Genomic DNA, 56,372 nt, shown 5'->3' with positions numbered 1-56,372 from the left:
AACAGGAAGTACAGGAGTACAAGGACCGACGGGAGTAACTGGAGCGACAGGAGTACAAGGTATAGGAATCACCGGAGCAACTGGGGGAACAGGAAGTACAGGAGTGCAAGGACCGACGGGAGTAACCGGAGCGACAGGAAATACAGGAGTACAAGGATCAACCGGAGTAACCGGAGCAACAGGAAGTACAGGAGTACAAGGACCGACCGGAGCAACTGGGGGAACAGGAAGTACAGGAGTACAAGGACCGACCGGAGTAACTGGAGCGACAGGAAATACAGGAAGTATAGGAATCACCGGAGCAACTGGGGGAACAGGAAGTACAGGAGTGCAAGGACCGACGGGAGTAACTGGAGCGACAGGAGTACAAGGATCAACCGGAGTAACTGGAGCGACAGGAGTACAAGGATCAACCGGAGTAACTGGAGCGACAGGAAATACAGGAAGTATAGGGATCACGGGAGCAACTGGGGGAACAGGAAGTACAGGAATACAAGGACCGGCGGGAGTAACTGGAGCGACAGGAGTACAAGGTATAGGAATCACCGGAGCAACTGGGGGAACAGGAAGTACAGGAGTGCAAGGACCGACGGGAGTAACCGGAGCGACAGGAAATACAGGAAGTATAGGGATCACGGGAGCAACTGGGGGAACAGGAAGTACAGGAGTACAAGGACCGACGGGAGTAACTGGAGCGACAGGAGTACAAGGTATAGGAATCACCGGAGCAACTGGGGGAACAGGAAGTACAGGAGTACAAGGACCGACCGGGGCAACTGGAGTAACGGGTCCTTTAGCCCAAGCGGCTTTTCCGGTTATCTTTGCGTCTGCGGGAGGAGCAGGAAGGGGAACGGCTAATCCGAGTACAAATGTAGCGGGCGATTCAATAAATATAAATTTGCTTTCTTTTGGTAGAACGAGTAATGATTTGACATTAACAGGTGGTAGTGGATTTACTGTACCTTTCGCTTCAGATAATTATCAGTTTTTCTTTAGCTTTCCACAGGCAGTGAGATTAGTAGGCTTATCTACTTTGTTTAATAATTTTGCTGCTTTCACACCATCTGTCGGTACAGATTTTAGACCTTATGTAGCAGTTGCTACATCGGCAGCAGGTACATTTAATTTTAGCATTGAGCCTCTCTCGATAACGTATTCAACTACAGGATTTGTCCCAGGTATTTCAAATCCAACTTCAACAATACTAAGCGGAGTAAACAATCTTGTTAACGTCTTAATTCCAGCTGGAACAAATATGACAATAGTTGGTGGTTGGGCTAATTTAGGAACTTCTACTCAAGCACTTCAACAATTTATTTACATGAGCGGCTCCGTCTTTTTTACTTTAGCTAATTAAGACTTTCTTGATTCTGACACCAACTTTTTTCATAGCTTCAGAAGCAAGATAAAAAAAGCTAGCGATTACAGTAGTAGTCGCTAGTTTTTTTGGTGGAAAATCTATTGGTGTTTCTTAGTGGTTTTCAAGCATCGCTCCATCATCCAAATTATTCTATAAGTCTCTTGCAAGGTCGAGTGCACTTTTCTGCAAGTTTGTGATGTTTTTAATTTATTCTTTCACATTAATAAGTTATGTAATGTTTCATTCCAGCATGAAATTGCTAGATCTGTCCGATCGGGGTATTAAATTTAACAATTGATTGTTGCTGTTTTAGTAACTAAAGTGTGTGTAGCTTTATCAGCGGTAAAGGGTATTTGTATTGGTAATACGCGTCAGAATTATCTAGTCCACAATCTAATCGCCCTTAACAAGAAGGGCTTAAGTTGGCGTGGTCTAGTATCGCAGCAAAGCTTCAACCAGATTGGAGATAGAGTTGTGAAGGTTAAGATTAGTTGCTTGCTCGACAATGATTAAACTATGGTGATGAGAAATAAGAATCGTTTTAATGTTCTTGAGAAAGACTCTGTATATAATTGGGAGTTCGCAAAAAAACTTCTTGACAAATATAAAAAACGTGTAAGATAATTTATATTGAAAGCGCTTTCTATTGCGAGATAATCCATGAAGATATTTTTTTATTTACTTAGTTTATTGAATGAACAAACTAAAGTGTTGATTGGAGGTTCGTATGAAGAAGATTCTAATGGGGTGTTTACTTGGAGCGTTTAGTTTATTGGTGCAGGCCGGTTGTAGCAACACTGAGACTCAGGAAGAGATAACCATTTGGAGCTTTACGGATGAGGGTGAATATGCAGTTGAGAAATTTTTGGAGCAGAACCCTGGAGTTAAAGTAAATTTTCAGTATATTCCATCTAGTCAATATGAAACAAAGTTAAGATCCGCTCTATCGACCGGAATTCGAGCGCCGGATGTATTTGCTTTGGAAGCAGAATATGTTCGAAAGTTCATAGACCATCCATCATTGGAATCGTTAAGTGGTGCGCCCTACTATGGAGATCAGTTAGTGGAAGATCACTATGAATATATCCAAGGAATTGAGAAAGATTCTGAAGGGGATGTACGGACAATCGCTTATCAAGGGACAACTGGCGGATTTTATTACCGGAGAGATCTGGCAGAGGAATATTTAGGGACGGATGACCCTAAAGAAGTAAGTGCAATGATCGAGACTTGGGACGATGTTTTTGAAATAGGTGAGCGTGTGTATGAGGAGAGCGGTGGAGAGGTAAGAGCGTTACCTAATCAGAATTCAATTGGCCAAGTGCAAGACGCGATTGTTGAGCAGCCATGGGTTGTTGAGAATGAGCTAGTAATCGATCAGGCTAAACATGATGCCCTCGACTTAGTTGATCAGGCAATTGAAACCAACTCACTTGCGATGTTATCTGATTGGTCACCGGGCTGGTCGGCTTCGATGCAACAAGGCAATATTTTATTCTACCCAGGGCCTTCTTGGTATTTGAAACATGTACTACAGTCAAATGCTCCAGACACAGCAGGACAGTGGGGACTTGCAAGTGGTCCGGATGCGTTTAGTGGAGGCGGTACGTTTTATTCGATGTATTCGGGTAGTGAAAACAAAGAGCTAGCTTGGGAATTCGTGAAATTCTATGGGTTCGATGTTGAATTTCTGCAAGGGTTAGCTGTTGAGCAACAGTATTATACAAGTAATCTCGTGGCTAATGAAGGTGTTGCCGAAGAAATAACGAGTGATTTTCTCGCTGGTCAAAACTTCTTTGAATTTTTTAATGAGGAATCTGAGCAAGTCAATGCGGTTGTTCGCACTTCGTTTGATGGTGACATAAACAGTATTTTTAATGACTTACTCGGCTCGTATGCACGAGGAAACTTCAGTTCAAAAGAAGCTTTTTGGGAAAGATTTAAACGTGATGTCCGAATCTATTTTCCTGAATTAACAGTCGATTAAAGGGGGGATCTACTTGTTCGCGAAACGAATTAATAAGGGTAACAGTGGCTATTTCTTTATCGCACCATTCTTTATCATTTTCTTACTGTTTGGGCTTTATCCGATTCTCTATTCCTTTTATTTGAGCTTAACAAATTGGGATGGGTTAAATGATCCTGAGTTTATTGGTTTGGCTAACTATGCACGGGCTGTTATAGACCCATTGTTTTTACAATCGTTATTCAATACATTCTTTATTTGGACCGTTTCAGTTATTCCTCAGTTGACGATTAGTCTCATTCTTGCGGTTATTTTAACAAATAAGTTTTTAAAAGGTAAAGATTTCTTCCGAGCGGTTTATTTCTTTCCGAATATTGTTACAGCGGCATCGCTTGGATTACTTGTTAGCTTAATGTTTGACTGGCAAACAGGAAGCGTCAACCAATTACTGATGGCGATTGGCATTTTTGATTCTCCATACGACTGGAACAACAATGCCCTCTTTATGCAAATGCTTGTATCGGCGATTCTCTTTTTTCAATATTTCGGTTACTCGATGTTAATTTATATAGCCGGATTACAGGGCATTTCTCCAGAGTATGCAGAAGCAGCTCGTGTAGATGGGGCAAGCAAGGTTCAGATTTTCTTTAAAATAACGGTTCCATTGCTGAAGCCAATTATTCTTTTTCAAATAATTACATCGTTAATAGGTGGAGTTCAAATCTTTGACCAACCATATATGTTAACGGCTGGTTCAGGTTCGCCGGATCACGCGACGCTAACGAGCGTCATGTATTTGTACCGTACAGCATTTGAGCAAGGGCGATTTGGTTACGGGGCGACTATTGCATTTTGCTTGTTTCTTGTCATTGTGACATTATCAATTGTGTCCTATGTAGTTACTCGAAACCGAAGCAAGATTTCATAAGGAGGCGATGAGGTGAATAAGCAAATTGAACCTATTCAAAAACAAAACGTTTCATTTGAAAAGAGAACAAGAAAACGTTCACAAGCAGCGCTTTACCTTGTCTTAGGTCTGCTTGCATTAGTCTGTTTATTTCCGTTTTACTTAATGATTATGTATTCAACGCACGCGAATGCGGACATTACCTCAACGTTCTTGTATCTTCCTGGAACTCATTTAATGGAGAATTTGACGCGGATGGTCGAGAATGTTGACATATTTAGAGGGTTCTTAAATAGCTTTATCATTGCGGGTGGATCAACGTTGTTAACGCTCTACTTCGGTGGGATGACCGCTTACGGGTTTTCAAAGTTTAAATTTAAGTACAATACCGTCCTGTTTTTGTTCATGTTAGCGACAATGATGATTCCGGCACAGTTAGCGTTAATCGGAAGCTACCGCTGGCTTGGCATGATTGGCTTGCTTGATTCACATGCGGCGATTATTCTTCCCGCGGCCGCTAACACATTCGCTGTTTTCTTTATTAAACAATTTCTCGATGGCAGTATACCTGATGATGTTCTTGAATCGGCTCGAATTGATGGGGCGGGCGAATTAAAAATCTTCCACCGCATTATCTTGCCAATGATTGTGCCTGCCTTAGCAGCAATCGGTATCTTTACATTTATCGGCGCTTGGAACAACTTCATCAGCCCTCTTGTCTTACTTTTTTCTGAAGAAAAGTATCCTCTGCCTGTGATGGTTGCGATGATCCAAGGGTACTACGATACGGATTATGGGTTAATGTATCTAGGTGTTGCCATGTCTGTCCTACCGATTATTATTGTGTTCTCCATCTTTTCAAGAAGGATAATGGGAAGTGTGGCAATTGGGGCGGTGAAAGGGTAAATGAAAGAGTCAGCGGTGGGTGGAGAAGCCTAACCGCTGGCTTTTTGTTTTAAGACGTAGAGATCATTCGTAATTACCTATTTATTTGAAAAAAATATCCATTTTATTTAAAATGAAGATAACTATCTAATGTGAAGATTGCTTGGATAGATTTTAAAGAAAATGGGGGATTTTATTAATGGTTTTAAAGAAAGCAACAATGTTAATAGCAATTACTGCGGTATTGCTACTAGGAGGTTGCGGTGATCAAGAGGACGCAGATGAAGTCCTCGCATCAGATGGCCCACAAGACGGTTCACCAGAAGATTTCATGGAAATAAGTGAAGGCTTTGAAAACTTTTCTGTTTGGATTGAAACAAGTGACACTCCTAATCGGGATAGTCAAGTTCGCGGCATCTATGTGTTTGATGATGGTCAAGCATCAAGCTATTTCAATATCTCAGATAAATTAACGCTTGAGGAAGTAAATGATTTAACGGATGAAGAAATTATTGAACATGCAAAAGGAAATGCTGATGCAATAAGCAAAGGAGAATATACTCTAGATATTCTGTTAGATCAGTTTGGCCAGAACACCTCAGAAATGAATGTCCTAATAGGTAAGTATACAAATATATCGACTTATGATTTAGAATCTTTGTACTGGGAGAGTGGTCTCTCGAGTGAAGAAGAGTACATAGCATCCGTAGAAGAAGAAGGTAGACAGTTTGAGATTAATAATGAAGATATCATATTTACTACAATAGAGGATGAGCCAAGTAATATCCTATCTATCAATGGAGAAATGATTTTACAAACGATCTTTAATACTACTTATTCAGGATTAAGAAGCGGCGATCATGTGAGCTTACTAACGCGAGTGGACGAATCGTTTGCTGGATTTACAATAGATAGTCCAGATAGTGATAACATAAGAGTGACGATTGAAGGGGAATAACGAATGAATTCTTCTCCTCAAATGAGTTGAATACATAAATCACTGGGGTTCGATATGTTTACAAGCTTTAGTGTTCTAGTAATTAAATCGAAACCGTAAGTCAGCGGTGGGTTTCACCCATTTGCTGGCTTTTTGTTATTCTACGATGGTTGAAATTTCTTGACTATTACATTTATTGAATTAAACTAATGAAGAATGGGGGTAATTCCGTGTATAGCTATGTGATTAATTTGCAATGTCCGAAATGTAACAAGACCTATGAAAAACAGCGTGAACAGCATTTGTGTGTATGTGGGTCGCCGCTGCTGGTCCAGTATGATTTAGACCGTGTAAAGACAGAGTGGAGTAAGGAGCAGCTTCTGCAAGAGCCCTTGTCACTCTGGCGCTATCATCCACTTCTGCCAGTCGAGCATCCAAGTCAAGTGGTGACGATGGGAGAAGGCATGACGCCGCTGTTACCGATGGAGCAGTACGGTGCGGAGATCGGACTGTCTCGTTTATTAATGAAGGACGACGGGCTCCTTCCAACTGGTTCGTTTAAAGCAAGAGGTGCGGCAGTAGGCGTTTCAATGGCAAAAGCGCTCAACATAACGGAATTAGCCATGCCGACAAATGGCAACGCGGGCGCGGCTTGGGCGCAGTACAGCGCACGCGCTGGAATCAAGACCCATATTATCATGCCACTGGATGCTCCTGAAATTACGCGCAAAGAAGTAGTGGCAGCTGGAGGAAATCTTTCTCTCATTGATGGCGTAATAAGTGATGCGGGTAAAGTTGTCGCTCAAAAGGTGAAGCAAGAAGGCTTCTATGATGTTTCAACGTTAAAAGAGCCTTACCGAATTGAAGGAAAGAAAACGATGGGGCTAGAGTTGTGCGAGCAGCTTAATTGGGAGTTGCCCGATGTGATTCTCTATCCGACTGGAGGTGGGGTTGGTTTAATTGGAATCTACAAGGCGATTCAAGAATTGTTTCAAATTGGTTGGGTAAAAGGAGAGATGCCGCGGCTTGTGGCGGTACAGGCAGAAGGCTGTGCGCCGATTGTTGATGCCTTTCATGCTGGGGCAAGTGAATCGGTCTTTCATGAGGGATCTGAAACGGCGGCTTTTGGAATAAATGTTCCTAAAGCAATTGGCGATTTTCTCGTTCTAAATGCGCTCTATCAAAGCAAGGGATGCGCCATTGCGATCTCGGATGAAACGCTTTTAGAAGAACAGAAGCGAGTGGCGCAGCTTGAAGGAACGTTTCTTTGTCCAGAAGGCGCGGCAACATTTGCGGCAGCAAAAGAGCTTGCTCGACAAAGTTGGATTCAACCAGATGAGACCGTCGTCTGCTTGAATACCGGTATGGGGATTAAATACCCTGAGTCAATTGATGTTCATGCGGAAGAAGTGGCGAAGGTTTAAGTTGTTGCGGAAAAAGTCTCCAGTTAGTTGGGGGCTTTTTTTGTAAGCTGTATGATCTGCTTCTTTGTGCCAGATAATAGCGAGGAGAACAAAGGAGGCTATCCAATGAAGCAAGACATGAATGAGGGAGAGGATTATTCTTATATCCTGGTAGCATCAATTGCAAGCCCGAGCAGAAACGGTGGCGACCTTCAGGTTACTCTATCTTCAGCTGGTCTTCCTGTGCCAATATTATCGGACTTCCGAATGAACTTAGTTCAGGGTTAAGTGATATACAGAACGAGCGACTGATTTTCTTAATTTGGATATTTAAATGATGAGTAAGCTACAACTTATAAAGAAGGTTGGCTTGACAAATAAAATATCATTGTTTATCATTTATTTATTGATTAATAAATAAGGTGATAAAATGACGTTGAAAATAGATAAGAAAGATAAGATTATTGAAAGTGCTGTTTCTGTTTTTGCTGATGATGGCTATCATAAAGCGACAACAAAAAAAATTGCGCTCGCTGCAGGTGTAACTCAGCCCTATATTTTTCACTTTTTCAGAAACAAAGAGGATTTATTTATCCATGTCATTGATTATTCGTATAATCGAATACATCAAACATTTATGGAAGTAGATGCGCCAGCTGATAAGTTGATTGAGACGATGGGACAGAGTTTTGTAAAGATGCTTGAGACCCATCGGAAGGAAGTCTTAATGGTTATGCAGGCATATACAATTGCGGAAACCGTTATACGTGAACATTCTGCCCTATTGTACACGCGGATGTTTGATGATATTTCAGCTAAACTGCGAAAAAAAGGGATTCAATTCCCAGAACAAATCGCTTCAAATTTTATTGGAACGGGCCTTTTAATTACCGTTTCGGAAGTATTAGGCTTACCTCAACTGAGGCAACCAAGTAAATAGTAAGAAAAGGGACTGTAACCAATCGCGAGACGTTCCTTTTTTTTTTTATTGTTTATTGATTGATAAATAAATTATAAAAAGGTGGGTTTATAATGGGCAATCGTATAAGAAAAGACATTGTACTCTCTATGAGTCAGGTTTATCGAAAGGAGAAATGGTTCGTATGGTTAGGTGGCGTAGGTATTGGTCTTGCCATTATGGCTTTAGCCGTTATTTACGTCCGAGGTGCTCAGGTCGCACCAGAAGGAAATATGGCAGATGTGTTTTCGTTTTCAGCAGCAGTTGGCATCTTTCTGTTATCATTAGCAGTTGTCTATACGCAGACCGAATTTAATACGAAATCAAAACAGAGAATACGTTTCTCAATTATTGGAATAATCCTATATTTCTATGCGATCGAATTTGTTCAACATTATAGAGGAATCAATCCAAGATTTACGAGTGAAGGAAGTATTCTCGACATGGTTTTGGGGGGGATTTTTGGAATGACCTCTCTCCTCCTAATTGTGCTGCTAATGATCATAAGCATTCATTTCTGGAAAATGAGACAAAAAACAAACGATTCATTGTTGAAGCTTAGCATCCGGTACGCGTTATTTTCAATCTTGTTAGCAAATAGTGCGGGTCTGGCAATGGTGGCATTACAAGGACGGTATTTAGGAGATTCAGGCAACTTCATTGTTCTTCATGGTGCTGGATTTCATGCGTTGCAATCTTTACTAATCATTGCTTGGTTACTGGAAAGATCAACAGGCGAAAGGAATTTTATCGAAAAACTGTTGAAGACTGGTTGTATTGCTTGGACATCGGCAATTATGACAGTAGCTATTCAAACGGGGCTGGGAAGGACTATTTTTGAGTTGAGTCCCTTACCAATACTAGCTATGATTTGTGTTAGCGTTTGGTTCGTTGTCTTATGTATAGCCATTGTTATGTATGCTAAAAGTATCAAACGTAATAAAGAAGCATCGGGTAATTGGTTTAAAGTATCAATTTAATAAAAAACAATATTCTCAGAGTCAACAAACCATTATAGCAAATTTAAGACGCGAAGAGAGCCGGGTTGTTCCCCCGGCTCTCTTTATATCTACGCTTTACGTCGACCTGTAACAAGTTGAAAAATAAGTACAACAAGGGCAACTACTAGTAAAATATGTACAAGGTTGCCACCGACTTCTCCAATAAATCCTAATAACCATAAAACAAGAATAACTGCTAAAACTGTCCAAAGCATCGTCTTTTTCCTCCCTTTTATAAGGATTTTTATACTATTCCCGGTTAGAAATAAATGAAACTGAGAAAAATTCCCTTATTGTGGCGGTATGTAATACTTATGAATGATTCATTATCCGTTTTAATTTCTGTACTGCCGGGAACAGGTCAAGAAGAACATCATTTTTAGGAGGAGAGATCGTATGGCATATGTAATGAAAGTATATGTGATTGGAAAAGAACAGCCGGTATTTGAGGCCGAGCGCACGGGTGAAGATTTAAATAAAGTAACGAAAGCAATTGATAGCGCTCTTACTGATAATAAGGTGGTGTCTTTTGGAGTGATCGGAGAGAATGAGGTTCTCATTCGCTCGGATAACGTGACGCATGTTGAAGTAGTAAGCTTGGGCTGAAGAATCCGCTTAAATTCGTTTTAGTTTACAAAAATTTACCTGATTAGCCTGCTTTCTTGTGATAGGTTTAACTGGTTGTCCTGTTAGGGAATGCAGAAGAGTAGATAGACGAGGAGGTTACTTCAATGAACTTAGATCATATGCTTACTAATGGTATCCCAAAACAAAAGCAGGAAAAACAACCTGGCTTGGAAAAAGAGATGAATCCTGTTCCTGTCTATGAAGACGAGAACTATAAAGGAACGAATAAATTAGCAGGAAAAGTCGCGCTTATTACTGGAGGCGATTCTGGTATTGGTCGTGCAGTCGCCATAGGATATGCAAAAGAAGGAGCTCATATCGCGATTGTGTACTTAGACGAGCATGAGGATGCGGAAGATACGAAAACAATGGTCGAAAAGCATGGAGTCAACTGCATCACGATTTCAGGAGATATTGCGGAAGAGTCGTTCTGTATTTCAAGTGTGGAACGATGTGTCTCAGAATTAGGAGGGTTGGATATCCTTGTTAACAATGCGGCAGAACAACACCCGGTTGACGATCTGCGTGAACTGACAGACAAGCAATTAAAACGAACGTTTGAAACAAACTTCTTTTCCTATGTATATTACACAAAAGCTGCTTTGGATTATTTGAAAGAAGGCAGCTCAATCATTAATACATCTTCAATTAATGCTTATCGTGGAAACGTCTCGTTAATTGATTATACGAGCACGAAGGGTGCCATTACAGCCTTTACACGCTCAATGGCTCAAGCTCTTGCAGACAAAAAGATTCGGGTTAATTCAGTTGCACCAGGTCCAATCTGGACACCGTTAATTCCCGCATCTTTTGATGAAGAAAAAGTAGCAAACTTCGGACAAGATAACCTAATGGGAAGACCTGGACAGCCGAGCGAACTGGTTGGTGCCTATGTCTTGCTGGCATCTCAAGATTCATCCTACATGACTGGACAGGCCATTCATATAAATGGTGGAGATTATATCAGTTCATAAGCTAGTTTATATAAAGGGCTGGATCAATTGCTGAATTGATCCAGTTTTTTTAGAAGGATTGTAATAAATTAAAGGAGTTATAAAGATACTTAAGTTCATTCGTTTAAGGTAAAGGGTATTCACAACAGACCCTAAAATTTGTGAGAGGCGGAGCTTAAACAATGACATTAAAGAGCTTGTTAACGAAACAAGATATGCTCGAATCTAAGAATGTTCCAGAATGGTTGGTGAAGGAATACCAAGCATTTCACCAAGTGGTTACCGAAAAAACGTTTCCTTGTTTTTTGGTATGAAGGCAGAAAATAAAGGGGAACTTCGTTATGCTTATGTTTCGCGTGAAGATTGGTCTAACCTCCCAATCGCACTTAATCAATTGTTAACGTTGTTTCAGCAGCCTCCATTTGTTCGACATGGCCTATTTTTATTTGTGGAGCCTGAAGATAATGAGAAAAGCTTAGCGTACTATCGTGAATACTTTTGGAAACTGCTTCAGTACGCACACGAGCAAGATAGCGTTAACTGGCCAGATGGAGCACCTAAGGATTCAGACCATTTTTTGTGGGACTTCCATTTTGGTGGTGAACCAATCTTTGCTTTTGGAAACGCTCCAGCTTATAAACAAAGAAAAACGAGGCATTTAGGGAATAGTTTAATTATTGGTTTTCAGCCCAGACGAATCTTTAAAGGTTTAGAAGGAACGGAAAAAGGAGGAATCATGTCGCGAGAAAAAGTAAGAGAACGAGTAGAAGTATGGGATCAGCTACCGACTCACCCTGATATTAGTCACTTTGGCGATCCTACTCATAACGAATGGAAGCAATTTTTTATCGGTGATGATGTAGAACCAATTGAAGGGAAATGTCCTTTTAGGCATGAAAAATTCCCTGTATAATAGGGAATTTTTGCGTTATTTCTCTTGAACATGGTCACTATGTAATGTTTGCCAAATAAAGAACGTGCTTGCTGACAAAACAAGAATACCAATAGCCCCGGCCATATTGACGCTTGTTATGAAAAAAAGTGATAGAGCAACAACAATGGACAAGATGATTGCTTGGACCGTTTCTACCGACATACTCACACCCCAAAAATTGATTTATATGCTTACTTTACCCGCAGAAAAAGTAACTAAAACGAAAAATTTCGTACAAAAAAGAATGCAATTATATTGCACTCTTCCCGTTAAATTATTTATCCTTCTCATGCAAATGCTTCGTTTCTCGTCTTTCCTTCTTAATAAAGAAATAGGACCAGTAAAACGATCCAATAAACCCTGGCACGGCAGCAATGAAAAATGCAGCTACATACGAAATGGATTCAAGCAACTCCTGACTAAATACCATGCGTGACACATAAAGAAGGGCTGGTCCGACAATTCCTGTGGCGGCGGAACCTGCAAGTGCAAACAGAATAAAGACGATTGCGATGTGAAGCTTACTTGTTTTCATAGCGTGTACTCTCCTTCAAAATCCTATCTCTGGTGTGAAAGCAGAAAAGGAGCCCAGTGGGGCACCTTTCGTTAAAATGGGTTAGCAGCAAGAACACACGCGGCATGGCATCGTCCTAACTTGACCGGCATTTACTTTTGATGCCATTAGCTTGAATAAGTCGCACGTATGACCACGTCCTCGGTCCTTGTTACGCAAGCCCTCCACATCTTATATGTCTTAGTAGCCGTTCGGACATGTCTTTAAACATGCTTACTTATAATGAGGTTCTGGTTCCAAAAATGAATAAAGTCCTTCTAAATTAGGCATCTTATACGTAATGAATTGTGCAGAAGGAGGTGGATGTATGTTAAAAGGATTCTTCTTAAAATTTGTGACATCGACGATCATTCTTACGGTTGTGTATCACTTGTTCTTTCACTATGCCCTTTCTTCTACACTTCTGCTTAGTTTGCTTTTTACCGTCATTGCGTTTATCGGTGATGTGTTCATCATGCCGCGAATTAGTCATTTTCTAGCGATAGGAACAGATTTTATATTAGCGTTTTTTGGACTAGCGCTGTTGAGTTGGTTTGTGTACCCTGTTACAACCGTGCCGTGGTTGCCGGCGTTTCTAGCGGCACTCATCATCATGGTGGCAGAAATCTTTTTTCACCGTTATTTACTTGAGCAGATGAAGGCAAAGCGTGTCACGTATTCATAAATAGATTTGTGGTAAAAATAATTTGTAAAAAGGAGGGTATGTGATGCTTTGGACGGTCTTTATTGTTATTTTAGTTCTTTGGTTACTCGGTCTAATAGGCAGAGTTGGTGGTGGCCTCATTCATTTATTATTAATCGTTGCTTTAGTTGTCCTCGTTATCCAGCTCGTTACTGGCCGGCGTAAAGCCTGAATAATGAATTTTTATGGAGAACCTCACTGTTAAAAAAAGAATAGTGAGGTTTTTAATCTCATACCAGGGTAAATAAGTAAGGAATCACGATGAGTTGTCAAAAGTTACAAAAACAATAATAAAATTAAGCTTATGCTTTAGGACAAAACGGCAAGAGAAAACCGTCCATAAGATGAGTAAAAATGAGTATGGATTGACTAATGAAAAACGAGGCGATGAACGAAGCGTAGAACAAATTATACGGTAAACAAGGTAGATATGTTAAGAATAATAAGAATACAGAAGTTAAAAAGTAACCCACTTTGATTTACATAAACCGCTTCACAACCGTCTTCTGTGATGTATTGCCATTACTGAATGACTCGATAACTGATTAAAAAACAATAATGGGAATTTATACATATCATATGAATTGAATAAACTTAATTCGAGGCTTAGAAAGATTTATTCCAAAAATGAGTTGGAAACTGACAATTCAGTGACACACCTTTTTAGGAGCAAATACACATGTTACAGTTGATGTATGGAACAACAATGAGTATCAATTCGATAAAAGGAGTGAGTTCACTGTGAAAAAATTAGTCATGGTTCTTGGTAGCTCAGTCTTGCTACTTACTGCTTGTGGCGGAGACGACACAAACGATGAAGGCGCAACGAATGATGGGGCTACAACTGAACAAGATCAAGTATTTACATTGGAAGAACTTAGCGAATACGATGGTCAAGATGGAAACGATGCGTATGTAGCGGTTGATGGAATCGTTTACGACGTTACGGATGTTGGCGCGTGGGCAGGCGGAGAACACGCGCCCGCTGGTGGATTAGAGGCTGGTGGTGATCGTTCAGAAGAAATAGAAGCTTCTCCACATGGCACAGCTGTATTGGAAGACTTACCGATTGTTGGTACACTTGAAGGTGAATAACAACGAATGATGACGATTAACCCTTTGGATCAGATGACTCCAAAGGGTTTTTTAAGATCTTTGTTTATATATCGCATGCGCGTATGTGCATTTGCAGTACTTTTAGTTTTTGTAACTGGTTTTATTCAAATCGAAATAAGTAAAGGCTACTTCAGTCTAATCATGACCTAAAGTAGCCTTTCATCCATCGTGTTATTCTGTTTTAACTTTGTTCCAGCCTCTGCTGACAAATGAACGATCGCCCGTCTCTAGCGGTCCGTTTTTCATGAACATATAAGAAAGCAATACAAACAGCCCAGATATGCCTGTCAGAGTATGCACAAATAAGAGATGTTCCGTAATGAAGAACTCGATGATCGGGCTCAGGTCAGCAAAAAAGACCGTTGCCAGTGAAACAAGCAGAAAAATAGCACCTACACTTAGCGAGCGTACTGCACCAAGGTTGAAATAAATCGATTGTGCGATTGCCCCAATACCGAAGAGAATAAACAGCCATAAGGCATCAACCCATAGATATAAGAAGGGATTTGAACCATTTACAAGGTCTGCTATGTGGAAGATATATCCTTGATTTAGCAAGTATGGACTTAAAAAGTAAAACCCATTTAAAATGAGTACGCTCAGTACAATATAGATTGCCACAGAAAGATACGTTGCGATCATATATTGCTTTCTCGTACCTCCTAATGAGAGTATACATTTGTATCCTTTAATCAGAAAGAAAGGATATACGAGAAAAATGACATAAAACGGACCGAAAATGACCCCTAGACTTTCATTTCCATCGGCATAGAAACTCAGAAAAATAAACAATCCCATCAGAGCAATGGTGATACCAGCGTTTATAAGAAATGTCTGGTTCATTTCTTTACTTATGAGCTGGAAAGGTCCTTTAAGTGTATTCATGCTTTTGTCGGCCCCTTTCTTGTTAGGTTAACGAGGTAATCTTGTAGCGGTGCTTTTTCAATGGTAATATCAGCTTTCGTTCGCGTTGCGAAGCCGTTGTCATAATCATCGTCAACCATGACATGAAGTTGCTTTCCAAGCTTTCGCTCCTCAAGAATAGTGTGCGTACCTATCTCCGCTCTTACAGCATCCTCAGGTCCTGTTAAAAGCACACCTTGGCGCTTTAGCTTTTCTGTTTCTTCATATCGAGTGATAGTATGCTGATTAATCACGGCGATTTTTTCACATAGTGGCTCAACTTCATCAATGTGGTGAGTGGACAACATGATTAAACGTGGAGTGTCTTCATACGTATCCAACAACGCATCGTAAAAGGTTTTGCGCATGCTTGCATCCAGACCGTTTGCTGGTTCATCCATGATGGTTACGGGTGCTTTACTCGCGAGCCCTAACGTAATTTTAATCATACTTTTCATGCCTTTGGAAAAATTTCTGATTTTCTTATTCCGAGGGAGCTCAAACACATTCACTAAATGATTAGCGAACGGCTGATCCCAATTTCTGTTGAAATAAGAACCGAAACGAAGTGCATCTTCAACATCCCATAAATCTGAAAATGGATGATTTTCTTGCATAAACGTTACATGATGCATGGCTTCAGGGTTGTTGTATGGGCTGACCCCGTTTACGTAGACTGTTCCTTGATTTGGTTGTTCCATACCGGAAAGCAACTTCATCAGTGTTGTTTTTCCGGAGCCACTACGCCCCCATAAGCCGATAATCATTGGCTCGTTCTCGTGAAATGAAACATGTCGCAAAGCCATTGCCTTTCCATATGAAAACGATAAATTATCGATTTTAATCATCATAATCCTCCTCAATGAATTGAATACATTCTTCTTTTGTTATCTGAAGTCGTTTCGCTTCGTTCAGTGTTGGCTTTACATAGTGAATGTAAAATTCTTCTTTGCGCTTAGTTAGTAGCTGAGTCTTAGCTCCTGTTGTTACGAACATCCCGACACCTCGTTGTTTGTAGGCAAAACCGGCCTCAACAAGCATTGTTAACCCTTTTTGTACCGTTGCTCGATTCACATGATAGAACTTGGAGATTTCTGTTGTTGATGGGATTTGTTCTCCTTCTAGCAATTCACCATCAACGATATCATCCGCAATCATATCGAAGATCTGCTGGAAAATGGGTTTTGATTCATCTAGAACAGGCTTCACTAATACTCCTTCCTTTCTATAGTGTTGAACATTTGTTTAGTTGTGTAATCAACTATACAACCTAAAAGATGCAATGTAAATAGATATCTTTCTAATTTCTATTTTTGGTTTAATTTCATTCATTCTTAATCCCTATAACTTGCTTTTTCAATTGTAGAAAAATTCTTTGATCAATCTGTGTGGATATGTTAGAGATCAACACGAATGACTCCTCAATTGATCAAATACTGTCTGATGATTTATATAGTGGCTTAACAGTGATATTGAAGTCTTATGACCTGGACATTAATAATTTTGAAGGGTTCGAACCGTAGATATTAGATTTAATGTAATTTGACTTTACACATTCGGAGAGGAATGTTGACTTCCCAAAAAGTGTTGAGCTTTTTTGGGGAGAAAGCAGAAGAGATGGGAAACAGATTATTCCATTTAAAAGTCAGAAGGTGCAGAGTGAAATTTTTAGTTTACAGAGAACCGTTCAACAGTTTGAAAACCTACCGAAAGAATCAGAACAAAGTGCTGAGGATTGGTTAAATAGAGATAGTGAGGTATTTAAAAAACGAGAATAAGATTTGAAGGTGCTGGGATTAACAAAAAATAGTTTGAGCAAATAAATGATCAGCGCAATCTCATAATGTCGAAAAACTTGTTCAAGCGCTTCAATCAAATTTAGATCAAACATACTTTGTTTTTGTTGGTTCTTTTCACGTTATTTTAGAACCAAGCCTACCTACACTATTAAAAAAGTAGGTTATGAAGGAGTTAACCTTAATGTTTTCCTCTGTAAAATATTGTAGAATAAATATTTAGAACAAAACATTAATAAAATTAAATCATTAGAAAGAGGGGGAAGTACAGAAATGAAACAATTTGTTGTCATTATGGGAGTTTCATTAGTCGGATTAGTAGGTGCATACATCCTATCTTTAATTGTTGACGCAAGTGGATTTCTGGCAGAATTTGTGTTCATACCACTCTTTGGAATCGTTATTGGTTTACTAGCAATCTTGATTAGCAAAGTAAACAAATTACTCAATCTACAAAAACGAGATGAATCATTTTTATGGATATAGATGTAGACTATACATCTTTGAATCAGTAAACCAAGACTTGTGAAACGGGTAGAATACGATTAATTAAATCTGAAGGTATACAATGAAATGAAACAATAGAATTGCAATGTTACTTATGATAGGAGCGGTATATGAAAACTCATTACTATTTAGGCTGGTTTAACAACTCTTTTCCAGATTATCTGGGCAGAGTGTTACAAGAAGAAATTACTGATAGAAGATCACTTGTGATTATTAGTTCGAATCCATGTAACGATGAAGATGATGGTGCAACCGAACGCTCCTGGCTTGATCAGGCTGGTATTGTATTTGATGAATCTCATTTAATCAATTATCGAGTACGGAAGCAAGATGCGCAGCTGTTCATTCAACAGGCTTCAGTCATTTTTGTATTAGGTGGAGATACGGTTAAACAAAATGGTTTTTTGACGGAATATGAATTAACGGATTCAATAAAAAAAAGCAAGGCCATCGTCATTGGAGCAAGTGCTGGTGCAATTAACATGTCTGCCAAATGGTTATGCTCAAAAAACTTAGGCTATAACGTTGAAACGAGCTCTGTATACGACGGAATCGGTCTTGACCATTTTTCTGTCCTGTCTCACTTTGATCTTGAAAATAACATGGCACTTGTTCGAAGTGAGTTATCGCTCTTATCGGAAGAGATCGATATTTATGCATCAAATAAAGATTGCGCTGTTCGTGTAAAAGGAGACAAAATCGACGTATTTGGTGATGTTTACTTAATTTCCCACTCAAAGATTCAGAAACTGGTGGAGACGCTCTAGTTATAGTAACGGACTTTAACTTAAATAGGATGTCTTTTTGACTAGTCTTACTTTATTTTTAACAAGACTAGTCTCTGTTAAATTATTCGAATTTATAGACAAAATAAGGTATCTTTATGTAAATACGATCAAAAGGTGGGATTTATTTGAAGAAGGGTAAGATGATTGCTTTAACCCTATTAAGTGCCTTACTGTTGTTTGCTGGATTTTCTTTCTTATTTGTCACATTGGACTTCTTTCCGTATAAATACCAGGTCGTTGAAGCAACGGATCAACAACTTAGGTTAGAAACAGCTATTCTAGGTAATGAAATGACGCTCAATCTTGCTGAAAGTGGGTTAAATCGAGCAAGTTTTGAGTTAAGAACGACTATGATTATGGACATTCTCTCTCGAATAGACCTTCTATTGTTCGGAATCTCATTGGCACTAACAGCCTTTATTCTAAATCTAGCTGCTTTCTTTTATCTGAAACGTGCAGGACAAAGGCATGCTAAATTCTCCCTTCTTGCTGCAGGTTCAATGGTCTTGCTTTTTGTCACCTTCATTTTAAGGTATCAAAATGAAATCAGTTTAATTGAACTTAATATGAGAATTTAGGGGGGCTTTCCAATGGAACTATAAATAATGACTCGTTGTCTCATTACTAGTACATTGCATAAACCATTGCTGAGGGTTTTTTGCACTATTATATAGTTTGAACTTTCGGAACAATCGTGAAATTACTATTAATTAGAAAAAAATAATCAATATTTTACGAAACCATGGTTGTTGGGAATTAAGCAGAATAACAAAATTCAGTAGATCCCGTTAGAATATGCTAAATCGTCAAGTGATATGGTTAGAAAAATAAAAAAGCCGCTTTCCTAAAAAAGAAGAGGACAATTTCGGAGTATCTATAAACTGAGCGGTAAAGTTAATCACACTAAACCGCTCAATCGATTAAAGATAAATGCGTTTGGCATTTGCTAATAAGCAAGATTAAAAGTATGTAAACAAGCAATAGCTAGCTTTAAGTCAACTTCTTCATTATAAATTTTAATGTAGTTATTTAATGTTAGTCCTACTCTTTTAGTAGTTGATTTGAGCACCTTTTGATTGTTTTTATACACTATTAGGTTGCTGTCATCATTTTTAACGAAACTGTATATTTCATCATTTAAACTAGTTTCAAACTTTTGAGGGTTAGCTCGTGCAGAGATTGGCTCAGCATTATCATGATGTTTAATAATGAATTTCCGTTTAAGACTCCAAGATTCAATAACTGTCACAAGGGGATTATCTAAATCATCTCCCAGTAATACATTTACACAAGATTTTGGTTCTCTGTAAGTTAGGATCTTGTCAATAAGATTTTTATTAAAACGCTTAAGGGTATAGATTTTTTCATGGCTTTCATTAAAAACGATTTGCTCAGTTTTCGAATTAACATTAGCCGACATTTCATAGTAGTAATCGAAGTCTTTCATACTAACCACACCTATTTTAATATTTACAACAATGAAAGTTGTGCGACTGCCATTCTACAACAATATCAATAACAATAAAACCTTCAGTAGCAAATTAATATCAGGTATATTAACTCACTTGGGAATAAGAGATTACTAAACAGTATGACCAAACCGACTAAAAGAAAGCTAAAAAAATCATTTGAACTATACGGAGAGACACCGATCAACCTCAGTTATCTAGAAGTTAGTGTAGGTATTGGGATGGTCATTGGTTCAACGATTGTCGGCATTGTAAACATGAAAAATAGAAGGAAGACCTCGATTTACGGATTACTTGGAGCGGCGGCTGTTTTACTTTTGTTCAGTCAAATAACCGATTTATTTTGGCTAACCCTAGTTGTCTTCTTCATTGGTTTAGCCATGCCAATCATAACTTTTCTATAGCTGCTAAAAAAATCAATAAAATTATTCAAATTAATAGGAACATACGATCTCGTTATGGTAAGATATAGGTAATAATCGGAGGGATGACAATTGAATACAACTAAAGAAATTCATTTATCTTTTTATGAAGAAAAATACCTTAAAATACTTAGTGAGTTCGAACTACCAGAAACGCAAGCGCAATTTACAGCTCTTCCAGAAAACCTATTAACTATTTCTGATGGTCAGTTTAGGATTGTTATTCTGTCGGGAGATAATCCAGTAGGCTTCTTTTTATTACATAATACGGCTCGGGTAAGTGAATATACAACTAACCCACATGCGATGCTGCTGACAGCTTTATCAATAAACCATAATTATCAAGGGCGGGGTTACGCGAAAAAAGCAATGCTTGAATTAGGCGCATTTGTATCTAAACAGTTTAAAGAATGTAACGAGATTATTTTAGCGGTGAATCATAAAAATATCCCCGCGCAAAACTTATACAAGAATGTAGGGTTTATGGATACTGGTAGGAGAAAAATCGGAAAAATTGGAGAACAATTGATCATGCAGTTAACGATTCAATCTAATATGTAAGTGAAGGACTCTGCGTTACTGACGAGTTTTGCTTAATTGGAAATGAGGTATAATAGAGAAAAGTCATGGAAGGTGTATCATGAGCTTACCTCATAAGAAAAACACGTACACTTACAAGCAATATCAAACTTAAGCGAAGATATTCAGTTTGAAGTGATAGATGGCATGATTTATAATGTGTCACCATCTCCTAATGTTAAGCACCAGGAGATTCCCATGCAATTATCTGTTGAGTTTGGTTCGTTTTTACGAGGAAAGACTTGCAGAGCCTATTATGAATTAGATGTTTGTTTAACAGATGAAGAAGATGAAGATAAGATAACGGAATGGGTAAATCCTGATATGATCATTGTTTGTGACCCTGACAAAAGGAAGGCTAATAAAATAGTTGGCTCTCCCGACACAGCAATTGAAATCCTTTCACAATCGACTATGAAACTTGATAAAATGATAAAGTTCAATAAATACCAAGAAGCTGGAATAAAAGAATATTGGATTGTAGACCCCGTATACGAATCGATTGATGTGTTCATTTTAAAAGATGGTGTTTATCAAAAAGAAGGAACCTATGCAAAAAATGATGTGCTCGCTGTTCAATACTTTGAAGGGTTTGAAATTAATATGGAAGACATATTTGGATAAGAATTTAGAGTGACCCCATTTCTATTAAGTGAGCTATTCAACTAACGGGGCACTACTTGCATAAGGATATCTTGAACTGTACGTAGATCTCTTGTAGTGAACTTAAAGGTTAAATTGAGAGCTCCATTCAAATCCGATATACAAATAATCCTCGCATGAGAATGGAAGTTGTAATGCGTTAAAACGTTTTGATCATTTGAAATTGAGGAGATGATTCGATGCACAAGCTTTTGGCGATATCGATTTTAGGAACGGGGTAAGTGCTGCCGTTTTAATGACGTTCGTCGTACAGTTGTTTAGTCCTCCAATCGAGTATATGTTGAAGCTAGGTACGGTTGCTTCAGTATTAGCTTTTGTGATATTCGGTGTCTCATCTTTAGTATTACGTTGGCGAATAGAAGGAAAAAGAGAGTGACATGTGTATTAAATTCATAGAATCAGTATTAAGGAGTAGACGAATTCGTTTACTTCTTTTTTTTAGAAAGCTGATGCGAACGCCCCACAGTAGGAATATCGTTTTTTATGTCGAAACTTTACTAGCGTAATGGTTTCTGATTTTAAATAGATAGCGATACTTAAATCAAACCAATAATGATTTTTTGGAGGAGGCCGGGGCTTGAGACAAGCGAAATTCTGCGCTACTTTTACACTAGATCTATTATGCTCTCATTATATACAGTTGAACTCTTACCATTAAGCAGTTTTTAAATAACCTATTAGTAAAAACAGTAAAGGGATGAAGATAAGGTGGACGAGATAAACCAAATAAAAGAAGCCATTGCAAAAATGGATGAAAGTGAAGCGAAGTCTCTTCTTCAATTAATTATGATTAGCGCTGATCAATCGGAAGACGAGCAAACACTAAAAACAGTGCAATCAATCAAGCAATCATTAGTGGAAACTGGACAAACCGAAGAAAACCAACAGCAGGTTGAAACGGTCCATATTCTATTTGGCGATGCTGTTGGAGGAAGCTTAGAGTTTGCCGTGCGAAAGACACCTTACTTAAATACAGACGGCATCATTGTCTTGCCTGAGAATCTAGCAGTTGGTCCAGTGAAATCGTTACATACAAAAGAAGGAATAGATCATCGTTATCAGTGGCTTAAGGATAATTTCCGCGATTATTTCAGTGAAATTGATGAAGATAGAGAACGCACGTTGATGGCATTGGAGAAAGTAAAAAACATAGAACCTCATCAACAAGTCATCATTTGGACGAGCGAAAATGCTGCTGAACAAACAGGTCTTCGTATAGTTCTCTATTTATTACAGAATAAAGGGATAGAAGTGTCCGAACTAAATACATACCAATCCTTTCATAACCTTTATTCATCTCCCGAACTAGAATACGGTGAGTTTTCGCCTTCAACAGTAGAAATCGAACCAGAAAATCTTCTTCAACTCTATAAGCAATTTAAATTCAAAGCAATAAATCATTCAAAATGTCAGGCGCTTGTTGGAGAAGCGCGTGAGTTACTCTCAAGTGAAAGTACGTTGAGAACATGGAACCATAAGGGGCTCTCCCATTCAGCTGAGGATAGAGACGATGCGTTTATCATTCTTTGTGCAAAGCGATTACATCAAGAAATGGGAAAGAGCGACTATATGTTAGTAGTACGTTTAATTGGAGAAGTGCTTGGTCATATGCAGCAGTACACTGGCGATCAATGGATCGAGTATCGGATTCGCGCTCTAATTAAAAAAGGGATTTTTTCATATCGTGGAAAGCTGAGAGCGATGCGGTTTTATGAAGTAAAATTGAATGAGGAGTATGCTTAAATAGACTCTTCTACTCGCCAAAACTCTTATGTGATCGATTACAATTCTTTAATTGCTTATTTTTACGTATACCTAAGAAAACACTATGCTACAATAGTAGAAACAAAAACGCGCGATACACATCTTAAGCACTGTTATAAAGGGGTTGTATAGAATGGTAAAAAAAAAAGAGTCAGAAACCAAACCATCTTTAACGGCAGAAAACATTCTCCCGCAAATCAATAAGAAAACGAAGCTAGGCGATCTACGGAAAATCGCCAAGGAAATTAAAAGGGATCAAGAACTAGCTATGGAACTATGGTCAACGGAGAACTATATGCCAAGGCTATTGGCAATCTTAATTATGGATAAAAAACTGCTTTCAGAAGATGTAATAGACAAGCTTGTTCAAGATATGCAGATGCACCCTTACGATGAGCGAAACTACTTAATGGATTGGTTTATGGCGAATCAGCTCACGAAAGACAAGAAAAAAATCGCATTGATGGAATCATGGGAAGACAGTTCTTCTCCTCTGCAAAGGCGAGCTTTCTGGTATTACCAAGCGAGATTGAGATGGACTGGACAAACTCCACCTGATAATACCGCAGACTTGGTAGCTGCAATAGAAACGAACATCTCGCAAGAAGAACCGGAAGTTCAATGGGCAATGAATTTCACTGCAGGCTGGATTGGCGTTTATGATGAAGAGAATCGTGCACGCTGTATCGAAATTGGTGAGAAGACAGGGCTTTATAAAGGCGACCACGTTTCAAAAGGATGTACGCCAAACTACTTGCCGGAGTTTATTACGATTGAAGTGAATAAGAGGGCTTAATCTATATATTGTTTTTCTTATGAAAGACACACATATTTGCGCTTTTTCACATTGTAAGTGATTAGACATCAGAGCTACCACAAAATTGTTTTTGAACCATTATATATCAATTCGAACAACCATAGCCGAATTTCGAGTCGCTTGGCTAGAACATGCTACAGCAAAAAAGTTTAAATACTCGTTTTTTAAAAAGGTTCAATTTTACTGGTGAGATTCCACTGCAGGGTTAAACAAAAAAACCTTTTGAGGGTTAAGTGCTTTTAAAGGACATTTATCGTCTTCTTGTTTCTTTACTCTTCTTCTGTTGAATCATTGCTGTGCTCATAAAGCAAATGCCAGCAATAAGATAGATGAATTGAAGAAATGAACTGGAGCTGGATAAAAACATTATTCCTCCGAGTAACAAAAATAATGTACCTGCCAGATAGTATAAGTTGGTTCTCATTTTTAATCACCTCACTCATTTATACGCAGTTTATTAGAGGGGGTTTCATTTCATTAGAAATCAGTGATAAGGAAGAAAAAAAGTCTCAATAAAGGGGTAGATCAAGCTTAAGGTAGGAATGGATGCCCCCTACAAATTTCCGAATGCTCCTGAGGGACCAGCACGTGTCTGAAGACTCTGAAGTGGCGGTTTTTCACGAAGGAGGCTGAGGCCGTGCCCCGGAAAGCGAAGAATTCTCCTGTAGCGGTGCTATGAGCATATTTTAGATGAGTCGTTATTTCAATTAGTACTTTTAGTCATGTCCCAGCCCCGTTCTTTAGTAGGTAATCGATTGTTAAACCAATCAATGTTCCAACAACGATTAGTAGAACGGATTTAGCAATTTGATGCACTTTTTAAACACCTCATGCACAAGGGTATCATAAAATGAGGATACTGCCAGTAAGAGAGTAAGCAATTGTATAGCGGCAGACGGAACTACACTATTACGGATAGTACAATTGTTATAAAAAAGGGGAATGTAATTCAATAGGTGCTAATATAAAGCAGAGACAAAGAAAATAACGAGGTGTACGACATGATAAGAAAGAATTTATAACTAATATGATTTTATGTATGCGCTTTAGCCACATCTATTGTCACTGCATTTCTTTTGATAAAGGGAGATATTGCTGAACGTGTTTCTCTGGTTTATGCAACAGCAATCGATTCTTTTATTGGGGGCGCTTCACGTCAACTAGTTTTTCGAAAGAAGGTAACTTGAGCCAGTATGGCTCTTTTTTATGTTTTAACTCAAACTCCAAGGGTATTTGTTAATCAAACCAAATTTTGGAGGTTCAACTATGACTAATAGTCGTTTACTCGATGCGATAATAGCGTTCACTTTTGTGTCTGTCACAAGCTTCATAGCAATTTATGCGATTGAAGGAGGTAACTACAGTCTCGCCGATAACTGGTTAAAACACGTACTATATGGGGTAGGCCCAGCAGTGCTATTTGCTTTTGTCTTTCCGCTCTTGGCTAGGAAAAATGAGCAGAAAAGACAAAAGCAACGATAATTCACCGATATGCTTATGTTTAAACGCCGTTATAACTGTACTTTGTCTAATTAAATGGTTTATAGTACCAATTCTATGCTTTAGTCTGCTTATGCGGTTCTAGTTTCATTAAGCGTAATAGGGAGTTGGGTTTTCCGACCAACGCATCGTTAATGAGAAGAGAAAACAATTCCCACATAGGCATTTTCATTGTCTTCAGATGGGACTAAATCGGCACGAACTTCCCGGTAATCAAGATTATCGTTTGTATACCCATCTGCTGCATTAAAGACAGCTGCAAGCTGATCACTTGTATAATGCAACATGTATAAGCCTTTCGCTTCGTTAATCTCTTCTCTTTCGAATTGCGCATCTTCAGGCAAAACGGCTCCTATTAATTTTGAAGAGAGTATTGGAGACGAAACTCCTGAAAGAGATTATTTTATTGTGGCGGATATTACATTAAAGAATCTTGAGGATGAGACAATTGATATTGAAGATGCACTTGATAAATTTGAACTTACTGGATTCTTAGAAGGTAGCGGTGGTGGTGAGTACTCACACTACTATGACGCTATTGAGCAAATGCAGGGTGACTTAGAGAGTGGTGAAGAGATAGATGGTCAATTACTCTTTGAAGAAAATGAGTCTGAAGAATACCATATCCGCGTGACAGAAGGCTTATTATCCGCTAATGGTGTTAAAAACCAAGCTATTTGGACGTTTACTATGGACGATGCAAACTAATTATGCTGTTCTTGATTCTTCATTTTGCTACAACTGCTCTTTTTAAATTGAATCTGTGATTTATGGTACTGTATGATCTTTTATTAATGGCTTTAAGTTTTGAATAGTAATGAATGGAGGATTTTAAATGAAAAAAATGTGTGCATGGACAGCGGTTAGTATGATGCTAGTCATCTTTACAGCTTGTGGTTCAGAAGAAGACAACCCAATAGAGGATTCAGCTGCCGCTATTGAAGAGGATGTGTTAGAAGATGAGTATAATGAAGAGGAATCAATAAACCGTATTGAAGAAGATGATGAAGATGAAGATGAGTCTTTAGATCAATCTACATCCTCAGATGTTCTTATGCATTTTGATGATGTTGAACTTACTGATTTTGACGATATTGATGATGGTTATGCAAAGACTATTTCTCAAGAAGGAGGCATTGATAATGTCGTTTATTATGGCGATAATCAACTGCTAACAAGTGAGTTCGGTAAAGGAGCCTATCTTTATGACATTAATGAAGGCGATACAGTTTGGCAGGATACATATTTCCACACCGAAGGCTACCTCAACTATCGTAATGAATTGCTTTATACTAACAATATGCAAGGGCAAATTGCAGCAGTAGATATATGGACTGGAGATACACAACGTACATATGAATACCGAACAGAAGAAGATGGAGCAGCAATTCCTAGTGACATATTTATCTTTGACTCCTTATTAGCGATTAACTTTAATGAGATGTTGATGGGGTATGATCTTGAGACGACCGAACAGTTATGGGAGATTGAATTTCGTACCCATTCAAATCTCATCGAAGTTGATCACTTGTTGATGTTTGAGACGTTTGATTCAGATGTTGTTGCGCTAAATAAAGACACTGGCGAAGAAGAATGGCGAATTAATGAGCCAGATTCTTACTCTTCAGGGGGCGGGGAACAACCTTTTGTAGTGGACGATACGCTTTACATCTTTAGTGATAATTTTGCAGATACATTTAAGCTAGAGCTCTATGATCTGACTACTCAAAATAAGGTAGATTCAGTTGAGTTGGATGGACGGTTCTTTGCGCGAGAAGAACCGGTTGTGGCAGAAGAAACCATTTTCTACAGCAGCAATACTGATTATACGAATGGGGACATTGTCGCGTTAGAAAAAAGTTTAGATCGAGAACGCTGGCGTATCGGGAGTGAAGGATATATAAAGCAACAATTGCTTTATGACAATGGTTTTTTGTATGTTATTGTAAAACCGGATGGGGAATACGGTGAACTTTCTCATCTAGTTGTTATAGAAGAAGAAAGTGGAGAAATTGTATTAAGGACAGAGATTGGAAGATTTGAACGGGCCATGACACAACACCCACAAGAAAATGCATATATTGATAATGGGAAACTCCATATTTATTTAAGTGAGGGTGTAAACAAAGGAAACTTTCGTATTTACGAACCAACTGGAGAAATAAATCGTCCGTTTGAATAATTAATAGTTGAGAAGAGTAGCTGTTCGCGGTTGCTTTTCTTTTTGGATGGTCTCTCACTCATTTCTAAAGTAAGACCAGTCTATTATTATAGGGTTAAGACTATCTTTTTGTACGCGTGTTTTCTAATAACTATGCCAAGCGACTCATATCAAACGTAAAATGTTTATCTTTAATAAAGGGATCTCGCTTCACAGAATGCGGCGCTACTTTAGCGATATCCATTAATATACCTCCTAGCACAAGTGCACTGATTCGGCCAAAACTACGATAAATAGCTCCATTATCGATCATAATAACAATAAACGAGGTATAAGCCATTTGAACCATTAATTCTAGAAACAGGTCTATTTCCAACTCCATGGCGATATACTGTACAAGGCTTCACGGTAAGTGTACTTACGTTTCTCAGACTAGCATGATCACTCATATAGGAGGTTACGTTATGCTCTGGACGGTTTTAGTCGTTGTGTTGGTTCTCTGGCTCCTTGGTTTTATTGGGGAAGTCGGTGGCAACCTTGTGCACATCTTGCTTGTTGTTGCATTAGTTGTGCTGATCTTCCAATTGGTTTCGGGTCGACGTCGGATTTAAAGCAAGAGAAGCGGGAGCGATCCTGCTTCTCTTTTTTTTGTATATCTTTTAGCCCCTATAATAAAAACTACGATCGTTCAAAATATTTGCAAATTATGCAGGAATATAGGAATAAACGTCAAAAAGAAGAAACATTATGGGTAAGCAAGGGGGCGTTAAATGGCTTGATTACATGTTCATAACGTTGAATTGGTTGGTGTTCGTTATTTCTTCTCAGAGGTTGTTTGTACTAATGTCATGTTGGGTCTCTTATCGCATTGTTTGGGTACAAGTGATGGATGCAGAGGTAAGGCCCTTGATTCACCGCTTTGTGCCACATCTACTTTTACATGAAGATGAGGTGTTTGTAATGCATATGAATATGTATAAGCAAGTAAAAAACTACTATGAGCAGGGGAAACTACCATTAGAGGCGTTGCGTATCTATATGAACCTATTCATGGAGTCTCGTTTACGTGAACGGAGACATTTTGAATTATGTAACTCAGAGTTAATCAAGCTATCGGGCTTAACGCGCTCACAGTTGTTTCGCTACCGCCCACGTTTAATTGAGTGTGGGTTTATTGAAGCACAAACAGCCCAGGGGAGTAGCCGTGTTCTTTATACAATTACCGGAGGAATGCAGTGGACGTCTTAAACGATTAGGCGCTTATCTAGTAGAGATAAGCGTTTTTTTGTTGGTTCCGGCATTTCCCAACATGAACAGGATCGCTTTTTTTCTTGTGAGAGAAACGTGCTTGAAAATAGTCATAGCAACGGGTTCAAAAGACCTACCTATGATATTAGAACTGTCGAGCACCATTTTATGTAAAAAATAAAGCTGGATTTAGCAGATCGCTTAGCGCTATAGTCTTAGTAATAAAAGAGAGGGGAGGTAGATTAGATGGAGCAATCAAGAAAGCGAGGAAAGGGGCGACGGCGTTCATACGGGGAAAATCGCTTATTAATTGCGTTGCGGAAAGAACAGAATTGGACACAAACCGAAGTGGCGAGTAGGCTATCCATCAGTCAAAGCAAGTTAAGTCGAATTGAATTAAACATTGATTTACCTAGTCTTGAGGTTGAACAGAAGTTAACGCAGCTGTATAAAGTACCCTCGGAGACACTATTTCCACAGCTGCATATGAGTAGATAACTGAATGTTTCGAAATTAAGGAGGCTTTTGCATGATTAGAGAATTGTATATCCAGTTTAAGCAGATGCAGGAAGAAGAGGTGTTTTCTCCATCAGCACTCAAGCTATACGAAGTGCTTTTTTACCAAAGATGCGTTCGAGATGAACACTCATTTATGTGGCAAAACGAAGCCGTGCAGCAGCAGATGGGCTTGTCGCGAGCTAGCTTCTTTCGGGCACGGCGTGAACTGGTAAACAAAGGGCTAATCGAGGCAATTGTCTCCACTTCGACGACGCTGGTGCGCTACACATTAAAGGTCATTGGCACTTTTCATTATGACTGCCCAAGTGATGCAGTAGCCGTCTCAATGACAGGTGCATTGACGGCTCAACCAGAAGGCGAAACCGTTGCGACAGTAAGAGAAGTGGATGGATCAATGACCGTCTCATCAGCTGAGTCAAATGCTACCTCCGCGCGCGCTACGTACGCAAAAGAATCTTTAGGTCTTAGTAATCAAAAAGATAAACAAACAACAACAACAGCTGCGCTCCTGAGAAAATGGCTGAACGTTGCTGGCTTTGAGAACATCAGTGAGCTTGCATCTACGCGGCTCAGTGACTGGTTTAGTCGGCGTCCATTTCAAGAGACCGAGGCATTGATTGAGCAAGCGATTAACCGGGCAGGCAGTGCCCCTAGACCAAGCATGAATTACGTCATCGCCGTACTCCGATCATGGGAAGAAAAGGGGCTGCAGACGATTGCTGACGTGGCGGAAGAACAGAACGGCTGGCGCAAGAAACGAACAAAAAAACTGAAAAAGGAGCGTAAACCAAATGATCAACTCGATCAATGCGCATTTGCTCGAGAATATCCAAATGCAGTATTCTGACGCGAATAAAGTGGACTCCTACACCTGCAAGAGCTGCCATCAGCATATCTCTGTCTACCGGATTATGATGCTAATTGGTCCGCGAAAAGGAACAGAGCTGACGCAGGCAGTCGGCTGCAAATGCGAGGACATTGCCCTTGGCAGAGCGGTTGTTGCTCGCAAGAATGAATTGATTCGGCTGGAACAAGAAGAACGTTTCTTCACGTTCAGCTTGCTAAACGATGATTTAGAGCATGCGACGCTGCAGTCCTATGAGCCAAAAACGACGAGTCAGCGCGAGGCACTGGAGTCTTGCTGCGGTTATGTGCGCCAATTTGAGGACAAGTTGCCTGGCAATTTGCTCTTAAGTGGAAATACGGGCGTTGGGAAAAGCCATCTAGCCTATGGTGTGGTTAAAGCACTGATGAGTCGAGGGATGAACGGCTTATTTATCTCAGCCCCCCACTTTCTTACGGCGCTAAAAAGCACGTACAAGCCTGAAGGGAAGGTAAGCGAGTACGACTTAATCAATCGGTTAAAGGAGGCTCCAATTCTTGTGCTCGACGATCTTGGTTCGGAGTACAGAAAGGAAGACGTAAGCGGTTGGGCGGTCGCCAAGGTGTTTGAGGTGATTGATGCACGACTAGGTCGTCCGACGATTTATACGACGAATCTTGATCTTCTTCAGCTCCGCAATGAGTACGGCGGCCGGATTTTTTCACGCTTGCTCTATCAAACGAAGCTAATTAAAGTAAAGGGAGTCGATTATCGAAACTCGTAAAAGGAGGGATTCAGATGGCGAAAAAACGAGTGGTGCTTGATCCTGCTCATGGTGGGAATGATAGTGGCGAAGCAGGGTATGGGTTAGTTGAGAAAGATTTGACATTACGAGTGGCAAAAGGAATGCGCCAAGCGCTTGTTGGATTTCCGGTAGGCGTGTTGCTGACGCGAAACAAAGACATCGAATTAACGGAGGAAGAGCGCGTGAGCCTAGCGAATGAATGGGGCGCTGATCTATTCGTCTCCATTCATATAGGCAGTGAGAGCGAGAAGGGGTTTGTTTCGTACGTTAGTGAGAAAAATCAGCGTGATACGACGTACTTGCAGTTAGCCTTTCAGCGAGAAATTGTAAAGCGTGCACATTTGAACGATGGGGGGCGAAAGCAGCGATCAGCTCTCTGCTTAGATGGGGCGTTGATGCCCGCCATCCTCACATCAAGTTACTCGCTTCAATCTGCCAAAGATGCGAAACGCTTAAAAGACCGACGGGTAATTGAAGCCCTCGCCATTGGTCATGGCACCGGTATTTTAGAGACGCTGGACCTCTTGCGGATAAAAGGAAACAAGCCTACCTACCTTGTTCAAGTGAATGGTGTCAGTGTAGGCTCCTATAAAAATAAGACAAAACTAATGACTATTATAAACGAGCATGTTGGAGAAGCCAAAAACATACGATTGGAGCAGATTGAACATGGATGAGTCTTTTTTGCGCGGCATTGTTAAGAAAATGAATATTGTTGACCGAACAGGGCGAGATCGCTGGCATAAGGAAATTCATCTCGTGTTGTCCGATATCTCAATTGCCCGAGCCGACCTTGATGTGGTGCACCGCTTCCGACCTGACGACCTGGTCGAGGTGACGCTAATGGCAGCGCAGCTTTCCCTGTTTCCAACGCATGATCAAGATGAGGAAGGCGATGAGTTAATCTGCGGGGAACCGGTGAATGCGGGGGAAGTAGTGAAGCAGTCTTTTACATTTTAAACGAGCTAAGAGTTCTAATTTCAAAACATTAGTTCTAATCAGAAAAATAAGTTGTTTCTTCTCTCCGCCGGTGCTATGCTGAAGCTAGCCGGTGGGGAACCCACGGGCTTTTTTCAATTTTATAGGCAGGACAAGCCTCGTCACCGGCCGTGACCGCTTGTCCGCCACCTTGATTAACCAGAAGATTAGGGAAGGGAGGAAAAAGCGATGGCCCGAAAACAACCGTACGCGCAGCGCTTAATGCTTGCGATGGAAAACGGCTTTACTGATACCGGCAACTTGATTGTTCGCCGCTTTGGTTTTGCGGTTCAGCCGGAAGCAGATATTGAGCAGCTTTACCTTGTGGCAAACACGTTTGCTGACTTATGTGAACTTGATTTGTCGGAAGCGACATTGATTGAGAACAGCTATTTACGTCCGAGTCCTCAGAGCTAATGTAAGGCTGTCAGGCATTCTTTAGAAAGGAGGAATTCTTATGAACGAAACAACGCTTGAACTGCGCTTCCGCACCGCAGAAGGTCAATTAATCACCTTCCGCGTTCCGCAACCGAAGAGTGATTTAACTCAAGCGCAAATCAGTGAGGCGATGGACATCTTGATCGCGAACAACGTCTTCTTTGGCCAAGCTGCGCTGATTGCGACGAAGCTTGATGCCCGTGTTGTCACTCGTGCGGTTGATACGATTGCCGTATAACTTCACACCGAGGCGGGCGCTGGCTTAACCAGCGTCCGCTACTAATAAAAGAAAGGATGTGGCAACATGCAGGACTGGGTCACGCTCATTTCAAATGTGGGCTTTCCAATCGCCGTCGCATCGTATTTGCTCGTGCGGTTAGAGCCAATTATTAAAGAGCTACAGCAGTCAATTGCTGGCCTCGCAACGGTTATTAGCAAGGAACAAAAACGACATGAGCGCAAATGACTGAAGCTGTGGGCGGCTGTCAGGAACAAGCTAGGGGAGGGACGGCTTGTTTAATCTCTAGTAAAGAAGGAGATGTGAACGACGTGAAGATTGTAAAAGACTATATTCCACTGACAAATCAAAATCGACCGGGTTTCCCGCTTACGCCTCGCTACCTAACGATTCATGAAACGGGAAACCGGCGCAAAGACGCAACGGCGTTAATGCACGCTAGATACGTCAAGAGGAGAGACACAGCGGTTAGCTGGCATTATACAGTTGACGATCAAGGTACAATCTATCAGCACTTACCAACAACGGAAAACGGCTGGCACGCAGGCGATGGTCGCCATGGTCGGGGCAATCGCGAATCGATCGGAATTGAACTCTGTGTCAATGAGGGAAGCGACTTTACTAAGACAAAAGCGCAAGCCGTCCAGCTCATTCGCCAGCTGATGCAGCAATTCTCCATCCCGCTAGACCGAGTTGTCCCCCATCAGCACTGGAGCGGCAAGCGCTGCCCCCAGCGGCTGCTTAACGAGAGAGGTGGGTTTGCTTCGTTCCAGAACTTGATTATGAGCCAAAAACCTGCGCCACAGCCGAAGGAAACAGCTCAGCCTGTCAGCATTGTCGACTGGATGAAGCAAGCGGGAATGGATGCGAGCTACGCCAATCGAGCCAATTTAGCTCAAATGCGTGGGATTACCGGGTATACGGGGACAGCCGCGCAGAATCGGAGACTGCTCTCGACTTTAATAGAAGAAACACAACAAAAATCCAGCTCTCTCCCTACTGTCCGCTCAGGTGAAGGAATCGTTGACTGGATGAAGCGAGCAGGGCTGGACGAGAGTTATACAAACCGAGCAAAGCTAGCGCGGGCGCAAGGGATAGAGAATTACCGGGGGACGGCTGAGCAGAATACCGAGCTGCTTCGAAAGCTGGCGGAAGGGTAAGGAAGACAATGTAGAAGGAGCGAGGACTCTTGTTTAGGGTTCTTGTTTTTTTTGTGTGACCGTATGTTTTGTCCTAATTTGAGGCGGGTAGTGGAGGAATAATCCTCTTTCTCAGGTGGTGATAACGATGCAAGCGAAACGATTCTCTGTTTTGTCGATACTAGCAACCCTGCTCTTACTATCAGCTTGTTCTCCTCTAGCAGAAGAAACCGACTGGGACATTGAAGGAATTATCGCGCAAACGAGCCCATATTTGGTTGTATCCGGTGTTGATCGCGAGGATATTGAAGGGCTATCCGAGCAAGAGTTGCTTGAGAAAGCAGATGATGCGATTTATTTCGGCTTTGAAGAGGACCTTGATTTGTATGAGAGGGTTCGGGTGACGTTTACGGGAATCAATGATTCCTACCCGGCGAGTGGAGAAGTGGATGAGTTGGAGCGAGTTGAAGAGCGCTGATGCTAAATGTTGATAGGCTTACATGAGCTAAGCGAGTTTCATCTTTATAAATAGTTGGTTAGAGCTCTCTATCTAAACTGATAGGGGGCTTTTTGCTTGAACAAGTAGGTTGAACTCTCCGATCTCCGCTTCAAGCCTTGCGTTTAAAAAATAATTAATTTTATAAAAATAAATTAGCAAAGTGTTTAAAAAAATCGAATTAGGCTATTTCAATAAGGTACTACTTTACAGAGAGGATGGAGATACATATGAAAAAATCAATAACGCTTATGGCAACGATGATGGGTTTATCTGTGATGTTAGCGGCATGCAGTGATTCTGATAGTGCTGAGGAGAATCAAACCGATCCAGTACCAGAAGAGGAATCGATGGATCAAGACGTGGGTGAAGATGAGAGTGAGACAAATGACGGAAGCTCAGAAGGAGAGGACCAGATGGATCTTGGTCTAGGAGATACAGCTGTCATGCATAGCAACATCTCTTCGTTTGAATTTACCTTAAACAGTGTAGATATGGTTGAGGAAGTCGATGGGGAATTATCGGATTTGGATGCTTATGTCGTAGCCTCGATTACAATTAAGAATATTGGCGATGAAGCCATTGATGCGAAAGAAAATGCGGGTTTATTTGAATATACAGCTAACCTAGAAGGCTCTGGATTTGGCGACCAAGCCGAGTATTATGAGGACTATCAAGCTGATGCGATTGAAGGTGAATTGGCACCAGGTGAAGAAGTAACGGGGACTGCTGTTTACACAAGTTATAATGACGATGAGCAATACATTCGCGTGAAGCCCGGGACAGCGGGAACGGGCTTAATTAATGACGCTGTGTTTACATTTAGCCTGAGTGATTTGGAGAATTAAATTATTGGAAGTATTGATACCTAAAAACAAAGCTACATCAAGGTTTCTCCACCACACCATGACAAGTGTCATAGTGTCATGATGACAGTTGTGTCTTACGCTTGCTTTCCCCCTTCATTATACTAAGTTTACTTAGTGAGTCTGGGGTGAAGTGAGATGAGTAAAGAAAAACAACGTGCATTAAAACAAAGTGTTGCACCTTACGCGACATCCAATACAAAGATTGGCGTCATTCAAATTCTGAATACATTGCTTCCGTTTTTGGGAGCATGGTTTTTAGCTTATCAAAGTTTACATGTTTCGATTTTCTTAAGCCTGCTTTTTTCATTAATCGCTGCTGGATTCGTTGTCCGGACGTTTATTATTTTTCATGACTGTACCCACGGGAGTTTTTTCCGTAATCCAAAGTGGAATCGGGTTGTTGGAAATGTGAGCGGTGTGCTGACGCATTTTCCGTTTGAAAAGTGGAAGCATAGTCATTCGATCCACCATGCCACGAGCGGAAACCTTGATAAACGAGGTGTCGGTGACATTTGGGTGATGACGGTGGAAGAGTATAAAGAAGCATCAAAAATGCAACGACTTCAATACCGTCTTTACCGCAATCCCTTTATCTTGTTTGGCTTAGGACCTCTTTATCTATTTTTGATTGAGAACCGGATCAACAAAAAAGGGGCAAAGCGGAAAGAGAAAATCAATACCCATTTAACCAATGCCTGTATTGTCCTGCTTTATGGAGGTATGATCTGGCTTGTTGGTTGGCAAGCGTTCTTGCTTGTGCAGCTTCCAATTATGTACCTATCGGGAGCAGCTGGAATCTGGTTATTTTATGTACAGCATCAGTTCGAAGACTCTTACTTTGAAAATGATGACGAGTGGGACTTTGTGAAAGCGGCAGTTGATGGCAGTTCCTATTATAAGTTACCAAAAGTGATTCAATGGTTGACCGGTAATATTGGCTATCATCATGTGCATCATCTTAGCCCGAAAGTGCCAAACTATCATCTAGAGAAAACGCATGACAATACGCCTCCGCTGCAAACGGCGACGACGATTACGTTGAAAAAGAGTCTTGAATCGATTCGCTTTCGCCTATATGATGAGAATAAACAGACGTTTATTAGCTTTAAAGAGATGAAAGTGGCAGAGCGGATGCAAGCTGTTTCTCGCGTGTCACAACAGACGAAAACGGGTTGAAATGAATAACGAAAACAAGCGCTATGGACGGACGTTTTCCACGGGCAACGCTTCAGCTTCGAGAGAATCTCTCAGGATCTTCAGCTGTTGCGCTTCCCGTCGAAGCGACTGGCTACTGCGCTTTTTTTGTGGGGAATAAACGCTACTTGTAAAGGAGGAATTTTGTTGTATCATTGGTTTCACATCATTCCAAAGAATACTGGTTTAAGTCTATTTGCCTGGATTGCTTTTTGTATCTTGCCTTTCTACTTTATCATTCGTTCGGCTACGCTCTATGAGATCATTCTTGGTGGAGCGATGATCATCCTCTTCTTTACAACGTACCGACTATCTTTTATTAAAAAGGGCTGGACCGTCTACGTGGCGCTAAGTATCGAGATGTTAATCAGCATCGGAATGACGATTTATTTTGGCTATGTGTATTTTGCTTTGTTTATTGCTTTTTATATCGGCAGTGTTAAAAGCAAGGCGGGGTTTATCAGCCTATACGTGGTGCATTTGTCAACGACCACAATTGCTGTAATTATCGGTTTTATGACGGAATACGAAGAATTTATGGCGCAATTGCCGTTTAATGCATTAAGTCTTCTTGGTGTGATTTTGTTACCTTTTACGATCTACCAACGTATTCGTAGAGAAGAGTTAGAAAGTAAATTGAGCGATGCCAATGAACGGATTTCGCAACTGATGGTCGTGGAGGAGCGGCAGCGAATAGCCCGCGACCTGCACGATACGCTGGGGCAGAAGCTCTCGTTGATTGGAATTAAAAGCGATTTAGCGCGCAAATTAGTGAATGTCAAGCCCGAGGTTGCCCAGCAAGAGCTGGAAGACATCAATCAAACGTCCAGAACGGCATTGCGTGAGGTGCGGGAAATTGTCTCCAATATGCGAACAGCGCGGCTAGAGGAAGAGCTTGTTCGGGTACAGGAGCTGTTGCAGTCGAGCAGTATCGCTTGTGGCATCTCAGGAGAAGAAGCGTTTAAGCATCTCCCTTTATTAATTGAAGATGTATTTTGTATGTGTTTAAAAGAATCGGTCACAAACGTCGTCAAACATAGTCAAGCCTCATCTTGTACGATTTCATTCGAGAGCCGGCCAAATGAATGGCGCTTGCTCGTGCAGGATGATGGGGTCGGCTTACGTACTGCTACGCAAACAGAGCAGAAGAGCGGCATGATTGGAATGAAAGAGCGGCTAGAGTTTGTAAATGGTGAATTGGATGTGCGCTCAAAAGAGGGAACCCAATTGATTATCCGAATCCCGCGAATTATTCATCAAACAGAAGGGGGAGCACTATGATTCGCATTGTGATTGCCGAAGATCAAGGCATGTTGTTAGGCGCACTTGCGTCGCTACTCGAACTAGAAGAAGATATGACCGTCGTCGGCAAGGCGAAAACAGGTGTAGAAGCAGTCGAGCTTGTGAAGCAGCTACAGCCCGATATTTGTATTATGGATATTGAAATGCCGCTGATGACCGGGATTGAAGCGGCACAATCGCTAAAAGCAGAAGCGTGTAAGATTATCATCCTCACGACCTTTGCCCGAACCGGTTATTTTAACTATGCCCGCAAGGCAGGAGTCAGTGGTTACTTATTAAAAGATAGTCCAAGCGATGAACTTGCCCGAGCGATTCGCACAATACTAAGTGGGCGCAAAGTGTATGCGCCAGAACTGATGGATATGATGCAAGGAAACGACAACCCGCTGACGGATCGAGAAGGACAAGTCATTCAACTGATTGCGGAAGGGAAAAGCACGCAAGAAGTAGCTGATCACTTAAAGATTAAAACAGGTACAGTGCGCAACTATGTTTCAGTTATTTATGAGAAGCTTGAAGTGAATAACCGGATTGAAGCGATTTCGCTGATTCAGGAGAAGGGTTGGTATCGGTAGAGAGCGAATCAATCAGACAATCAAGCTCTCTCTCTATTTATACTTGATTAACATTGATAGGAGGAATGCAGAATGGCTGAATTAAAAGTAACGAAAAATGTCGCATACGTTGGTCCTGCTCCTTTCGAATATAGCAATGATCGTTTTCAGCGTGATTTAGCTAAGACAGACTACGGATGAGAATAATTTCTTTTATTCCTCAAAACAACCTAATGTAAAAAGAAGACCTCATGAGGTCTTCTTTTTACATTTCATCTCACCTTAATTATACTGGGTATTATAGTCATTTTTGGAGGCGTCGGACTAATGAAGATTTATGATGCAAAAGAATTTCAAACTTTGTTAGACAGCATGACTAAGCGTACAACAGAAATAGGAGATCCACTATTAAACTTGGAACAAGCCGTACAAAAAATTGTTTCATTAGACTCTTTTACTGGAAATGGGCCTGAAGCACTAAAAAGCTTTTATCAAAACAGCCACTTGCCCCTATTACGCTATTGGCAAATGGTAAATGAGAAAAGAACGAACTTAATCTCATCTTTAAAAAACACTGCGTCAAACTTTGACTCGCACCCCGATGCTTATGTTAACGAAGCTTTCATTGAAAATGAAATTATTCCATCAATTGATAAAGCCAAACAAAGGACTGCTGATAGTGCTGATAGAATTAATGCTATTGCGGATAGTATATCTGATATAATCAGCTTACCTGCATTTGACGATTCGCAAATCCAAGAAAAACTCCACGATGCAAGACAACATGCACAAAGGACTGTTGAAAAGCTACATGCTTTTGATCATCAAGCAACATCGACTGTTACTCAATATGCAGAGCTAATGAACCCCATTAAGACTTATGTCAGTAGTTTGGAAGGGGCAATTAATTCTACCAATATCAATTCTGCTACTGATTTAACAGCAATTACGTTAAATACAGAAATGCCTGACGAGATTATGGAGATGCACCACAATCCCGATCAAATGCGTACTGTATTAACAATGTATAGCGAATTGAAAGCGCAAGCACCACAAATAGCTCTGTCTATGGCTATGAATCCAATAGGGGCTGTACAGTGGTTCAATCCGTATGCCTATGGGCTTGCACAAAGAATGTTTCTTGCCAGCGGGAATATAGATGTTGTAAACCACTATAGTCCAGATCAGCAGGTTAAAGGAATGTCTGTTGATGCCGATGGGAATGTAGTTGAATCTATTGTTAACCAAGAAGAAGCAGAAATTATTAACGATTGGGGGAACGGGCACGTAGAAATTCGAGGAGCTCCTGTTGATTATGATGCCCTAGAAGAAGAAGGCATAATTACTCAACGATTTGTAACAAATTCAGGAATGGTTATACATCATACTGATATTGATGGGGAATTGGTTATCTTTATGGATGACTCAGATATTCATTATTATACAAATGGGTCAGTACAAACTTTCTCAAATAAAACTGCTGCTCGCTTAGCTCAATTTGGCGGTCTATTATTAGGTATGAGTTTAGGCCATACTTATTTGACAAGAAATGTGCCACAAGGTACGGTGCTTATGAAGGAAGTTGCTCCACCAACAGTAGGCGGAACAGCTAAAAAAGCAGCTTTAGGCACTTCTGGTCTGTCTAGCGGTGTCCCGATAGTAACAACTCCTGTGCCAGATGTTGGTACAGAAGAAAGAATTTTATGGTTGAGTGTCGATGAAGGGGAGACATGGGATACAAAGGTTTATGTCGAAGTTGATCAAAACGGTAAAGCGACAATGACAGATTATGAAGATCGAAAGCCAGGTGGATTCTTTGGTTGGATTCTGGATAGGTTTTCTGGTGAATAAAGGAGGGGTATAATGACAGAACAAAAACAAACATTAATAAATGGAAAGCTTACAAAGGAAAATAAGATCATTGCATATGGGTTACTACCGCTATACATGGTCGGATTGTTTTTAATTACGTATAGTTTATCACTGGCGATAGGTGGAGGGCAGTTTGACTACATTTCATTATTTGTGTTTATTATAGGCACATGTTCTATATGCTATGTTGCAAACCCTAAATTCAATACGTTTGAATTTAATGAGATTTACATAACAAACGCTAATTTACCATTAATCGAGAAGATAAAAAAATTCAAAGGAGTTTTCTTATTTTTAGGTGGCTTATCTGTAGCCACAGGTATTCTTTTTGGATTTACGTAAAAAATCCTATTATTATTATTATTATCTCTGTCCCAAGATAATTAGGAAGGTGCTAATTGTGACTGGCCTTAGAGCGATAAGGTTAAAAGTAGGTGTGAAGAGCGGAAATTGGAACCGCTTTAAATGAAGATGGTGAAGAAGTCATAATTATTCAATCATGGCGTAATTGCATTGAAGGTACTCTTAAACAAACAGACTATAGGCGACTATTAGACAAGCCTTATTATGGTGATGAATGGTTATGTACTGGCTCATGCGGGGCTGACACAGGTGGAACCAATCGTACTATAGATCTCAATCAACCAGAAAGACATCGAAGGGTGCTTACTTGATTTTAACAATCCATCTGAGTCTATGCATAACTCTAAGATATCTCTTCGCTATGAAACCAATGTTGAAAAAGTCATCGACTTACAATCTTCTTCCTGAAGAACAGTTCAATCCTATAATAAACAAAGGAGGTCATAGACAATGTCAGCTCATTCACAACCAAATCGTCCGGAAAAGTCGCAGTTGAAAAGCCTGCAAATTCGTAAAGCAAGAATTCTCAACAAGGTAAGGTACAGCGCGATTACGAGTAACGGTCCATCGACCAATTTATATAAGCGCATGACTTTTTCTGAATTTGAACGATTCCGCGAACAAGAAGGAAATCGTGAAAAGCAAGTAGAGTTTATCGACAACTTTGTTTATATGGCACCTTCACCAACGATCAAACATCAGCGTATTTCAAGGGAATTATTAACAGGTATTCATTTGTCATTAAAGAACACAGACTGTGAAGTGTTTGATGCGCCGACTGATTTAGTTTTAACAATAGAGGATACGCAAAATGTTGTTATTCCCGACGTGTTTGTCGTTTGCAATTTGGATGAAGAAGAAACGAAAAGAGTGACTAAAACACCGTTACTTGTAATTGAAATATTGAGTAACAATCGAGTGGATGATGAAGTCACTAAATTTGTTAAATACGAGCAAGCAGGTATTCCAGAATATTGGATTGTTGATCCTGAGGAACGGGTGATCACACAATACATTCTCAATGCCGAAAACAAATATCCAGCTAAAGGACATTCTTTTAAAGCAGGAACGATTACATCCGTTCGTGTCCCGAGCTATACTGCGGATGTGGGTGAATTGCTTAATTTGTAAGTTGAGCAAGTAGACTTTATCTAAATTAACTATTTTTTGAATTGATTTAAGTTATAGCTTCCAGATAAAAGCCGCTATCCGTGTAAGATCGTTGCTAAATCTGTCCTTATCAATAAGTGACAAGGATTTCTTGTTGCTTTTTCTTTTTGGATTGCCCCCTTTCTCTAACGAAGAGTTGGGGATTTTGCTCTTGTCTAAACCGCGTCGTCGCTTAGGAAACAAGGTCCAAAAGATGCAGCAATTAGGGGCTCTAAACACATGGATACAATTAGTAATTGACAACCCTTTACGATCGCAGTATACTCTCTGTAACCGGTTACACATCGTGAGGGGAAGAAGCATATGACAACGATTAAAGATGTAGCAAAATACGCGAATGTCTCTGTGGCAACAGTCTCACGGGTGTTAAACCAAAAGGGCTACGTTAGTAAAGAGGCAGAAAAGAACGTTACTGCCGCAATTGACGCATTAAATTATAAACCAAATGCAATTGCACGAACGCTTTATCATAAAACATCAGGAATGATTGGCTTATTGATACCAGACATTGCCAACCCCTTCTTTCCAGAGCTGGCGCGCTCGATTGAGGATGTCGCTTTAAAGAAGGGTTACACCGTTGTTCTTTGCAACACGGACAGTGAGTTAGGCAAAGAGCAACAATACGTACGAGCTTTGCAACAAAAATACGTTGATGGGCTAATCTTAGCAACGGGGAGCGGTTCGTATGAGCATTATCATTCGCTTGATCTACCGGTAGTAGCGCTCGATCGCTTTATTAGTAAGGATATTCCAACGGTCGTATCGGACAACAAAAACGGGGCGAGAACGGCAACGATGCATCTGATTGAACAAGGATGTCGCTTTATTGCTCATTTACGTGGACCTAAGGGACTTGCCCCGGCGGATGATCGCTATGAAGGATTTAAAGAAGTGGTTGAAGAAAGTGGAATTGCCCATATTATTGTTGAGACAGGATTCCACATTGAAAAAGCGGAAGACGAGGTTCAGCGTTTACTGAAGCAGCATCCGAGTGTTGATGGAATTTTTGCCGGAAGCGATGTGACCGCGGCAGGAGCAATGAAAGCGGCTCATACGTTAAAGCTGGATATTCCTTCACGAATCCAAATTGTAGGCTTCGATGGCATTTTATTCGGGGACATGCTTGTCCCGTCGTTAACAACCGTGCAGCAGCCGATTGTTGAGATGGGCGAACGTTCCGTTGAGTTACTTGTTCAATTAATTGAGAAAAAACCATTGTTGTCCTATAGGCACGAGCTTCCGACAACAATGAAGCTTCGAGGGACGACGAAAGGAAGCGGCATAGATGACAAAACCTAAAGTAACCGTAATTGGAAGTATCAATATGGATATGGTGACACAGACTGATACTGTACCAGAGCAAGGGGAAACCGTGATGGGAACGGGTTTCCAGACCGCCTTTGGTGGTAAAGGGGCGAACCAAGCGGTCGCAAGTGCAAGGCTCGGGGCAGACGTAACGATGATCGGGCGTGTTGGCGATGATGCATTTGGTACATTACTGAAAGACGGTCTGCGGGCAGAAGGCATTTCTGTCGATAGTGTGGAACCCGTTACACACTCTAGTTCAGGAGTAGCGACGATTCTTTTATCGGAACAAGACAATCGGATTATTGTTACGCCTGGGGCTAATCATCATGTTACTGAAGCGTATGTTTCAAACTATGAGGCTGAAATCGCAGCAAGTGACATTGTGCTAGTCCAGTTAGAGGTTCCACTTGCGACAGTTGAATACACGATTGATTTATGTGCCAAGCATCAGGTTCCAGTGATCTTAAATCCTGCACCAGCGCAAGAACTATCACAAGAAGCATATGAGAAGAGCACGTTCATCACGCCAAATGAATCGGAACACGAGCAGCTGTTTTCATCTAAAGATGAAGCGTTAACCGAAAAGCTGATCGTTACGCAAGGAAAAAACGGAGTGCGTTGGTTCGAGAATGGAAAGATCGAGCAGGTTGCGGGTCATACGCTTGTTCCTGTTGATACGACTGGAGCGGGCGACACCTTTAATGGAGCACTTGCGGTAGCACTTGGGAAGAAGCAGTCTTTACGTGAAGCGGTTACGTTCGCCAACGCTGCGGCAGCACTATCGGTGCAGTCATTTGGTGCTCAAGGCGGCATGCCGACAGCGGAAGACATAGAGGCATTTCTAGCGAACAGCTAGTAAATAGGAGGAACTCCAATGAAAAAAACAGGAATGTTAAATCGCGACATCGCCCGGGTACTTGCATCACTCGGGCATACCGATCATATCGTCATCGCTGATTGTGGATTACCCATTCCTCAAGGCGTTGAATGCATTGATCTTTCCATTAAACGAGGGCTTCCAACATTTGTTGAGGTACTTGGAGAAGTACTGGATGACATGGAAGTTGAAGCAATGATCGTGGCTGAAGAAGTAAAAGAGAAGAATCCATTCATTCACCATGCTGTACAAAATAAACAAATACCGACCTATTACTTGTCACATGAAGATTTGAAAGCGGAAACACATAAAGCGAAGGTAGTCATTCGTACCGGAGAATGTACCCCGTATGCCAATGTGATTCTACGCGCCGGCGTGATCTTTTAAGAGGAGGGATTCACGATGATTGTGGAAATGAGCCAGATAAGCAAGTCGTTTAGCGGCAACCAAGTTTTAAAGCAGGTTGAGTTTTCACTGGAAAAAGGCGAGATTCATGCTTTAATGGGTGAAAATGGCGCAGGCAAATCGACGCTGATGAAAATTTTAACGGGCATTTATCCAAGAGATGAAGGCGTGATTCGTGTAAAAGGGCAGGAAGTCTCCTACACTCATCCAAAAGATGCCGAAGAAGACGGGATTGCCGTCATCCATCAGGAATTAAACATCTTACCAGAGCTGTCAGTCGCAGAAAATTTGTTTTTAGGCAATGAACAGACGATCGGAAAAACCGGCTGGCTGAAGACAAAGGAAATGAACCGACAGGCCGAGCAAGCGCTGGCCGAGCTCGGGCTGAACGTAAAAGCAACCGAACGAGCGGGACGTCTATCCGTTGGAAAGCAGCAGCTGATTGAAATTGCTAAGGCGCTTAAGACGAATGCCGACATTATCATCATGGACGAGCCAACCGCCGCGCTGACGGATCGGGAAATTGATACCTTGTTTGAAGTAGTACGAGGCCTGCAGGAAAAAGGCGTAACCTTTGTTTACATTTCACACCGGATGGAAGAGATCTTCTCGCTCTGTCAACGGATTACCGTCCTACGTGATGGAAATTATGTTGCAACGAAAGTCATTGCGGAGACAAGCTTTGATGAAATTGTCAAGCTGATGGTTGGCAGGGAACTTGGCGGAAGATACCCAGATCATGACCTGACTCCTGGTGAAGTGAAGCTTGCCGTAAAAGAGTTAAGTCGTAAGGATGAGTTTGAAAGCGTTACCTTTGATGTGCGAGCCGGTGAAATCTTTGGCATTGCTGGGCTGATGGGTGCCGGACGATCGGAAGTTGTGGAAAGCATCTTTGGATACAGGCGGGCCGACAAGGGATTGATTGAAATAGATGGAAAAAAGGTTTCTTTTAAAACACCAGTTGACGCCATTAATCACAGAATCGGCTTTGTTTCCGAAGACCGGAAAACAAAGGGACTGATCGTTGATTTCTCCGTTCGTGACAATATTAGCTTAACCAATTTAGCGGCGGTTTCATCGAGCGGTGTGATGCAAACAAAGAAAGAGCAGGCTCTATATGCCGAGCTCGTCAAGAAGCTTGGTGTCCGGACGTCAGGACCGAATCAAACGGCAAAATCGTTAAGTGGAGGAAACCAGCAGAAAGTCGTCATCGCCAAATGGCTTGGCATTAACCCGAAAATCCTGATCCTCGACGAGCCAACGCGAGGCGTTGATGTCGGGGCGAAAAAAGAGATCTATACGATCATGAATGAACTGGCGAAGCAAGGTGTGGCGATCATCATGGTCTCATCTGAGCTACCTGAGATTATCGGGATGAGTACACGAGTTGCCGTTATGTTTGAGGGGAAACTAATGAAGATTTTAGATCGGGCTGAGTTGTCTGAAGAAACGATTATGCACGAAGCAACAGGAGGGGAAAAACATGTTCGACAATAAACGAGTTAAAGCAATGGCGGCAACGCTTGGACCATTCATCGGGTTGTTTTTAATTATAGCGGTTATTAGTATTTTGAATCCGGATTTCTTATCTACATCCAACTTACTAAATGTACTTCGCCAAGTTTCCATTAATGCTTTAATTGCCTTCGGGATGACGTTTGTTATTCTGACAGGTGGAATTGACTTGTCGGTAGGAGCAATTCTGGCATTTTCAGGTGCCGTGACAGCAACGCTGCTTGCTTCAGGGATGGACCCGATTCTAGCCATTCTAATCGGTTTGCTCGTTGGGGCTGGACTTGGCGCAATTAACGGCATCATTATCGCAAAAGGAAAAGTTGCACCATTTATCGCGACACTCGCGACAATGACGGTTTACCGTGGGGCGACGTTAATGTTTACCGATGGACGACCAGTCTCAAACTTAGGGGATTCATCGCTGTTTCAAATGATCGGCGGCGGTTATTTCTTCGGAATTCCGATGCCAGCAATTACGATGCTCGTCAGCTTTGTCATCTTGTATTTAATCTTAAAGAAAACGACGTTTGGTCGCCGTGTCTATGCCGTCGGTGGAAACGAGGAAGCGTCAATTTTATCAGGCATAAAAGTCGATCGCATCAAAATCTATGTCTACTCACTGACGGGCTTCTTGGCCGCTGTCGCAGGTGTGATTTTAACCTCACGCTTAAACTCAGCCCAGCCAACGGCAGGGACGATGTTTGAACTCGATGCGATTGCTGCGGTTGTGCTTGGTGGAACAAGTTTAACTGGCGGAAGAGGATGGATTGTCGGCACGCTTATCGGTGCCTTAATCATAGGTGTTTTAAACAACGGCTTGAACTTGCTTGGAGTAAGCTCATTCTTTCAACAAGTGGTAAAAGGAAGCGTCATCTTACTCGCGGTCTTACTTGATCGTAGAAAAACAGCCTAAAGGAGAGAGTTAAATGAAAAAATTAAAATTATCAGTCGCAATGGTTGGGATTTCAGCAATGCTTGCAGCTTGTTCAATGGATGCACCAGGTTCCGATGATTCCCAAACAGAAGGAGGAGCGGAAGGTGGCGCAAGTGACGGCGAGTTCACAGTTGGCCTATCTGTCTCGACAATGAACAATCCCTTCTTCGTGACACTACAAGAAGGGGCAAAAGAAAAAGCTGATGATCTTGATCTGGAGATGATCACGGTTGACGCGCAGGACGACTCTGCTAAGCAGATCAATGACATTGAAGATTTGATTCAACGAGGCGTTGACTTGATCGTGATTAACCCCGCTGATTCCTCTGCCGTAGCGGCAGCGGTACAATCTGCTAATGATGCCAATATTCCTGTTATCACAGTTGACCGAGCAGCGGACAGCGGTGAAGTGGTCACACATATCGCTTCTGATAACGTAGCAGGTGGCGAGATGGCCGGTGAGCTATTACTTGAGCTTGTTGGCGACGGCGCGCTTGTCGCAGAACTTGAAGGCATTCCAGGATCTTCTGCTGCGCGTGAACGTGGCGAAGGATTTAACAACATTGCCGCTGATTCCCTAGACGTGACAGCAAAGCAAACAGCGAACTTCTCTCGCTCTGAAGGACTAACGGTAATGGAAAACATCTTGCAAAGCAACCCGGACATAGTCGGCGTATTTGCCCACAACGATGAAATGGCACTTGGGGCGCTTGAAGCAGTCTCAGCAGCGGGGCGCGATGACATCGTTGTCGTCGGTTTTGACGCAACAGACGATGCAGTTGCATCCGTTGAAGGCGGCGGTCTTGCCGGCACGATTGCCCAACAACCAACGCTAATCGGTGAAGAAGCAATGGAAGCAGCCGCAGCGATACTAAATGGCGACGATGTCGAAGACTTCATCCCAGTTGAGCTTGAGTTAATTCGCGGGGAATAAGGATTTTGTTGATGGAAACCCGGACGCGTGAGCGTCCGGGTTTTTTGGTGGTGGAGAGTGATATAATTAACTTATACTATTCTGATGCAATTCAAACCGAGTTCGTATTCACCGATCATTAGAATATTTACCACCATCAGAGTACATGTTAATAGATCTTTAAAAAAGTGTCAGACTAAGTGGAGACTATCCATACATCAGAAAAATAAGCTTAAAAATGAACAGAAATTTAAAAGAGGCCTGAAACGTTCTTGTTGTTCCGCCGTAGTTTTATCTGGACATGTATAATTTGGACTAATTGAAAAGAGGCGGTTGTTTTGAAGTTATTAAAAATTGTGGTGTTCTGCTCATTATTAGGCATAGTTGGAGGTTGTAGCAGCTCAGCTCAGGAAATCAGCAATGCGGACGTAATGAACGCTCTAACTTCTGAAGAAGCACCAAAAATCTATGATGATGAAAACTATGTTAAAGATTTTATAGAGGATAAAAACTTGGACAAAGTCACTGAAATTGACGGGTATGAAAGTGAAACGGTTTGGTCAATGGAAAGTAATTCTGATGAAGCTGTTCATAGATTTGAATTCTATTTAGGAAAGTTAGATGAAGAAATCTCCCCGCAAGAAGCGTATGATTTTCTTCTTGGCTTCATCCCTAAAGAAATGTATGAGCATTTTGTAACAGGTCAGGAAATGAAGTATGAGGGATCGGCTGAGGAGGTTAATTATTATATTAATCTTCAACAAGAAGATCTGGAAAATCCATTAGAGGATATTCCTAACGTCTTGCATTTACATATTCACATGGAGGGAGATCATGTACTAACTGCTCGTTTTGGGAAGAGTAGTCCTAGAAGGGCAGATGTGAAAGAAGAGCTTGAGTGGGATCTTAACTAGGAACAAACAGGGAACAAAAATCTTGCCAAATCGTATTAAGCTAATAGTGTGGAAAAGTGCTCAATACGTCATTTCGCATTCCTGCTAGTACCTTCGGGGAAGATGGCGGGGATGCATTATAATAGTTCACGTAAGGCATGACAGCACAGCTCCCCTTTGAAAATCTGTCCGCTACGCGGCGTGAGAAAAACCAAATAAACAGCGTGTACGAGCTTAATAGCCGTATGCGCTGTTTTTAGTAAAATCATCGTGCATATTTCTTGCACTTTCTTCAAATTTTATTATGTAGAAAGCCTTTTGAAGGAGTTGTTAAAATTAAACACTGTAGATTAATTATAATTGGATTAGTGTTACTGCTCCTTTCAGGGTGTTGGGATCGATCAGAATTAAATGAAGTGTTTTTTATAGACGCAATAGGTATTGAAAGGGTTGAGGATCAATTTAAAGTGACATTCCAAGCCTTGAACCCATCAGAGATAGCGAGTGAAGAGAGAGGAAGAGGTTTTTCACAAGTCATTAATTATGAAGCAGAAGCTCCAACGTTGCACGAAGCAATTAGAAGAGTAACGTTGTCCGCTCCAAGAATCCCGCGTATCTCGCAGTTGAATTTATTGATTATAAGTGAAGATGCTGCAAAAGAAGGATTGAAGAACATATTAGATCTTCTGTACAGGGATCATAATTCTAGGGCAACTTTTCAAATTTTAATTTCGCATGGCGATGTAAGTCCTACGGACATATTGAATGTGAAAACACCAATTGAAATTACATCGAAAAGTATAGTCGAGGGGCAAGAGATTGCTTCTAAAGTATATGGCGCGAACAAAATATCAACAACTGATGTGCTGTATTATGAACTGACGAGTCCTGGTATTGAACCTACTGTAACGGGTATTAGTATCGCTGGTAAAAACAATGAAACCGAAAGTGAAGAAGATCAAAATGTGACAACCATTCAACCGAAATCAATGCTCATAAGTAATAAAACGGCGTTGTTTAAAGAGGATAAATTGATTGGTTGGTTAAATCAACAAGAAAGCAAGTCATTAAACTATTTTACAAAGGAGTCTTACCAAAGTGTAGGAAGCTTTACATGCCCAACAGGTGGTGAACTGGCTTTAGAGATACAAGATGTTCATCGCAAGCTTTTTTCTTCTGTAAAGAATGACACTCCTTATTTAAAATACGAGTTTGATATAGAGGCAATGATCTCAGAAGTTGACTGTGCAGGTCTGGATTTAAAAGAAGAGAGTGTATTTAGGGAAGTAGAGAAAGATGGGGAACAAGAGCTAAAAAAAGTTCTAACTGAATTAATTAAAAAGTTAACGGAACTACAAACCGATTCAATTGGTATTGGACGAGAATTTTATAGGAGCCATCCAAACTATTGGACTGAGGTAATGGAACCGAACGAGAATTATATGGACGACGTAAAAATTGAAATTGTGGCGAGTTATTCAATTAAAAGTCCAGGAAGCAAGTTAAACAGCGTCAATAAATAATCAAAAATAAGAGCACATGCTAAATGCATGTGCTTTTTATTGTTCAGGCAGCCACTTGAGCTGAGTATATCTATAATTGTTGAATTACCCACGCGTCTTTGTCAAAAAGAATCAAGTTCAAGTACAGTTTTGCTTGCCTGACTGAAACTCGCCGACAACTATTAAAAAGCTGAAATCACATCATCAAATGATGTAGGTAGACGATCTGTCAACCTCTTGCTGCACGAATCAATACCCTCCCCAGTTGACTGCTCACCCCAATTAAGCTAAACTTATTTGTAAACGCTTACATACATCAAAGACTGTCCGCTTTTTTTAAGCACATATTGAAAAAATAAGGAGGGCTTTACGATGATTTATGCAAATCCGAATCAAGAAGGATCAAAGGTATCGTTCAAATCGCAATACGATAACTACATTAATGGGGAATGGGTCGCTCCGGTTAAAGGTCAATACTTTGAGAATGTGTCTCCCGTTACAGGAGAGGTATTTTGCGAAGTGGCTCGTTCGACGGAGGAAGACATCAACCTTGCTCTAGATGCAGCCCATGAGGCGAAGGTCGCTTGGGGGAAGACATCACCGGCCGAGCGGGCAATCCTATTAAATAAAATTGCCGCAAAGATTGAAGACAATCTGGAGATGCTGGCTGTTGCGGAAACCTGGGATAACGGGAAATCCGTGCGGGAGACGCTCGCGGCAGACATTCCACTAATGGCTGATCATTTCCGTTACTTTGCCGGTGTTATTCGCGCGCAGGAAGGCTCGCTTAGTCAAATTGACGAAGATACGGTCGCCTATCATTTCCACGAGCCGCTCGGAGTCGTTGGGCAGATCATTCCGTGGAATTTCCCGCTGCTGATGGCGACGTGGAAGCTCGCGCCAGCGCTTGCCGCTGGGAATACGGTAGTTTTAAAGCCGGCTGAGCAGACGCCTGCCTCGATTATGGTCTTTATGGAACTGATAGAGGGCATTTTGCCAAACGGGGTTGTGAACGTGGTTAACGGGTTTGGCGTTGAGGCAGGTAAGCCGCTTGCAACAAGCTCACGGATCGCGAAGATCGCGTTTACAGGTGAGACAACGACGGGACGCTTGATTATGCAGTATGCGTCGCAGAATATTATTCCGGTTACGCTTGAACTTGGTGGAAAATCACCAAACATCTTCTTTAAGGACATTATGGATCATGAGGATTCGTTCTTAGATAAAGCAATTGAAGGTTTCGTTCTGTTTGCCCTGAATCAAGGGGAAGTCTGTACATGTCCATCGCGGGCACTCGTTCATGAGGATATCTATGATGAATTTATGGAGCGAGCGTTGAAACGTGTGAAAGAAATTCGCATCGGTCATCCGCTCGATACAGAGACGATGATGGGCGCACAAGCTTCATCAGAACAGCTTGAAAAGATTCTTTCCTACATTGATATTGGCAAGCAGGAAGGCGCTGAAGTTCTCACAGGTGGAGCGGCGAATAAAGTAGAAGGCTTGGATAACGGCTATTATGTTGAACCGACCGTGTTTAAAGGGACAAACAAAATGCGGATTTTCCAAGAAGAAATCTTTGGTCCTGTCTTGTCGGTGACGACGTTTAAAGATGAGGATGAGGCGTTAGCGATTGCCAATGATACATTGTATGGACTTGGTGCGGGCGTATGGACGCGGGATATGAATAAAGCCTATCGCTTTGGTAGAAGCATTGAGGCTGGACGCGTCTGGACGAACTGCTACCACGCGTATCCAGCGCACGCGGCGTTTGGCGGCTATAAGAACTCGGGAATTGGTCGCGAGAATCATAAGATGATGCTCGAACATTACCAGCAGACGAAAAACCTCTTAGTTAGCTACGGCACAGATAAAATGGGCTTGTTTTAAACAATGAGTCCAGTAAACCGAGTCGAAGCTACCGAGGAAGCGCGAGCGTTCATCGACTTTTTGAAAGAAAAGCATGGCCCGTTGATGTTTCATCAGTCGGGCGGCTGCTGCGATGGTAGTTCGCCAATGTGCTACCAGGCAGGCGAATTCTTAATTGGTGACAGTGATGTTCTCTTAGGTGACATTGCCGAGACGCCTTTTTACATGAACGCCGCTCAATATGATTACTGGAAGCACACGCAAATCATTGTCGATGTTGTTCCGGGGCGAGGCGGGATGTTTTCAATTGAAGGACCTGAAGGAAAACGGTTTTTGACTCGTTCAAGGGTGTTTACGAAAGATGAACTGGAAGAATTGCGTGGTTAAACGAAATGGTAGGTAATGGAGCTTGTATCTGTATGGTGTAAGCTCCTAACTTTTATTAACATCAAAAAAGGATATCCTCATGAACGTTACTCCCCGCAGAAGGAGAGCAATAAGGTATTCTAGCGTATATTGATTGCTGTAAACATTTTTAAAAAAAGCAACCGATTTTGGTTGCTTTTTTTAAAATGTTTAAGATGAAGATGTTTTTGTTAATACATTCGATGTAGCTCATTTATACTAGAATTAATTCTGTATTGGATAAACCAACTGATTGTCTACAAAAATGCGACAACTGATTGTAAAAAATCCACCGACCGAAGCTTTTACTGTTTTTACTTCGTTATTGTGATTCCGTAAGACCCCATTTAGAGTCCCTCTGAAGGAAAGACCTAAATTCTCATCTTGTAATTTTCCGTCAATATGTAATTTTTCACCGTTCATCCATGAGTTCGTTACTAGAATTTGCTGACCTTCGTACGTTAATTCAAATGATTTCTGCATGATTCGTCACGCCCCTAATTTGTTATTCATAAAAAGCAACTGTTAGTAATTCATCGTTTTGCTATACATCTTATCATTACAGTAAATGGACTCGTTCGTCAAAAAAAAGCCTAATTGATTGCTTTTATACGCTTCTCTACGGGGAGGTCAACAGCATACATGCTGATAACTCTGTTCATTTCCAGTGGGTAGAAATAGAACCCCCGAGGCTGAAAATCCAAAAATAGAACAAGCTTTTATTCTTGGAGGTATGATGGAGGAGCTATTAAATTATAAAAGTGACAGGCTCTTTTCCAAGTTAATCTCGCTTAGAAAGAATGAATAAATCGGCTATAATTATTTTTATTTCTCTTCAGGGGCACTCTTTTTTTTGAATGCCGTGTTGTAAACGATGATATTCACAACAAAAATAACAAGGGCAAACCAAGAAACGATCGTTGGTACGGGTAAAATATCGAGAAAACCTAAGATGGCAACGATCGGCATAAAGAAGATTGATCCAATTAACACAAAAGAAACCATTGGGTGGATAGTGTTTGAAGCCATGAGCAAACCTCCATTAAGTGTGTTGTTCTTCATAATATAAGCTTCTTAAAAAGAAAGTAGAAGACTTCTCTATTCCTTTACCCTTATCCGTAAAGATAAAACGTTACAAATAAGTTAGAGTGCAGTAGATGTAGGTCATTCTTTTTAATGAAAAGGGTATTTTCCTATGAATAGGAAAAAGCTTACTCTGGGGGAAGAGTAAGCTTTAGGGGGAATAAGTATACGTATACTTATTCCCGTGTGAATCGTGTTTAAACCTATTATCATGTTTAATTTGCGGAGAACTGAATATGTTCAACTCCGCTTGATTCATTTCGCACGATTCGTCTTCCGCGCTATCAATGACGAAGGTGACATCAATAAATACTAGATAGAGATTGACGGGAAGAGTTGCGTCTCATACTACCAGTACTTATCCGCCTTTTTCCAGTTGTTATAGATTTGTTATTAGATGACGTTTCAGTAAAGGTTTCATTCTCTCCAGATAGGTTGTCATAAGACTCCATTACCCGCTTTTTTACGTTTGGTTCAATTGCCTCCACTAGTTGGATTTCTGAACTTTTCTACTAACTAAAGTTAATATATACTTTAGCAAGATAGTTAAAATAAAGATAAGAATTAAGATCAATGTAATGGTTGCTCCTGGTGGTGTACCATACTCATAAGAAGCAAATAACCCACTCAACATACCGGTTAGTGCGACAGGTATACCGATAATGATCGTACTAGTAAAACTTTTACTCATTCGCATGGATATGGCGGCTGGTAAGATTAAAATAGCCGAGACTAATAACGAGCCAACGATGGGCATAATAATCGCTATTGTCACTCCAGTTAAGACGTTAAACACGATGGACATCGACTTTACTGGCAATCCGGCTGTAAAAGCTGTTTCTTCATCAAAAATTAAAACATACATGGCTTTTCGAAAAAGGACAAATAGGATCACAATAATAGTAGCAAGGATGTAAAGCATCCAAACTTGGTCCAAACTAATGGTTACAATTGAGCCAAATAAGAATTGATTGATGTTTAGCGTCGTTCCGCCTTGATTTAAACTCATTAAAAATAGAGCTAAGGCCATGCCGGCAGACATTAGAATAGCTATTGAAACCTCCGAGTATGAACGATACAACATGCGTACATATTCAAGTATAATTGCAACTGCAACGACCATTATAATGTTTGACCAAGTCGGGTTGATGCTTACCAATAATCCCAATGCAACACCAGCTAATGAAACGTGAGCTAGTGTATCTGCCATTAATGATTGTCTACGTAGAATAAGAAATAAACCAAGAAGTGGTGCGATTATTGAGATGAGAATGGAGGCTTGGAAAGCTCTTTGCATGAATCCATAGAGAAACATCTCCACGGTAAGTCCTCCTTTCTTATAAGCTCGATATGCTTGTTACAGTAATCTTTCAATTCATCATGATCATGAGAGACCATTAAAATACCTTTCCCGTGAGCATCACAGTTGTGCTTTAGTAATTTGTAGAATGCTTCTCGTGATTTTACATCCATTCCTGTCGTGGGTTCATCAAGAATAAATAAATCGGGGTCCGTCGCAAATACACGCGCTATGGAAATACGTTGTTTTTGTCCGCCAGACAGCTCCCCAATTCGTTTATGACGCATGTTCCACATCCCGACTGAATCCAAAGAGCGTTTTACTTGCTCTTTATCTGATTTGCTTAACGGTTTTAACCATCTTCCTCTCTGGTAACGACCCGACTGTACTAATTCGAGTACAGTGCTAGGAAAGCCGACATTGAAAGAGGCAACTTGTTGTGGTACGTATCCAACGACAAGCTTATCGCCAGATTGGTTTGTATTAGCAAGGGTGACACTCCCTACAGTGGGTTTTAATAATCCTAAAATGTTACGTAATAACGTAGTTTTAGCAGCGCCATTTTCGCCTGTTAACATGACGAAATCACCAGGGTTTAGCTGAAATGAAATATTGGTTAGGACAAGTTCATTTTGGTAGTGAAAAGAAAGGTCGTTTACTTTAATGTAAGTCATGGTATCACTCTCTTTCCATTAGCTTTCTTTAAATACAGTAAAAACAACACGAAAAAGAAAGCTAACTAGCAACTAATAGTTTGTCTAATTAGCCCTCCTAAATGATAAATATATAAAATGAACGATTATTAATTAATGCTAACTAGCAACGATTCGAGATTGTGGCGCATAGCCTCTAAGTAACCTAATTCGTTCTCGAGCAATTCCTCAGATAATACTTCTAAATCGTAAAGTACAGCCGTATCTGTTCCTGTTTCGGTGGCAACTGTTTGCGCAATTGAAGAGCTAGCACCTTGCTGATAATAAATAACGGGTACGTTGTTTTCTTTAACTAAATTTCCTATTTCAGCCATTCGTGAAGGACTAGGCTCCACTTCTGTAGATAGCCCTCCAATGGCAATTTGTTCTAAGTTGTATCTATCTGCTAGGTAACCAAATGCTTGGTGTTGGACAACAAAAGCTCGGTTCTCAGCGTCTTTTAAAGCAGTTTCGTACTCTTGATTTAGGGACTGTAATTCTTCTATAAACGTTTTGGCATTTTCTTCATAGATGTCTTTGCCTTCGGGATCAGCTTCTATTAGTGCATCTCGAATCACTGCAACTTGATCTTGTGCCAATACAGGGTCAAGCCAAATATGTGGATCTTGATCATCGTGATCATCAATTAATACAGAAACAGGCTCTGATTCGATGTAAACATTGTGATTGTCATCATAAAGAACGGCTTTTACATCGAAACTCGTTCCCGTTGTGGTATATTCAAAATAGTTGGTAACTTGATCTGAAACAGCTTGCCATTCGTCATGGGACTCTTCTTTCATAAACCAGTGCCAATGATCATAGCTAGTTTCTTCATTTAATTCCGCAGCTAGCGTCACGACATCTCCAGTATGATAGTGATCTGCAACGCCTTTAATGTCAATTTGTGTTTCAGTTGAGTTCGTATCATGATTATCTTCACTGTGTTCCTGATCTTTTTCCTCGTGATTATGATCATCGTGGTTATCAATCGTA

At 40.9% G+C, this 56,372-nt stretch carries 69 protein-coding genes and 1 pseudogene (2 of these 70 cut by a window edge); 55 read left to right on the top strand and 15 right to left on the bottom strand.

Translation table 11 applies throughout. From position 1 onward, the window contains the following. The 9 genes from JOC54_RS15620 to JOC54_RS15580 form a co-directional block, all read left to right on the top strand. A protein-coding gene (locus JOC54_RS15620) for a beta strand repeat-containing protein (RefSeq protein ID WP_367617814.1) crosses the window boundary here: on the top strand, positions 1-1,357 show its 3' portion. Its footprint begins 884 nt before the window's first position; only the last 1,357 of its 2,241 coding nucleotides appear in the window; its start codon lies beyond the left edge, outside the window; it ends in the stop codon at positions 1,355-1,357. A 730-nt stretch (positions 1,358-2,087) separates the two neighbouring features. Continuing rightward, positions 2,088-3,347, top strand: a complete 1,260-nt coding sequence (locus JOC54_RS15615; protein ID WP_035418045.1) for an ABC transporter substrate-binding protein — start codon at positions 2,088-2,090, stop codon at positions 3,345-3,347. Positions 3,348-3,360: 13 nt separating this feature from the next. Next, the gene (locus tag JOC54_RS15610; RefSeq protein WP_204467302.1) at positions 3,361-4,254 is read left to right on the top strand and encodes a carbohydrate ABC transporter permease; all 894 of its coding nucleotides are present in this window, start codon (positions 3,361-3,363) and stop codon (positions 4,252-4,254) included. Between the two features lie 12 nt (positions 4,255-4,266). Further along, the gene (locus JOC54_RS23450; RefSeq protein WP_204467299.1) at positions 4,267-5,139 is read left to right on the top strand and encodes a carbohydrate ABC transporter permease; all 873 of its coding nucleotides are present in this window, start codon (positions 4,267-4,269) and stop codon (positions 5,137-5,139) included. 178 nt (positions 5,140-5,317) lie between these two features. After that, positions 5,318-6,076 carry a hypothetical protein gene (locus JOC54_RS15600; RefSeq protein ID WP_204467296.1) on the top strand — a complete coding sequence of 253 codons (759 nt, stop codon included), beginning with the start codon at positions 5,318-5,320 and terminating at the stop codon, positions 6,074-6,076. 209 nt (positions 6,077-6,285) lie between these two features. Then, positions 6,286-7,479 (top strand): threonine synthase, encoded by a 1,194-nt coding sequence (locus tag JOC54_RS15595; RefSeq protein WP_437183558.1) that lies wholly within the window; start codon positions 6,286-6,288, stop codon positions 7,477-7,479. Between the two features lie 105 nt (positions 7,480-7,584). Then, entirely contained in the window at positions 7,585-7,746 is a 162-nt protein-coding gene (locus JOC54_RS15590) for a hypothetical protein (protein ID WP_204467292.1), read from the top strand. 142 nt (positions 7,747-7,888) lie between these two features. Then, positions 7,889-8,398, top strand: a complete 510-nt coding sequence (locus JOC54_RS15585; protein WP_204467290.1) for a TetR/AcrR family transcriptional regulator — start codon at positions 7,889-7,891, stop codon at positions 8,396-8,398. 92 nt (positions 8,399-8,490) lie between these two features. Next, positions 8,491-9,396, top strand: coding sequence for a hypothetical protein (locus tag JOC54_RS15580; RefSeq protein ID WP_204467288.1), 906 nt, complete (start codon positions 8,491-8,493; stop codon positions 9,394-9,396). Positions 9,397-9,485: 89 nt separating this feature from the next. On the opposite strand, the gene JOC54_RS15575 is transcribed toward JOC54_RS15580, so the two are convergent. Further along, on the bottom strand, positions 9,486-9,632 hold the full coding sequence (locus JOC54_RS15575; RefSeq protein ID WP_148297841.1) for a lmo0937 family membrane protein: 147 nt from the start codon (positions 9,630-9,632) through the stop codon (positions 9,486-9,488). A 181-nt stretch (positions 9,633-9,813) separates the two neighbouring features. Here JOC54_RS15575 and JOC54_RS15570 point away from each other — a divergent pair, with 181 nt between their 5' ends. From JOC54_RS15570 to JOC54_RS15560, 3 genes and pseudogenes are all read left to right on the top strand, one after another. After that, positions 9,814-10,023, top strand: coding sequence for a hypothetical protein (locus JOC54_RS15570; RefSeq protein WP_204467286.1), 210 nt, complete (start codon positions 9,814-9,816; stop codon positions 10,021-10,023). A gap of 125 nt (positions 10,024-10,148) precedes the next feature. Continuing rightward, positions 10,149-11,018, top strand: a complete 870-nt coding sequence (locus JOC54_RS15565; RefSeq protein ID WP_204467283.1) for an SDR family oxidoreductase — start codon at positions 10,149-10,151, stop codon at positions 11,016-11,018. A 161-nt stretch (positions 11,019-11,179) separates the two neighbouring features. Beyond that, positions 11,180-11,910: pseudogene (locus JOC54_RS15560) on the top strand (YqcI/YcgG family protein). 15 nt (positions 11,911-11,925) lie between these two features. On the opposite strand, the gene JOC54_RS15555 reads toward JOC54_RS15560, so the two are convergent. Both JOC54_RS15555 and JOC54_RS15550 read right to left on the bottom strand, forming a co-directional pair. Continuing rightward, complete coding sequence (locus tag JOC54_RS15555) at positions 11,926-12,093, bottom strand: hypothetical protein (protein ID WP_204467281.1); 168 nt, start codon at positions 12,091-12,093, stop codon at positions 11,926-11,928. Positions 12,094-12,205: 112 nt separating this feature from the next. Then, positions 12,206-12,466: a hypothetical protein gene (locus JOC54_RS15550; RefSeq protein ID WP_204467278.1), complete on the bottom strand. Its 261-nt coding sequence runs from the start codon at positions 12,464-12,466 to the stop codon at positions 12,206-12,208. Positions 12,467-12,812: 346 nt separating this feature from the next. Between JOC54_RS15550 and JOC54_RS15545 the strand changes: the two genes are divergently transcribed. The 3 genes from JOC54_RS15545 to JOC54_RS15535 all read left to right on the top strand — a co-directional run bounded on the left by JOC54_RS15545 (position 12,813) and on the right by JOC54_RS15535 (position 14,282). Further along, entirely contained in the window at positions 12,813-13,169 is a 357-nt protein-coding gene (locus JOC54_RS15545) for a DUF2512 family protein (protein ID WP_204467276.1), read from the top strand. Positions 13,170-13,212: 43 nt separating this feature from the next. Next, positions 13,213-13,359, top strand: a complete 147-nt coding sequence (locus JOC54_RS15540) for a lmo0937 family membrane protein (RefSeq protein ID WP_204467274.1) — start codon at positions 13,213-13,215, stop codon at positions 13,357-13,359. Between the two features lie 569 nt (positions 13,360-13,928). Beyond that, complete coding sequence (locus tag JOC54_RS15535; protein WP_204467271.1) at positions 13,929-14,282, top strand: cytochrome b5 domain-containing protein; 354 nt, start codon at positions 13,929-13,931, stop codon at positions 14,280-14,282. A 192-nt stretch (positions 14,283-14,474) separates the two neighbouring features. Here the strand turns inward: JOC54_RS15535 and JOC54_RS15530 are convergent, their stop codons facing one another. From JOC54_RS15530 to JOC54_RS15520, 3 genes are read right to left on the bottom strand one after another with little or no spacing between them, the layout of a single operon-like run. Next, a complete protein-coding gene (locus tag JOC54_RS15530) occupies positions 14,475-15,188 on the bottom strand; it encodes a hypothetical protein (RefSeq protein WP_204467269.1) in 714 nt (237 codons plus the stop codon). Beyond that, positions 15,185-16,054, bottom strand: coding sequence for an ATP-binding cassette domain-containing protein (locus tag JOC54_RS15525; RefSeq protein WP_204467266.1), 870 nt, complete (start codon positions 16,052-16,054; stop codon positions 15,185-15,187). The genes JOC54_RS15530 and JOC54_RS15525 overlap by 4 nt, the downstream gene beginning before the upstream one ends. Continuing rightward, complete coding sequence (locus JOC54_RS15520) at positions 16,047-16,415, bottom strand: GntR family transcriptional regulator (RefSeq protein ID WP_204467264.1); 369 nt, start codon at positions 16,413-16,415, stop codon at positions 16,047-16,049. Before JOC54_RS15520 ends, JOC54_RS15525 begins: the two co-directional genes overlap by 8 nt. Positions 16,416-17,275: 860 nt before the next feature. Here JOC54_RS15520 and JOC54_RS15515 point away from each other — a divergent pair. From JOC54_RS15515 to JOC54_RS15505, 3 genes are all read left to right on the top strand, one after another. Then, entirely contained in the window at positions 17,276-17,488 is a 213-nt protein-coding gene (locus JOC54_RS15515) for a hypothetical protein (RefSeq protein WP_204467262.1), read from the top strand. Between the two features lie 131 nt (positions 17,489-17,619). Then, positions 17,620-18,276 carry a Type 1 glutamine amidotransferase-like domain-containing protein gene (locus JOC54_RS15510; protein WP_204467260.1) on the top strand — a complete coding sequence of 219 codons (657 nt, stop codon included), beginning with the start codon at positions 17,620-17,622 and terminating at the stop codon, positions 18,274-18,276. A gap of 146 nt (positions 18,277-18,422) precedes the next feature. Further along, complete coding sequence (locus tag JOC54_RS15505) at positions 18,423-18,875, top strand: hypothetical protein (protein WP_204467257.1); 453 nt, start codon at positions 18,423-18,425, stop codon at positions 18,873-18,875. A 368-nt stretch (positions 18,876-19,243) separates the two neighbouring features. On the opposite strand, the gene JOC54_RS15500 is transcribed toward JOC54_RS15505, so the two are convergent. Then, on the bottom strand, positions 19,244-19,744 hold the full coding sequence (locus tag JOC54_RS15500) for a tubby C-terminal domain-like protein (protein ID WP_204467255.1): 501 nt from the start codon (positions 19,742-19,744) through the stop codon (positions 19,244-19,246). Positions 19,745-19,888: 144 nt separating this feature from the next. Between JOC54_RS15500 and JOC54_RS15495 the strand changes: the two genes are divergently transcribed. The 5 genes from JOC54_RS15495 to JOC54_RS15475 all read left to right on the top strand — a co-directional run bounded on the left by JOC54_RS15495 (position 19,889) and on the right by JOC54_RS15475 (position 23,990). Further along, positions 19,889-20,170, top strand: a complete 282-nt coding sequence (locus tag JOC54_RS15495) for a hypothetical protein (RefSeq protein WP_204467253.1) — start codon at positions 19,889-19,891, stop codon at positions 20,168-20,170. A 90-nt stretch (positions 20,171-20,260) separates the two neighbouring features. Next, on the top strand, positions 20,261-20,749 hold the full coding sequence (locus JOC54_RS15490) for a GNAT family N-acetyltransferase (RefSeq protein ID WP_204467251.1): 489 nt from the start codon (positions 20,261-20,263) through the stop codon (positions 20,747-20,749). A gap of 120 nt (positions 20,750-20,869) precedes the next feature. Next, complete coding sequence (locus JOC54_RS15485) at positions 20,870-21,391, top strand: Uma2 family endonuclease (protein ID WP_367617817.1); 522 nt, start codon at positions 20,870-20,872, stop codon at positions 21,389-21,391. Between the two features lie 747 nt (positions 21,392-22,138). Further along, a complete protein-coding gene (locus JOC54_RS15480; protein WP_204467246.1) occupies positions 22,139-23,173 on the top strand; it encodes a DUF1835 domain-containing protein in 1,035 nt (344 codons plus the stop codon). Positions 23,174-23,327: 154 nt separating this feature from the next. Further along, entirely contained in the window at positions 23,328-23,990 is a 663-nt protein-coding gene (locus JOC54_RS15475; protein WP_204467244.1) for a DNA alkylation repair protein, read from the top strand. A gap of 271 nt (positions 23,991-24,261) precedes the next feature. Here JOC54_RS15475 and JOC54_RS15470 read toward each other — a convergent pair whose 3' ends face one another. Then, positions 24,262-24,435, bottom strand: coding sequence for a hypothetical protein (locus tag JOC54_RS15470; protein WP_204467242.1), 174 nt, complete (start codon positions 24,433-24,435; stop codon positions 24,262-24,264). 842 nt (positions 24,436-25,277) lie between these two features. Here JOC54_RS15470 and JOC54_RS15465 point away from each other — a divergent pair. Then, positions 25,278-25,493: a hypothetical protein gene (locus JOC54_RS15465; RefSeq protein ID WP_204467240.1), complete on the top strand. Its 216-nt coding sequence runs from the start codon at positions 25,278-25,280 to the stop codon at positions 25,491-25,493. A gap of 149 nt (positions 25,494-25,642) precedes the next feature. Here the strand turns inward: JOC54_RS15465 and JOC54_RS15460 are convergent, their stop codons facing one another. Beyond that, entirely contained in the window at positions 25,643-25,855 is a 213-nt protein-coding gene (locus JOC54_RS15460; protein ID WP_204467238.1) for a hypothetical protein, read from the bottom strand. On the opposite strand from JOC54_RS15460, the gene JOC54_RS15455 reads away from it, so the two are divergent. Beyond that, entirely contained in the window at positions 25,797-26,219 is a 423-nt protein-coding gene (locus JOC54_RS15455) for a DUF4352 domain-containing protein (RefSeq protein ID WP_239586756.1), read from the top strand. The two genes, JOC54_RS15460 and JOC54_RS15455, sit on opposite strands and share 59 nt — an antisense overlap. Positions 26,220-26,346: 127 nt before the next feature. Beyond that, a complete protein-coding gene (locus JOC54_RS15450; protein ID WP_204467234.1) occupies positions 26,347-27,693 on the top strand; it encodes an outer membrane protein assembly factor BamB family protein in 1,347 nt (448 codons plus the stop codon). Between the two features lie 130 nt (positions 27,694-27,823). Here JOC54_RS15450 and JOC54_RS15445 read toward each other — a convergent pair whose 3' ends face one another. Further along, on the bottom strand, positions 27,824-28,054 hold the full coding sequence (locus JOC54_RS15445) for a hypothetical protein (protein WP_204467232.1): 231 nt from the start codon (positions 28,052-28,054) through the stop codon (positions 27,824-27,826). A gap of 82 nt (positions 28,055-28,136) precedes the next feature. Here JOC54_RS15445 and JOC54_RS15440 point away from each other — a divergent pair, with 82 nt between their 5' ends. The 29 genes from JOC54_RS15440 to JOC54_RS15300 all read left to right on the top strand — a co-directional run bounded on the left by JOC54_RS15440 (position 28,137) and on the right by JOC54_RS15300 (position 52,283). After that, positions 28,137-28,283, top strand: coding sequence for a lmo0937 family membrane protein (locus tag JOC54_RS15440; RefSeq protein ID WP_148297835.1), 147 nt, complete (start codon positions 28,137-28,139; stop codon positions 28,281-28,283). A gap of 136 nt (positions 28,284-28,419) precedes the next feature. Further along, positions 28,420-28,920: a hypothetical protein gene (locus tag JOC54_RS15435; RefSeq protein WP_204467230.1), complete on the top strand. Its 501-nt coding sequence runs from the start codon at positions 28,420-28,422 to the stop codon at positions 28,918-28,920. A 246-nt stretch (positions 28,921-29,166) separates the two neighbouring features. Next, the gene (locus tag JOC54_RS15430) at positions 29,167-29,418 is read left to right on the top strand and encodes a helix-turn-helix domain-containing protein (protein WP_204467228.1); all 252 of its coding nucleotides are present in this window, start codon (positions 29,167-29,169) and stop codon (positions 29,416-29,418) included. Positions 29,419-29,449: 31 nt separating this feature from the next. After that, complete coding sequence (locus tag JOC54_RS15425) at positions 29,450-30,286, top strand: DnaD domain protein (RefSeq protein ID WP_204467226.1); 837 nt, start codon at positions 29,450-29,452, stop codon at positions 30,284-30,286. Continuing rightward, positions 30,231-31,046, top strand: a complete 816-nt coding sequence (locus JOC54_RS15420; protein ID WP_204467223.1) for an ATP-binding protein — start codon at positions 30,231-30,233, stop codon at positions 31,044-31,046. Before JOC54_RS15425 ends, JOC54_RS15420 begins: the two co-directional genes overlap by 56 nt. A gap of 14 nt (positions 31,047-31,060) precedes the next feature. Continuing rightward, positions 31,061-31,744 (top strand): N-acetylmuramoyl-L-alanine amidase family protein, encoded by a 684-nt coding sequence (locus JOC54_RS15415; RefSeq protein ID WP_204467221.1) that lies wholly within the window; start codon positions 31,061-31,063, stop codon positions 31,742-31,744. 7 nt (positions 31,745-31,751) lie between these two features. After that, complete coding sequence (locus JOC54_RS15410) at positions 31,752-32,027, top strand: hypothetical protein (RefSeq protein ID WP_204467219.1); 276 nt, start codon at positions 31,752-31,754, stop codon at positions 32,025-32,027. A 207-nt stretch (positions 32,028-32,234) separates the two neighbouring features. Further along, a complete protein-coding gene (locus JOC54_RS15405; RefSeq protein ID WP_035417989.1) occupies positions 32,235-32,462 on the top strand; it encodes a DUF1659 domain-containing protein in 228 nt (75 codons plus the stop codon). Between the two features lie 40 nt (positions 32,463-32,502). Further along, complete coding sequence (locus JOC54_RS15400; RefSeq protein WP_054792689.1) at positions 32,503-32,721, top strand: DUF2922 domain-containing protein; 219 nt, start codon at positions 32,503-32,505, stop codon at positions 32,719-32,721. Between the two features lie 66 nt (positions 32,722-32,787). Beyond that, positions 32,788-32,949, top strand: coding sequence for a YvrJ family protein (locus tag JOC54_RS15395; RefSeq protein WP_081761151.1), 162 nt, complete (start codon positions 32,788-32,790; stop codon positions 32,947-32,949). Further along, a complete protein-coding gene (locus JOC54_RS15390) occupies positions 32,946-33,881 on the top strand; it encodes an N-acetylmuramoyl-L-alanine amidase (RefSeq protein WP_204467217.1) in 936 nt (311 codons plus the stop codon). The genes JOC54_RS15395 and JOC54_RS15390 overlap by 4 nt, the downstream gene beginning before the upstream one ends. Positions 33,882-34,008: 127 nt before the next feature. Continuing rightward, a complete protein-coding gene (locus JOC54_RS15385) occupies positions 34,009-34,338 on the top strand; it encodes a DUF3221 domain-containing protein (protein ID WP_204467214.1) in 330 nt (109 codons plus the stop codon). 248 nt (positions 34,339-34,586) lie between these two features. Further along, positions 34,587-35,204 (top strand): DUF4352 domain-containing protein, encoded by a 618-nt coding sequence (locus tag JOC54_RS15380; RefSeq protein WP_204467212.1) that lies wholly within the window; start codon positions 34,587-34,589, stop codon positions 35,202-35,204. Positions 35,205-35,360: 156 nt separating this feature from the next. Beyond that, a complete protein-coding gene (gene desA / locus JOC54_RS15375; protein ID WP_204467209.1) occupies positions 35,361-36,401 on the top strand; it encodes a Delta(5) desaturase DesA in 1,041 nt (346 codons plus the stop codon). A 165-nt stretch (positions 36,402-36,566) separates the two neighbouring features. Then, positions 36,567-37,700 carry a sensor histidine kinase gene (locus JOC54_RS15370; protein ID WP_204467207.1) on the top strand — a complete coding sequence of 378 codons (1,134 nt, stop codon included), beginning with the start codon at positions 36,567-36,569 and terminating at the stop codon, positions 37,698-37,700. Beyond that, positions 37,697-38,296, top strand: a complete 600-nt coding sequence (locus tag JOC54_RS15365; protein WP_204467205.1) for a response regulator transcription factor — start codon at positions 37,697-37,699, stop codon at positions 38,294-38,296. The genes JOC54_RS15370 and JOC54_RS15365 overlap by 4 nt, the downstream gene beginning before the upstream one ends. A gap of 306 nt (positions 38,297-38,602) precedes the next feature. Beyond that, positions 38,603-40,126 carry an LXG domain-containing protein gene (locus tag JOC54_RS15360; protein ID WP_204467203.1) on the top strand — a complete coding sequence of 508 codons (1,524 nt, stop codon included), beginning with the start codon at positions 38,603-38,605 and terminating at the stop codon, positions 40,124-40,126. A 12-nt stretch (positions 40,127-40,138) separates the two neighbouring features. After that, positions 40,139-40,489: a hypothetical protein gene (locus JOC54_RS15355; protein ID WP_204467201.1), complete on the top strand. Its 351-nt coding sequence runs from the start codon at positions 40,139-40,141 to the stop codon at positions 40,487-40,489. A gap of 471 nt (positions 40,490-40,960) precedes the next feature. Further along, the gene (locus JOC54_RS15350; RefSeq protein WP_204467199.1) at positions 40,961-41,641 is read left to right on the top strand and encodes a Uma2 family endonuclease; all 681 of its coding nucleotides are present in this window, start codon (positions 40,961-40,963) and stop codon (positions 41,639-41,641) included. 342 nt (positions 41,642-41,983) lie between these two features. After that, positions 41,984-42,979: a LacI family DNA-binding transcriptional regulator gene (locus tag JOC54_RS15345; protein WP_204467197.1), complete on the top strand. Its 996-nt coding sequence runs from the start codon at positions 41,984-41,986 to the stop codon at positions 42,977-42,979. Continuing rightward, on the top strand, positions 42,966-43,844 hold the full coding sequence (gene rbsK / locus JOC54_RS15340; protein ID WP_204467195.1) for a ribokinase: 879 nt from the start codon (positions 42,966-42,968) through the stop codon (positions 43,842-43,844). Before JOC54_RS15345 ends, rbsK begins: the two co-directional genes overlap by 14 nt. Positions 43,845-43,862: 18 nt before the next feature. Continuing rightward, positions 43,863-44,252 (top strand): D-ribose pyranase, encoded by a 390-nt coding sequence (gene rbsD / locus JOC54_RS15335; RefSeq protein WP_204467193.1) that lies wholly within the window; start codon positions 43,863-43,865, stop codon positions 44,250-44,252. 15 nt (positions 44,253-44,267) lie between these two features. Continuing rightward, on the top strand, positions 44,268-45,767 hold the full coding sequence (locus JOC54_RS15330) for a sugar ABC transporter ATP-binding protein (RefSeq protein WP_204467190.1): 1,500 nt from the start codon (positions 44,268-44,270) through the stop codon (positions 45,765-45,767). Further along, a complete protein-coding gene (locus tag JOC54_RS15325) occupies positions 45,754-46,698 on the top strand; it encodes an ABC transporter permease subunit (RefSeq protein ID WP_054792702.1) in 945 nt (314 codons plus the stop codon). Before JOC54_RS15330 ends, JOC54_RS15325 begins: the two co-directional genes overlap by 14 nt. Before the next feature lie 13 nt (positions 46,699-46,711). Continuing rightward, complete coding sequence (gene rbsB, locus JOC54_RS15320) at positions 46,712-47,653, top strand: ribose ABC transporter substrate-binding protein RbsB (protein ID WP_204467188.1); 942 nt, start codon at positions 46,712-46,714, stop codon at positions 47,651-47,653. A 317-nt stretch (positions 47,654-47,970) separates the two neighbouring features. After that, positions 47,971-48,546, top strand: a complete 576-nt coding sequence (locus JOC54_RS15315) for a hypothetical protein (protein WP_204467186.1) — start codon at positions 47,971-47,973, stop codon at positions 48,544-48,546. A 260-nt stretch (positions 48,547-48,806) separates the two neighbouring features. Continuing rightward, entirely contained in the window at positions 48,807-50,048 is a 1,242-nt protein-coding gene (locus JOC54_RS15310) for a Ger(x)C family spore germination protein (protein WP_239586755.1), read from the top strand. A gap of 351 nt (positions 50,049-50,399) precedes the next feature. Continuing rightward, the gene (gene exaC / locus JOC54_RS15305) at positions 50,400-51,917 is read left to right on the top strand and encodes an acetaldehyde dehydrogenase ExaC (RefSeq protein WP_204467181.1); all 1,518 of its coding nucleotides are present in this window, start codon (positions 50,400-50,402) and stop codon (positions 51,915-51,917) included. 3 nt (positions 51,918-51,920) lie between these two features. Continuing rightward, positions 51,921-52,283, top strand: coding sequence for a DUF779 domain-containing protein (locus JOC54_RS15300; protein ID WP_054792708.1), 363 nt, complete (start codon positions 51,921-51,923; stop codon positions 52,281-52,283). A gap of 243 nt (positions 52,284-52,526) precedes the next feature. On the opposite strand, the gene JOC54_RS15295 is transcribed toward JOC54_RS15300, so the two are convergent. The 5 genes from JOC54_RS15295 to JOC54_RS15275 all read right to left on the bottom strand — a co-directional run. After that, on the bottom strand, positions 52,527-52,784 hold the full coding sequence (locus tag JOC54_RS15295) for a hypothetical protein (protein WP_204467179.1): 258 nt from the start codon (positions 52,782-52,784) through the stop codon (positions 52,527-52,529). Between the two features lie 342 nt (positions 52,785-53,126). Continuing rightward, complete coding sequence (locus JOC54_RS15290; protein WP_204467177.1) at positions 53,127-53,330, bottom strand: hypothetical protein; 204 nt, start codon at positions 53,328-53,330, stop codon at positions 53,127-53,129. Positions 53,331-53,871: 541 nt separating this feature from the next. Continuing rightward, positions 53,872-54,705 carry a metal ABC transporter permease gene (locus tag JOC54_RS15285; RefSeq protein WP_054792710.1) on the bottom strand — a complete coding sequence of 278 codons (834 nt, stop codon included), beginning with the start codon at positions 54,703-54,705 and terminating at the stop codon, positions 53,872-53,874. After that, positions 54,642-55,358: a metal ABC transporter ATP-binding protein gene (locus tag JOC54_RS15280; RefSeq protein WP_204467175.1), complete on the bottom strand. Its 717-nt coding sequence runs from the start codon at positions 55,356-55,358 to the stop codon at positions 54,642-54,644. The genes JOC54_RS15285 and JOC54_RS15280 overlap by 64 nt, the downstream gene beginning before the upstream one ends. Positions 55,359-55,486: 128 nt before the next feature. After that, positions 55,487-56,372, bottom strand: the 3' portion of a protein-coding gene (locus JOC54_RS15275; protein ID WP_204467173.1) for a metal ABC transporter solute-binding protein, Zn/Mn family. It continues 665 nt past the right edge of the window; only the last 886 of its 1,551 coding nucleotides appear in the window; the start codon falls outside the window, past its right edge; it ends in the stop codon at positions 55,487-55,489.

It is taken from the genome of Shouchella xiaoxiensis (assembly GCF_016907895.1).
GTDB lineage: Bacteria > Bacillota > Bacilli > Bacillales > Bacillaceae_D > Shouchella > Shouchella xiaoxiensis.
Note: the sequence above shows the minus strand (reverse complement) of the source record. Positions and strands in the feature narration are given on the sequence as shown.

What these genes read in the sequence shown, in the direction of transcription:
- JOC54_RS15615 (WP_035418045.1), top strand. Translation starts at nt 2,088, where the DNA reads ATGAAGAAGATTCTAATGGGGTGTTTACTTGGAGCGTTTAGTTTATTG.
- JOC54_RS15600 (WP_204467296.1), top strand. Translation starts at nt 5,318, where the DNA reads ATGGTTTTAAAGAAAGCAACAATGTTAATAGCAATTACTGCGGTATTG.
- JOC54_RS15590 (WP_204467292.1), top strand. Translation starts at nt 7,585, where the DNA reads ATGAAGCAAGACATGAATGAGGGAGAGGATTATTCTTATATCCTGGTA.
- JOC54_RS15585 (WP_204467290.1), top strand. Translation starts at nt 7,889, where the DNA reads ATGACGTTGAAAATAGATAAGAAAGATAAGATTATTGAAAGTGCTGTT.
- JOC54_RS15580 (WP_204467288.1), top strand. Translation starts at nt 8,491, where the DNA reads ATGGGCAATCGTATAAGAAAAGACATTGTACTCTCTATGAGTCAGGTT.
- JOC54_RS15575 (WP_148297841.1), bottom strand. Translation starts at nt 9,632, where the DNA reads ATGCTTTGGACAGTTTTAGCAGTTATTCTTGTTTTATGGTTATTAGGA.
- JOC54_RS15570 (WP_204467286.1), top strand. Translation starts at nt 9,814, where the DNA reads ATGGCATATGTAATGAAAGTATATGTGATTGGAAAAGAACAGCCGGTA.
- JOC54_RS15565 (WP_204467283.1), top strand. Translation starts at nt 10,149, where the DNA reads ATGAACTTAGATCATATGCTTACTAATGGTATCCCAAAACAAAAGCAG.
- JOC54_RS15555 (WP_204467281.1), bottom strand. Translation starts at nt 12,093, where the DNA reads ATGTCGGTAGAAACGGTCCAAGCAATCATCTTGTCCATTGTTGTTGCT.
- JOC54_RS15550 (WP_204467278.1), bottom strand. Translation starts at nt 12,466, where the DNA reads ATGAAAACAAGTAAGCTTCACATCGCAATCGTCTTTATTCTGTTTGCA.
- JOC54_RS15545 (WP_204467276.1), top strand. Translation starts at nt 12,813, where the DNA reads ATGTTAAAAGGATTCTTCTTAAAATTTGTGACATCGACGATCATTCTT.
- JOC54_RS15540 (WP_204467274.1), top strand. Translation starts at nt 13,213, where the DNA reads ATGCTTTGGACGGTCTTTATTGTTATTTTAGTTCTTTGGTTACTCGGT.
- JOC54_RS15530 (WP_204467269.1), bottom strand. Translation starts at nt 15,188, where the DNA reads ATGAATACACTTAAAGGACCTTTCCAGCTCATAAGTAAAGAAATGAAC.
- JOC54_RS15525 (WP_204467266.1), bottom strand. Translation starts at nt 16,054, where the DNA reads ATGATTAAAATCGATAATTTATCGTTTTCATATGGAAAGGCAATGGCT.
- JOC54_RS15515 (WP_204467262.1), top strand. Translation starts at nt 17,276, where the DNA reads ATGAAACAATTTGTTGTCATTATGGGAGTTTCATTAGTCGGATTAGTA.
- JOC54_RS15510 (WP_204467260.1), top strand. Translation starts at nt 17,620, where the DNA reads ATGAAAACTCATTACTATTTAGGCTGGTTTAACAACTCTTTTCCAGAT.
- JOC54_RS15500 (WP_204467255.1), bottom strand. Translation starts at nt 19,744, where the DNA reads ATGAAAGACTTCGATTACTACTATGAAATGTCGGCTAATGTTAATTCG.
- JOC54_RS15495 (WP_204467253.1), top strand. Translation starts at nt 19,889, where the DNA reads ATGACCAAACCGACTAAAAGAAAGCTAAAAAAATCATTTGAACTATAC.
- JOC54_RS15475 (WP_204467244.1), top strand. Translation starts at nt 23,328, where the DNA reads ATGGTAAAAAAAAAAGAGTCAGAAACCAAACCATCTTTAACGGCAGAA.
- JOC54_RS15470 (WP_204467242.1), bottom strand. Translation starts at nt 24,435, where the DNA reads ATGAGAACCAACTTATACTATCTGGCAGGTACATTATTTTTGTTACTC.
- JOC54_RS15465 (WP_204467240.1), top strand. Translation starts at nt 25,278, where the DNA reads ATGACTAATAGTCGTTTACTCGATGCGATAATAGCGTTCACTTTTGTG.
- JOC54_RS15455 (WP_239586756.1), top strand. Translation starts at nt 25,797, where the DNA reads ATGTATAAGCCTTTCGCTTCGTTAATCTCTTCTCTTTCGAATTGCGCA.
- JOC54_RS15450 (WP_204467234.1), top strand. Translation starts at nt 26,347, where the DNA reads ATGAAAAAAATGTGTGCATGGACAGCGGTTAGTATGATGCTAGTCATC.
- JOC54_RS15445 (WP_204467232.1), bottom strand. Translation starts at nt 28,054, where the DNA reads ATGGAGTTGGAAATAGACCTGTTTCTAGAATTAATGGTTCAAATGGCT.
- JOC54_RS15440 (WP_148297835.1), top strand. Translation starts at nt 28,137, where the DNA reads ATGCTCTGGACGGTTTTAGTCGTTGTGTTGGTTCTCTGGCTCCTTGGT.
- JOC54_RS15435 (WP_204467230.1), top strand. Translation starts at nt 28,420, where the DNA reads ATGGGTAAGCAAGGGGGCGTTAAATGGCTTGATTACATGTTCATAACG.
- JOC54_RS15430 (WP_204467228.1), top strand. Translation starts at nt 29,167, where the DNA reads ATGGAGCAATCAAGAAAGCGAGGAAAGGGGCGACGGCGTTCATACGGG.
- JOC54_RS15425 (WP_204467226.1), top strand. Translation starts at nt 29,450, where the DNA reads ATGATTAGAGAATTGTATATCCAGTTTAAGCAGATGCAGGAAGAAGAG.
- JOC54_RS15420 (WP_204467223.1), top strand. Translation starts at nt 30,231, where the DNA reads ATGATCAACTCGATCAATGCGCATTTGCTCGAGAATATCCAAATGCAG.
- JOC54_RS15415 (WP_204467221.1), top strand. Translation starts at nt 31,061, where the DNA reads ATGGCGAAAAAACGAGTGGTGCTTGATCCTGCTCATGGTGGGAATGAT.
- JOC54_RS15405 (WP_035417989.1), top strand. Translation starts at nt 32,235, where the DNA reads ATGGCCCGAAAACAACCGTACGCGCAGCGCTTAATGCTTGCGATGGAA.
- JOC54_RS15400 (WP_054792689.1), top strand. Translation starts at nt 32,503, where the DNA reads ATGAACGAAACAACGCTTGAACTGCGCTTCCGCACCGCAGAAGGTCAA.
- JOC54_RS15395 (WP_081761151.1), top strand. Translation starts at nt 32,788, where the DNA reads ATGCAGGACTGGGTCACGCTCATTTCAAATGTGGGCTTTCCAATCGCC.
- JOC54_RS15390 (WP_204467217.1), top strand. Translation starts at nt 32,946, where the DNA reads ATGACTGAAGCTGTGGGCGGCTGTCAGGAACAAGCTAGGGGAGGGACG.
- JOC54_RS15385 (WP_204467214.1), top strand. Translation starts at nt 34,009, where the DNA reads ATGCAAGCGAAACGATTCTCTGTTTTGTCGATACTAGCAACCCTGCTC.
- JOC54_RS15380 (WP_204467212.1), top strand. Translation starts at nt 34,587, where the DNA reads ATGAAAAAATCAATAACGCTTATGGCAACGATGATGGGTTTATCTGTG.
- desA (WP_204467209.1), top strand. Translation starts at nt 35,361, where the DNA reads ATGAGTAAAGAAAAACAACGTGCATTAAAACAAAGTGTTGCACCTTAC.
- JOC54_RS15365 (WP_204467205.1), top strand. Translation starts at nt 37,697, where the DNA reads ATGATTCGCATTGTGATTGCCGAAGATCAAGGCATGTTGTTAGGCGCA.
- JOC54_RS15360 (WP_204467203.1), top strand. Translation starts at nt 38,603, where the DNA reads ATGAAGATTTATGATGCAAAAGAATTTCAAACTTTGTTAGACAGCATG.
- JOC54_RS15355 (WP_204467201.1), top strand. Translation starts at nt 40,139, where the DNA reads ATGACAGAACAAAAACAAACATTAATAAATGGAAAGCTTACAAAGGAA.
- JOC54_RS15350 (WP_204467199.1), top strand. Translation starts at nt 40,961, where the DNA reads ATGTCAGCTCATTCACAACCAAATCGTCCGGAAAAGTCGCAGTTGAAA.
- JOC54_RS15345 (WP_204467197.1), top strand. Translation starts at nt 41,984, where the DNA reads ATGACAACGATTAAAGATGTAGCAAAATACGCGAATGTCTCTGTGGCA.
- rbsK (WP_204467195.1), top strand. Translation starts at nt 42,966, where the DNA reads ATGACAAAACCTAAAGTAACCGTAATTGGAAGTATCAATATGGATATG.
- rbsD (WP_204467193.1), top strand. Translation starts at nt 43,863, where the DNA reads ATGAAAAAAACAGGAATGTTAAATCGCGACATCGCCCGGGTACTTGCA.
- JOC54_RS15330 (WP_204467190.1), top strand. Translation starts at nt 44,268, where the DNA reads ATGATTGTGGAAATGAGCCAGATAAGCAAGTCGTTTAGCGGCAACCAA.
- JOC54_RS15325 (WP_054792702.1), top strand. Translation starts at nt 45,754, where the DNA reads ATGTTCGACAATAAACGAGTTAAAGCAATGGCGGCAACGCTTGGACCA.
- rbsB (WP_204467188.1), top strand. Translation starts at nt 46,712, where the DNA reads ATGAAAAAATTAAAATTATCAGTCGCAATGGTTGGGATTTCAGCAATG.
- exaC (WP_204467181.1), top strand. Translation starts at nt 50,400, where the DNA reads ATGATTTATGCAAATCCGAATCAAGAAGGATCAAAGGTATCGTTCAAA.
- JOC54_RS15300 (WP_054792708.1), top strand. Translation starts at nt 51,921, where the DNA reads ATGAGTCCAGTAAACCGAGTCGAAGCTACCGAGGAAGCGCGAGCGTTC.
- JOC54_RS15295 (WP_204467179.1), bottom strand. Translation starts at nt 52,784, where the DNA reads ATGCAGAAATCATTTGAATTAACGTACGAAGGTCAGCAAATTCTAGTA.
- JOC54_RS15290 (WP_204467177.1), bottom strand. Translation starts at nt 53,330, where the DNA reads ATGGCTTCAAACACTATCCACCCAATGGTTTCTTTTGTGTTAATTGGA.
- JOC54_RS15280 (WP_204467175.1), bottom strand. Translation starts at nt 55,358, where the DNA reads ATGACTTACATTAAAGTAAACGACCTTTCTTTTCACTACCAAAATGAA.